Origin of the sequence: Streptomyces sp. NPDC094034 (genome assembly GCF_040303865.1) — a bacterium.
In the GTDB taxonomy this organism is placed as follows: domain Bacteria; phylum Actinomycetota; class Actinomycetes; order Streptomycetales; family Streptomycetaceae; genus Streptomyces.
In genome coordinates, this window is record NZ_JBEOUD010000001.1 from 287,507 (window position 1) to 345,177 (window position 57,671).

At 70.5% G+C, this 57,671-nt stretch carries 48 protein-coding genes, 2 tRNA genes and 2 pseudogenes (2 of these 52 running past the window's edge); 10 read left to right on the forward strand and 42 right to left on the reverse strand.

The window, feature by feature from the left end:
• Window positions 1–578, reverse strand: the beginning of a protein-coding gene (gene hemW, locus ABTZ59_RS01300; protein ID WP_351387818.1) for a radical SAM family heme chaperone HemW. It extends 655 nt beyond the left edge of the window; 578 of the gene's 1,233 nt are visible here — the first part of the coding sequence; it begins with the start codon at window positions 576–578; the stop codon falls past the left edge of the window.
• A 66-nt stretch (window positions 579–644) separates the two neighbouring features.
• The gene (locus tag ABTZ59_RS01305; protein WP_351387822.1) at window positions 645–2,783 is read right to left on the reverse strand and encodes a SpoIIE family protein phosphatase; all 2,139 of its coding nucleotides are present in this window, start codon (window positions 2,781–2,783) and stop codon (window positions 645–647) included.
• 323 nt (window positions 2,784–3,106) lie between these two features.
• Here ABTZ59_RS01305 and ABTZ59_RS01310 point away from each other — a divergent pair, with 323 nt between their 5' ends.
• Entirely contained in the window at window positions 3,107–3,691 is a 585-nt protein-coding gene (locus ABTZ59_RS01310) for a response regulator (protein WP_351387828.1), read from the forward strand.
• A gap of 119 nt (window positions 3,692–3,810) precedes the next feature.
• Here the strand turns inward: ABTZ59_RS01310 and ABTZ59_RS01315 are convergent, their stop codons facing one another.
• Together ABTZ59_RS01315 and lepA are read right to left on the reverse strand one after the other, a co-directional pair.
• Window positions 3,811–5,700, reverse strand: coding sequence for an AMP-dependent synthetase/ligase (locus ABTZ59_RS01315; RefSeq protein ID WP_351387832.1), 1,890 nt, complete (start codon window positions 5,698–5,700; stop codon window positions 3,811–3,813).
• Window positions 5,701–5,969: 269 nt separating this feature from the next.
• The gene (gene lepA, locus ABTZ59_RS01320; RefSeq protein WP_351387836.1) at window positions 5,970–7,838 is read right to left on the reverse strand and encodes a translation elongation factor 4; all 1,869 of its coding nucleotides are present in this window, start codon (window positions 7,836–7,838) and stop codon (window positions 5,970–5,972) included.
• A gap of 203 nt (window positions 7,839–8,041) precedes the next feature.
• Here lepA and rpsT point away from each other — a divergent pair, with 203 nt between their 5' ends.
• Complete coding sequence (gene rpsT, locus ABTZ59_RS01325) at window positions 8,042–8,308, forward strand: 30S ribosomal protein S20 (RefSeq protein ID WP_030352331.1); 267 nt, start codon at window positions 8,042–8,044, stop codon at window positions 8,306–8,308.
• 283 nt (window positions 8,309–8,591) lie between these two features.
• On the opposite strand, the gene holA is transcribed toward rpsT, so the two are convergent.
• The 7 genes and pseudogenes from holA to ABTZ59_RS01360 all read right to left on the reverse strand — a co-directional run bounded on the left by holA (window position 8,592) and on the right by ABTZ59_RS01360 (window position 14,572).
• Window positions 8,592–9,578, reverse strand: coding sequence for a DNA polymerase III subunit delta (holA, locus tag ABTZ59_RS01330; RefSeq protein ID WP_351387843.1), 987 nt, complete (start codon window positions 9,576–9,578; stop codon window positions 8,592–8,594).
• Between the two features lie 113 nt (window positions 9,579–9,691).
• Complete coding sequence (locus tag ABTZ59_RS01335; RefSeq protein WP_351387848.1) at window positions 9,692–9,946, reverse strand: hypothetical protein; 255 nt, start codon at window positions 9,944–9,946, stop codon at window positions 9,692–9,694.
• A 12-nt stretch (window positions 9,947–9,958) separates the two neighbouring features.
• Complete coding sequence (locus tag ABTZ59_RS01340; protein ID WP_351387851.1) at window positions 9,959–10,861, reverse strand: YceI family protein; 903 nt, start codon at window positions 10,859–10,861, stop codon at window positions 9,959–9,961.
• Between the two features lie 199 nt (window positions 10,862–11,060).
• Window positions 11,061–11,876, reverse strand: a pseudogene (locus ABTZ59_RS01345) (ComEC/Rec2 family competence protein); the annotation flags it as partial.
• Window positions 11,877–12,061: 185 nt separating this feature from the next.
• Window positions 12,062–13,249, reverse strand: coding sequence for a hypothetical protein (locus ABTZ59_RS01350; RefSeq protein WP_351387855.1), 1,188 nt, complete (start codon window positions 13,247–13,249; stop codon window positions 12,062–12,064).
• A gap of 127 nt (window positions 13,250–13,376) precedes the next feature.
• Window positions 13,377–14,219 carry a hypothetical protein gene (locus tag ABTZ59_RS01355; RefSeq protein WP_351387860.1) on the reverse strand — a complete coding sequence of 281 codons (843 nt, stop codon included), beginning with the start codon at window positions 14,217–14,219 and terminating at the stop codon, window positions 13,377–13,379.
• Window positions 14,216–14,572 (reverse strand): PadR family transcriptional regulator, encoded by a 357-nt coding sequence (locus ABTZ59_RS01360; RefSeq protein ID WP_351387863.1) that lies wholly within the window; start codon window positions 14,570–14,572, stop codon window positions 14,216–14,218. Before ABTZ59_RS01360 ends, ABTZ59_RS01355 begins: the two co-directional genes overlap by 4 nt.
• 159 nt (window positions 14,573–14,731) lie before the next feature.
• On the opposite strand from ABTZ59_RS01360, the gene ABTZ59_RS01365 reads away from it, so the two are divergent.
• Window positions 14,732–15,274, forward strand: a complete 543-nt coding sequence (locus ABTZ59_RS01365; protein ID WP_351388749.1) for an SLOG family protein — start codon at window positions 14,732–14,734, stop codon at window positions 15,272–15,274.
• Window positions 15,275–15,354: 80 nt separating this feature from the next.
• Here the strand turns inward: ABTZ59_RS01365 and ABTZ59_RS01370 are convergent, their stop codons facing one another.
• The 7 genes from ABTZ59_RS01370 to ABTZ59_RS01400 form a co-directional block, all read right to left on the reverse strand.
• Window positions 15,355–15,564 carry a hypothetical protein gene (locus tag ABTZ59_RS01370; protein WP_351387866.1) on the reverse strand — a complete coding sequence of 70 codons (210 nt, stop codon included), beginning with the start codon at window positions 15,562–15,564 and terminating at the stop codon, window positions 15,355–15,357.
• A gap of 66 nt (window positions 15,565–15,630) precedes the next feature.
• Window positions 15,631–18,288, reverse strand: a complete 2,658-nt coding sequence (alaS, locus tag ABTZ59_RS01375; RefSeq protein ID WP_351387872.1) for an alanine--tRNA ligase — start codon at window positions 18,286–18,288, stop codon at window positions 15,631–15,633.
• 240 nt (window positions 18,289–18,528) lie between these two features.
• Window positions 18,529–19,206: an HAD family hydrolase gene (locus ABTZ59_RS01380; RefSeq protein ID WP_351387875.1), complete on the reverse strand. Its 678-nt coding sequence runs from the start codon at window positions 19,204–19,206 to the stop codon at window positions 18,529–18,531.
• Window positions 19,203–19,745 (reverse strand): orotate phosphoribosyltransferase, encoded by a 543-nt coding sequence (locus ABTZ59_RS01385; protein ID WP_351387880.1) that lies wholly within the window; start codon window positions 19,743–19,745, stop codon window positions 19,203–19,205. The genes ABTZ59_RS01380 and ABTZ59_RS01385 overlap by 4 nt, the downstream gene beginning before the upstream one ends.
• Complete coding sequence (locus ABTZ59_RS01390) at window positions 19,742–20,353, reverse strand: SLOG cluster 4 domain-containing protein (protein WP_351387885.1); 612 nt, start codon at window positions 20,351–20,353, stop codon at window positions 19,742–19,744. Before ABTZ59_RS01390 ends, ABTZ59_RS01385 begins: the two co-directional genes overlap by 4 nt.
• Window positions 20,350–21,246, reverse strand: coding sequence for a hypothetical protein (locus tag ABTZ59_RS01395; protein WP_351387888.1), 897 nt, complete (start codon window positions 21,244–21,246; stop codon window positions 20,350–20,352). The genes ABTZ59_RS01390 and ABTZ59_RS01395 overlap by 4 nt, the downstream gene beginning before the upstream one ends.
• 47 nt (window positions 21,247–21,293) lie before the next feature.
• Window positions 21,294–22,199 carry an aspartyl/asparaginyl beta-hydroxylase domain-containing protein gene (locus tag ABTZ59_RS01400; protein ID WP_351387892.1) on the reverse strand — a complete coding sequence of 302 codons (906 nt, stop codon included), beginning with the start codon at window positions 22,197–22,199 and terminating at the stop codon, window positions 21,294–21,296.
• Window positions 22,200–22,526: 327 nt separating this feature from the next.
• Between ABTZ59_RS01400 and ABTZ59_RS01405 the strand changes: the two genes are divergently transcribed.
• Complete coding sequence (locus ABTZ59_RS01405; protein ID WP_351387894.1) at window positions 22,527–23,918, forward strand: NsdA family TPR-like regulatory protein; 1,392 nt, start codon at window positions 22,527–22,529, stop codon at window positions 23,916–23,918.
• A gap of 26 nt (window positions 23,919–23,944) precedes the next feature.
• Here the strand turns inward: ABTZ59_RS01405 and ABTZ59_RS01410 are convergent, their stop codons facing one another.
• The 9 genes and pseudogenes from ABTZ59_RS01410 to leuS form a co-directional block, all read right to left on the reverse strand.
• Window positions 23,945–24,379 carry a hypothetical protein gene (locus tag ABTZ59_RS01410; RefSeq protein ID WP_351387896.1) on the reverse strand — a complete coding sequence of 145 codons (435 nt, stop codon included), beginning with the start codon at window positions 24,377–24,379 and terminating at the stop codon, window positions 23,945–23,947.
• Window positions 24,376–26,475: an integrase gene (locus ABTZ59_RS01415; protein ID WP_351387899.1), complete on the reverse strand. Its 2,100-nt coding sequence runs from the start codon at window positions 26,473–26,475 to the stop codon at window positions 24,376–24,378. The genes ABTZ59_RS01410 and ABTZ59_RS01415 overlap by 4 nt, the downstream gene beginning before the upstream one ends.
• A complete protein-coding gene (locus tag ABTZ59_RS01420) occupies window positions 26,472–28,226 on the reverse strand; it encodes a hypothetical protein (RefSeq protein ID WP_351387906.1) in 1,755 nt (584 codons plus the stop codon). Before ABTZ59_RS01420 ends, ABTZ59_RS01415 begins: the two co-directional genes overlap by 4 nt.
• Window positions 28,223–29,794: a site-specific integrase gene (locus ABTZ59_RS01425; protein WP_351387912.1), complete on the reverse strand. Its 1,572-nt coding sequence runs from the start codon at window positions 29,792–29,794 to the stop codon at window positions 28,223–28,225. The genes ABTZ59_RS01420 and ABTZ59_RS01425 overlap by 4 nt, the downstream gene beginning before the upstream one ends.
• Before the next feature lie 20 nt (window positions 29,795–29,814).
• A pseudogene (locus ABTZ59_RS01430) lies at window positions 29,815–31,581 on the reverse strand (ComEC/Rec2 family competence protein); the annotation flags it as partial.
• The gene (locus ABTZ59_RS01435; RefSeq protein WP_351387927.1) at window positions 31,578–32,276 is read right to left on the reverse strand and encodes a ComEA family DNA-binding protein; all 699 of its coding nucleotides are present in this window, start codon (window positions 32,274–32,276) and stop codon (window positions 31,578–31,580) included. The pseudogene ABTZ59_RS01430 and the gene ABTZ59_RS01435, both read right to left, overlap by 4 nt.
• Before the next feature lie 655 nt (window positions 32,277–32,931).
• Window positions 32,932–33,777 (reverse strand): DegV family protein, encoded by an 846-nt coding sequence (locus ABTZ59_RS01440; RefSeq protein WP_351387931.1) that lies wholly within the window; start codon window positions 33,775–33,777, stop codon window positions 32,932–32,934.
• A gap of 236 nt (window positions 33,778–34,013) precedes the next feature.
• Window positions 34,014–34,784: a hypothetical protein gene (locus ABTZ59_RS01445; RefSeq protein ID WP_351387934.1), complete on the reverse strand. Its 771-nt coding sequence runs from the start codon at window positions 34,782–34,784 to the stop codon at window positions 34,014–34,016.
• A 287-nt stretch (window positions 34,785–35,071) separates the two neighbouring features.
• Window positions 35,072–37,972 carry a leucine--tRNA ligase gene (leuS, locus tag ABTZ59_RS01450; protein WP_351387937.1) on the reverse strand — a complete coding sequence of 967 codons (2,901 nt, stop codon included), beginning with the start codon at window positions 37,970–37,972 and terminating at the stop codon, window positions 35,072–35,074.
• 709 nt (window positions 37,973–38,681) lie between these two features.
• Here leuS and ABTZ59_RS01455 point away from each other — a divergent pair.
• Together ABTZ59_RS01455 and ABTZ59_RS01460 are read left to right on the forward strand one after the other, a co-directional pair.
• The gene (locus ABTZ59_RS01455) at window positions 38,682–40,301 is read left to right on the forward strand and encodes a ferric reductase-like transmembrane domain-containing protein (RefSeq protein WP_351387943.1); all 1,620 of its coding nucleotides are present in this window, start codon (window positions 38,682–38,684) and stop codon (window positions 40,299–40,301) included.
• Entirely contained in the window at window positions 40,298–41,893 is a 1,596-nt protein-coding gene (locus ABTZ59_RS01460) for a ferredoxin (protein WP_351387948.1), read from the forward strand. The genes ABTZ59_RS01455 and ABTZ59_RS01460 overlap by 4 nt, the downstream gene beginning before the upstream one ends.
• 192 nt (window positions 41,894–42,085) lie before the next feature.
• Here ABTZ59_RS01460 and ABTZ59_RS01465 read toward each other — a convergent pair.
• Window positions 42,086–42,158, reverse strand: a tRNA-Ala gene (locus tag ABTZ59_RS01465).
• A 129-nt stretch (window positions 42,159–42,287) separates the two neighbouring features.
• Between ABTZ59_RS01465 and ABTZ59_RS01470 the strand changes: the two genes are divergently transcribed.
• A complete protein-coding gene (locus tag ABTZ59_RS01470; protein ID WP_351387951.1) occupies window positions 42,288–43,517 on the forward strand; it encodes a glycosyltransferase 87 family protein in 1,230 nt (409 codons plus the stop codon).
• Here the strand turns inward: ABTZ59_RS01470 and ABTZ59_RS01475 are convergent.
• The 9 genes from ABTZ59_RS01475 to ABTZ59_RS01515 form a co-directional block, all read right to left on the reverse strand.
• Complete coding sequence (locus tag ABTZ59_RS01475) at window positions 43,486–43,719, reverse strand: hypothetical protein (protein ID WP_030352343.1); 234 nt, start codon at window positions 43,717–43,719, stop codon at window positions 43,486–43,488. The genes ABTZ59_RS01470 and ABTZ59_RS01475 overlap by 32 nt on opposite strands.
• Before the next feature lie 3 nt (window positions 43,720–43,722).
• A complete protein-coding gene (locus ABTZ59_RS01480) occupies window positions 43,723–43,887 on the reverse strand; it encodes a hypothetical protein (protein WP_351387956.1) in 165 nt (54 codons plus the stop codon).
• Window positions 43,888–44,120: 233 nt separating this feature from the next.
• A tRNA-Ala gene (locus ABTZ59_RS01485) sits at window positions 44,121–44,193 on the reverse strand.
• 94 nt (window positions 44,194–44,287) lie between these two features.
• Window positions 44,288–44,941 carry a histidine phosphatase family protein gene (locus ABTZ59_RS01490; RefSeq protein ID WP_351388754.1) on the reverse strand — a complete coding sequence of 218 codons (654 nt, stop codon included), beginning with the start codon at window positions 44,939–44,941 and terminating at the stop codon, window positions 44,288–44,290.
• Window positions 44,938–45,399, reverse strand: coding sequence for a ribosome silencing factor (gene rsfS / locus ABTZ59_RS01495; RefSeq protein WP_351388760.1), 462 nt, complete (start codon window positions 45,397–45,399; stop codon window positions 44,938–44,940). The genes ABTZ59_RS01490 and rsfS overlap by 4 nt, the downstream gene beginning before the upstream one ends.
• 199 nt (window positions 45,400–45,598) lie before the next feature.
• Entirely contained in the window at window positions 45,599–47,404 is a 1,806-nt protein-coding gene (locus ABTZ59_RS01500; protein WP_351387959.1) for an LCP family protein, read from the reverse strand.
• 19 nt (window positions 47,405–47,423) lie between these two features.
• A complete protein-coding gene (gene nadD / locus ABTZ59_RS01505; RefSeq protein WP_351387962.1) occupies window positions 47,424–48,059 on the reverse strand; it encodes a nicotinate-nucleotide adenylyltransferase in 636 nt (211 codons plus the stop codon).
• A 38-nt stretch (window positions 48,060–48,097) separates the two neighbouring features.
• The gene (locus tag ABTZ59_RS01510; protein WP_351387966.1) at window positions 48,098–48,259 is read right to left on the reverse strand and encodes a hypothetical protein; all 162 of its coding nucleotides are present in this window, start codon (window positions 48,257–48,259) and stop codon (window positions 48,098–48,100) included.
• An 84-nt stretch (window positions 48,260–48,343) separates the two neighbouring features.
• Window positions 48,344–48,496, reverse strand: coding sequence for a hypothetical protein (locus ABTZ59_RS01515; RefSeq protein WP_351387969.1), 153 nt, complete (start codon window positions 48,494–48,496; stop codon window positions 48,344–48,346).
• Window positions 48,497–48,649: 153 nt separating this feature from the next.
• On the opposite strand from ABTZ59_RS01515, the gene ABTZ59_RS01520 reads away from it, so the two are divergent.
• A complete protein-coding gene (locus ABTZ59_RS01520; RefSeq protein ID WP_351387973.1) occupies window positions 48,650–49,753 on the forward strand; it encodes a M48 family metallopeptidase in 1,104 nt (367 codons plus the stop codon).
• 93 nt (window positions 49,754–49,846) lie between these two features.
• Here the strand turns inward: ABTZ59_RS01520 and ABTZ59_RS01525 are convergent, their stop codons facing one another.
• From ABTZ59_RS01525 to proB, 5 genes are all read right to left on the reverse strand, one after another.
• On the reverse strand, window positions 49,847–50,965 hold the full coding sequence (locus tag ABTZ59_RS01525; RefSeq protein WP_351387977.1) for an SCO2583 family membrane protein: 1,119 nt from the start codon (window positions 50,963–50,965) through the stop codon (window positions 49,847–49,849).
• A gap of 143 nt (window positions 50,966–51,108) precedes the next feature.
• Window positions 51,109–51,699, reverse strand: coding sequence for an SCO2584 family spore wall biosynthesis protein (locus tag ABTZ59_RS01530; RefSeq protein WP_351387980.1), 591 nt, complete (start codon window positions 51,697–51,699; stop codon window positions 51,109–51,111).
• Window positions 51,700–51,844: 145 nt separating this feature from the next.
• Entirely contained in the window at window positions 51,845–53,128 is a 1,284-nt protein-coding gene (locus ABTZ59_RS01535) for a glutamate-5-semialdehyde dehydrogenase (RefSeq protein WP_351387984.1), read from the reverse strand.
• 72 nt (window positions 53,129–53,200) lie between these two features.
• A complete protein-coding gene (locus tag ABTZ59_RS01540) occupies window positions 53,201–53,716 on the reverse strand; it encodes a DUF8830 family protein (protein WP_351387988.1) in 516 nt (171 codons plus the stop codon).
• A gap of 143 nt (window positions 53,717–53,859) precedes the next feature.
• Entirely contained in the window at window positions 53,860–54,978 is a 1,119-nt protein-coding gene (gene proB, locus ABTZ59_RS01545; RefSeq protein ID WP_351388765.1) for a glutamate 5-kinase, read from the reverse strand.
• Window positions 54,979–55,368: 390 nt separating this feature from the next.
• On the opposite strand from proB, the gene ABTZ59_RS01550 reads away from it, so the two are divergent.
• Both ABTZ59_RS01550 and rfbC read left to right on the forward strand, forming a co-directional pair.
• Window positions 55,369–57,384, forward strand: coding sequence for a glycosyltransferase family 2 protein (locus ABTZ59_RS01550; RefSeq protein WP_351387995.1), 2,016 nt, complete (start codon window positions 55,369–55,371; stop codon window positions 57,382–57,384).
• Between the two features lie 58 nt (window positions 57,385–57,442).
• Window positions 57,443–57,671: the beginning of a dTDP-4-dehydrorhamnose 3,5-epimerase gene (gene rfbC, locus ABTZ59_RS01555; protein WP_351388003.1), read on the forward strand. It continues 371 nt past the right edge of the window; 229 of the gene's 600 nt are visible here — the first part of the coding sequence; the start codon lies at window positions 57,443–57,445; its stop codon lies off the right edge, out of view.

A 57,671-nucleotide genomic window follows, 5' to 3' on the forward strand; every position in this document is an offset into this window, starting at 1 on the left:
TTCACATGCTCGAAGCCCGCCGCACGGGCCTCCGCGACGCACGCCTCGGGCCGCCCGGGGGTGTGCGTACGGTCCAGGACCTTCAGCACGTGCTGCTTCGCGCTCTGCATCCCGAAGGAGATCCGGTTGAAACCGCCCTCCCGCAGGGCCGCCAGATAGGCCGGATCCACGGATTCCGGATTCGCCTCCGTGGTGATCTCGGCGTCGTCCGCGAGCCCGAACTCGTCGCGGATCACCCCGAGCATCCGGACCAGATCGGCCGCGGCGAGCAGTGTCGGCGTACCGCCGCCGACGAACACCGTACGGACCTGCCTCGGGTCGTCGCCCAGCACCTTCCTGGCCAGCCGGACCTCGTCGGCGAGGGTGTCCGCGTAGTTGTCGCGGGAGGCCAGGACACCGCCCGAGCCGCGCAGCTCGGTCGCCGTGTACGTGTTGAAGTCGCAGTAGCCGCAGCGGCTCGCGCAGTACGGAACGTGCAGGTAGAAGCCGAGGGGCCGGTCCGCCGCGCCCGCGAGGGCGTGCGGGGGCAGCGCGCCGGTCTCGGGCATGGGGTCACCGTCGGGCAGTGCGGAAGGCATGCCCCCAGTGTCCCGTACGTGACGGGTGGACCGGGCCCCGCGCCGGTCCACCCGTCCACGCGGGGCTCAGGTCGCCTGGAGCACCAGCAGCGCCACGTCGTCCTCCGGGGGCGTCTCGTCGAAGTCGTGGACGACCTGTCGTATCCGCTCCGCGACGCCCTGCGCCGTCAGCCCCACACACCCCGCCAGGGCCCGCGCGAGACCGTCGCCGTCGTCGAGCATCCGCCGGCCGGAGCGGCGCTCGGTGACGCCGTCGGTGACACAGAGCAGCGTGTCGCCGGGCTCCAGGTCGAAGGTGCTGCTCTCGTACGCGACCTTCTCGACGACCCCGAGCAGCAGCTGCGGCTCCGCCGCCGGGCGCACCGTCCCGTCCGGCCGCAGAAGCAGCGGCAGTGGATGGCCGGCGCTGGCGAGGGTGCACCGTACGGCGCCGCCCGCGCCCGGCAGCGGCATCAGCTCGCCGTACAGCAGGGACAGGAAGCGGGCCTGGCCGCCCTCGGAGGGTGACGGTGACGACGACGGGGGCATCGACGCGGCGGACGCCACAGACGTCGTCGCGGCCGCGACGGACGCGGCGGACGCGGCCGACGCGGCGACCATCAGGGACGCGGACTCGGCAGCCTCCGTCGCGTCGTCCAGGAGCAGCCGGTTCAACCGGTCGAGGACCGCGCCGACCCGGTAGCCCTCGCGGGCGAGCAGCCGCAGCCAGGGGCGGGCCAGGCCGGTGACGACAGCGGCCTCGGGACCGCTGCCCTGGACATCGCCGAGCATGAAGCACCAGCGGTCGCCCGGCGGGCACGGGAAGACGTCGTAGAAGTCGCCGCCCGCCAGACCGTCGTCGCTCGGCTCGTACACGAGTGAGCTCGCGATGCCCGGAATGCGCGCCACCTGGCTGGGCAGCAGTCCGCGTTGCAGGACCCGGCTGATGGTGACCTGACGGGTGTAGCGGCGGGCCGCGCCGATCGCGAGGCCGACGCGGCGCGCGAAGTCCTCGATGAGCGCGGTCACCTCGTCGGGGACCGGGCCCTGGCCCGGTCTGCCGAGCAGCAGCGTGCCGAGCGCGCGCCCGTTCGCGACCAGTCGGCAGGCGAGCGCCGCACCGGCCTCGGAGTCGAACCCAGGTCCGGCCTCGGAGTCGGAAGCCGAGCCGGAGTCGGCCCCCGCCCCCGCAGCCGCACCGGCACCGGCACCGGCACATGGTCCGGACCCCGCCCCGGATCCCTCGCCCGGCCAGGGCACCCGCACCGGGCCGCCCCTCGGTGAGACCGGGGGCCGCGGCGGTTCCTTCTCCAGGATCCGGCGCAGCGGCTCGATCCTCGCCTCGTCCGCGTGCCACACCCGCGCCAGCCGGGGCACCGCGCCCTGCTGCCCGCCCTCGCCGTCCAGCCAGACCGCGCACCACTCCGCGAGCCGTGGCACCAGCAGCTGTCCGGCGAGCGCCGCGACCAGATCCTCGTCCAGCTGCCCGGCGAGCAGTTCGGACGCCTCGGCGAGGAACGAGAGAGCGCCCCGCCCCGTCCACTCGGGGTCGTCGCGCGCCGTACGGCGCGTGGCCGGCGCGAGGATCTCGGCGGCGCGCAGCCCGCGCCGCAGGGCGGGCTCGGTCCCCGGATCCTGTCCCGGATCCCGGCCTTCGAGCGGGAGACGGGCCCAGACGGTCTTGAGCCCGGAGCGATAGGTGATACCCCAGCGTTCGGCGAGCGCGGCGACCAGTTGCAGCCCGCGCCCGTACTCCGGTGTACCTGCCGGTCCCTGCCCCGCCGCGTCGCTCTGGATGGCGCGGGCGGGGTGGTGGTCGGAGACTTCGAGGACCACGGCCGCGGGCTCCCCGTCCTCCCCCGACGGGGTCCCTGACGTGTCCTCGCCGGGGTCTTCGAGCCGGCACAGCAGCTCGACGGTGGTGCCCGCGTGCACGACCGCGTTGGTGACGAGTTCGTCGACGATCAGCACCGCGTCGTCCGCGAGCAGATCGGTGCTGTGTTCCCCCGGGGAACAGCCCTCGTCCCCCTGGCAGAAGGTACAGGTGGTGAGCAGCCCGAGACTGGTCCAGTCCGCCAGCGCGGCGCGGGTGAAGCGGCGCGCGGCGGACGGCGCGAGCGGGTTGCCCGGCAGGCTGGTACGTGATGTCGACCGCGTGTCCCTCCGTAACGGCACCTGGGGTGCCGGGAGATGAAGGGTCTCGCGCGGGATCGGAATGCGCCCCACTGCGGCTCCTGATCCGGTTCTGGCGTTGTGCCGCTTACGATCCCGACAGAGTGACAGACGGAGCCCGCTCATACGCGCCGAGTCATGGAAGTGGACAAGATTTGACCATGAACCGGAAGCACACCGGCCGGATGCGGGTGATAGGGCGGCGGGCGCGCGGCGCTACGGCGGCGGGGGCGCGACGGTACGGTGGCGGGGCCGCGGCGATACGGCGATACGGCGGCGACACGGGGCCCAAACCGCCGGAAGGACGTGCCAAAACGCGTCGCACAGAGCATCCTTGCCTCCCTGGCCTGAACACGGGGCCGGACAAGGGGAGCGGGATGAGCAGGACAACAGCCACCACGGACCGGGCGAGCATCCTTCTCGTCGATGACCTGGAGGACAATCTCGACGCATTGGAAGCGGTCCTCGCCTCGCTGAACGAGCCGCTCGTACGGGCCCGTTCGGGCGAGGAGGCGGTGCGGGCGCTGCTGCGGGAGCCGTTCGCGCTGATTCTGCTGGATGTCCGGATGCCGGGGATGGACGGCTTCGAGACCGCCTACCGGATCAAGCGGCTCGACGGCGCCAAGGACATCCCGATCATCTTCCTGAACGGTCCGGAGTCCGACAGCGGTTATGCCTTCCGTGGCTACGCCACGGGCGCGGCGGACTTCCTGACCAAGCCCTTCGACCCGTGGATGCTCCGGGCCAAGGTCAGCGTCTTCCTCGATCTGCACCGCAAGAACCGCCAGTTGGAACGGCTGCTGTCGCGGGAGCAGGAGCATCTGGGAGAGATCACGGAGCGGCTGGCCTCGATCGAGGACGAGTTGCGGGCGGGCGCCTCCGGGGGCCTCGACTCGGTGGGAAAGCAGCTGGCCCGAATAGAGGAGACGCTGGAGGAACTGCGGCGCGGCCGGGACCAGTAGCGCGAGCGGCGAAGCCACCAGCCGGGGCCTGGGCCCGCCGGCCGGGGCGCCCGGACCCACCGGCCGGGCCCGGGCCGGGGCCTGGCCTATGGACCCCGGCCCCGGCCCGACGGCTGCCCTCAGGACTCCCGGGCGCCCTCGTACATCTCCTCGATCAGATCCTTGTACGTCCGCTCCACCACCGGCCTCTTGAGCTTGAGGCTGGGCGTCAGCTCGCCGTGCTCGATGTCCAGATCGCGCGGCAGCAGCCGGAACTTCTTGATGGTCTGCCAGCGCTGGAGTCCCCCGTTGAGCCGCTGCACATAGCCCGCGATCAGCCGTTCGGTCGCCGGGGACGCGACCACCTCGGCGTATGTCCTGCCCGCCAGGCCGTTCTCGGCGGCCCAGCCGAGGATGGTCGGCTCGTCGAGCGCGATCAGCGCCGTACAGAAGTTACGGTCCGCGCCGTGCACCAGGATGTTGGAGACGAACGGGCACACCGCCTTGAACTGCCCCTCCACCTCGGCCGGGGCGATGTACTTGCCGCCCGACGTCTTGATGAGGTCCTTCTTGCGGTCGGTGATCCGCAGATAGCCGTCGGGGGACAGCTCGCCGATGTCGCCGGTGTGCAACCATCCGTCGGGCTCCAGTACCTCCGTCGTCATCTCCGGCAGCCCGTGATATCCGGCCATGATCCCCGGGCCGCGCAGCAGGATCTCCCCGTCGTCCGCGATCCGTACCTCGGTGCCGGGCAGCGGCTTGCCGACCGTGCCGGTGCGGTACGCCTCCCCCGGGTTGACGAAGCTGGCGGCGCTGGACTCGGTCAGTCCGTAGCCCTCCAGGATGTGGATCCCGGCCCCGGAGAAGAAGTAGCCGATGTCGGGCGCGAGCGCGGCGGAGCCGGAGACCGCGGCGCGCAGCCGGCCGCCGAACGCCTCGCGCAGCTTGGCGTAGACGAGCGCGTCGGCGGCCTTGTGCTTGGCGCCGAGGGCGAACGGTACGGAGGCCGTGCCCGTGCGCCGGAAGTTGTCCTGGGAGACCTTGGCGTATTCGCGGGCGACCCCCGCCGCCCACTGGAAGATCTTGTACTTGGCGGCGCCGCCGGCCCGCGCCCTGGCCGCGACCCCGTTGTAGACCTTCTCGAAGATCCGCGGCACGGCCGCCATATAGGTCGGCTGGACCACCGGCAGATTCTCGATGATCTTGTCGACGCGCCCGTCCACCGCGGTGACATGCCCGACCTCGATCTGTCCCGAGGTCAGCACCTTGCCGAAGACATGGGCGAGCGGCAGCCACAGGTACTGGACGTCGTCCTTGGTGATCAGTCCCGTGCCGGCGGTGGCCTTGGCCATGTACGACCAGTTGTCATGGGGCAGCCGTACGCCCTTGGGCCGGCCGGTGGTGCCCGAGGTGTAGATCAAGGTGGCGAGCTGAGTGGCGGTGATGGCCGCGACCCGTTCCTTGACCGCTTCCGGACGCGTGAGCAGATACTCCGTGCCGCGCGCCTCCAGATCCGCCAGCGAGAGCACCCAGCCCTCCGGGTCACCCTCGGCGGGGAGCGCGTCGGCGGCGTCGATCACGACGACATGGCGGAGATGCGGCAGCTCCGCCCGGCGTTCGCGCGCCTTGGCGAGCTGGGCGGCGTCCTCGGCGATCAGGACCCGGCTCTCGGAGTCGGCGAGGATGTACGCGGACTCCTCGGTGTTGGTCGAGGGGTAGACCGTGGTGGTCGCGGCGCCCGCGCACATCACCCCGAGGTCGGCGAGGATCCACTCGACGCGGGTGGACGAGGCGAGCGCGACGCGCTCCTCGGGCCGTACGCCCAGCGCGATCAGTCCGGCGGCGATCGCGTACACCCGCTCGGCCGCCTCGCGCCAGCTCAGGGAGCGCCATTCGTCGGGGCCCTGGCCGACGGGCGCGGGGACGGGGAAGCGGTAGGCCTCCGCGTCCGGCGTGGCGCTCACGCGCTCAATGAAGAGGGCCGCCACGGAAGGCGGCCGGTTCTCGATCAAGTTCTGTGTGTCGCTCACGACATCCTCCGAGCCCGCGGCAGCGCTGCGTGACTGACCTGATTATGTGACTGACAAGTAACTAACCGACGAGTAACTAGGATCATCGATCAGACTAGATGCCACCCGCCCCGGTACGTAAGGGGCAGCGACACGCCGCTTCATATCGAACCGCCCCAGGGGGCACGGAGTACGCGAACGGGCCCCTGCGCCACGGCGCGGGACCCGTCCAGTCCGCGAATCACGCTCTGCTACTTCTCCGCGCTACGTCGCCTCGCCGCCTCGCGGCATCACTTCTTCGCCTTGCCGCCGGACTCGTCGCTGGAGAGCACCGCGATGAAGGCCTCCTGCGGGACCTCCACGCTGCCGACCATCTTCATCCGCTTCTTGCCCTCCTTCTGCTTCTCCAGCAGCTTCCGCTTCCGGGAGATGTCACCGCCGTAGCACTTGGCGAGGACGTCCTTGCGGATGGCGCGGATCGTCTCGCGGGCGATGACCCGGGAGCCGATGGCCGCCTGGATGGGCACCTCGAAGGCCTGCCGCGGGATCAGCTCGCGCAGCTTGGCGACCAGCCGCACACCGTACGCGTACGCCTGGTCCCGGTGGGTGATCGCGGAGAAGGCGTCCACCTTGTCGCCGTGCAGCAGGATGTCGACCTTGACGAGCTGGGCGGTCTGCTCGCCGGTGGGCTCGTAGTCGAGCGAGGCGTAGCCCCGGGTCTTGGACTTCAGCTGGTCGAAGAAGTCGAAGACGATCTCGGCGAGCGGCAGCGTGTAGCGGATCTCGACCCGGTCCTCGGAGAGGTAGTCCATGCCGAGCAGGGTGCCGCGACGGGACTGGCACAGCTCCATGATCGAGCCGATGAACTCGCTCGGAGCGAGGATCGTGGCCCGTACGACCGGCTCGTGCACCGAGTCGATCTTGCCGTCGGGGAACTCGCTCGGGTTGGTGACCGTGTGTTCCTTGCCGTCCTCCATCAGCACGCGGTAGACCACGTTGGGGGCGGTGGCGATCAGATCGAGCCCGAACTCGCGCTCCAGACGCTCCCGGATCACATCGAGGTGCAGCAGCCCGAGGAAGCCGACGCGGAAGCCGAAGCCGAGGGCCGCGGAGGTCTCCGGCTCGTAGACCAGGGCCGCGTCATTGAGCTGGAGCTTGTCGAGGGCGTCGCGCAGCTCGGGGTAGTCCGAGCCGTCCAGCGGATAGAGGCCGGAGAACACCATCGGCTTGGGGTCCTTGTAGCCGCCGAGCGCCTCGGTCGCCCCCTTGTTGAGGGTGGTGATCGTGTCACCGACCTTGGACTGCCGTACGTCCTTCACACCGGTGATGAGGTAGCCCACCTCACCGACACCGAGACCGTCCGCCGGGGTCATCTCCGGCGAGGAGACACCGATCTCCAGCAGCTCGTGGGTGGCGCCGGTGGACATCATCCGGATCCGCTCGCGCTTGTTGAGCTGGCCGTCGATGACACGTACGTAGGTGACGACACCGCGGTAGGAGTCATAGACGGAGTCGAAGATCATCGCGCGGGCGGGCGCGTCCGCGACACCGACCGGCGGCGGTACGTCCCTGACCACCCGGTCGAGCAGCTCGTCCACGCCGACACCGGTCTTCGCCGAGACCTTGAGCACGTCCTCCGGCTGACAGCCGATGAGGTTCGCCAGCTCCTCGGAGAACTTCTCCGGCTGGGCGGCCGGCAGATCGATCTTGTTGAGCACCGGCACGATGGTGAGATCGTTCTCCATCGCCAGATAGAGGTTGGCGAGGGTCTGCGCCTCGATGCCCTGGGCGGCGTCCACCAGCAGGATCGTGCCCTCACAGGCCGCGAGCGAACGGGACACCTCGTAGGTGAAGTCCACGTGGCCCGGCGTGTCGATCATATTGAGGACATGCGTCGTGCCCTCGCCCTCGCCCGTACGCGGAGCCCAGGGCAGCCGGACCGCCTGGGACTTGATCGTGATGCCGCGCTCGCGCTCGATGTCCATCCGGTCGAGGTACTGAGCGCGCATCTGCCGCTGGTCGACCACTCCGGTCAGCTGGAGCATCCGGTCGGCGAGCGTCGACTTGCCGTGGTCGATGTGCGCGATGATGCAGAAGTTGCGGAGCAGCGCCGGGTCCGTACGGCTCGGCTCGGGCACGTGGAGAGGGGTCGCGGGCACGCAGGGTCCTGATTCTTGAGACGCGCGGCGTCTCGTCTCGGGTCGACTCGGATCGATACGTAGGCTCCATGGTCCCATGGGTACGGGACTGCGCCCGGTTTGGGCCGGTCGGAGGGTGACTGGTAGCCTGAACAGCTGTGTCTCGTGCCATCTCGGCGCGAGGCGGCTCAGTCAAGACTCACCGAACCTGAAAAGGCTCTTTCGTGGCGAACATCAAGTCCCAGATCAAGCGGAACAAGACCAACGAGAAGGCACGCCTGCGCAACAAGGCTGTCAAGTCGTCGCTCAAGACCGCGATCCGCAAGGCCCGTGAGGCCGCTGCCGCGGGCGACGTCGAGAAGGCCTCGCTGGCCGCTCGTGAGGCGTCCCGCAAGCTCGACAAGGCTGCCTCGAAGGGTGTCATCCACAAGAACGCCGCCGCCAACAAGAAGTCGGCGCTGGCTGCCAAGGTTGCTTCCCTCCAGGGCTGAGCGCTCTCTTGATTTGACCGCCGGACGGGACTCAGCGGGCCCTCTCTACCGCTCCTGACCGGCGCCCCGAACTCGCGCGCGACTGCGTTCGCCACGCGGGTGCGAGTTCACCAGATTTGACGTCGAGGCCCCGGCCCCGTCCTCCCCAGGACGGAGCACCGGGGCCTTCGGCGTACGCGCTCCCGGACGTCGGCGGTGTCAGGCGTTGCCGGCGGTCGTCAGCCGTTGCCGGCGGTCGTGAGCGGTTGTCTCAGCGGTTGTCAGCGGGTTGTGAGCGGTTGTCTCAGCGGTTCGAGCGGGCGGCGCGGGCGATCGCGACGACCGCCTTCTCCAACGCGTACTCCGGGTCGTCACCGCCCCCCTTGACGCCCGCGTCGGCATCGGCGACCGCCCGCAGCGCCGTCGCCACACCGTCCGGGGTCCAGCCGCGCATCTGCTGCCGCACGCGATCGATCTTCCACGGGGGCATCCCCAGCTCCCGCGCGAGATCGGCGGGCCGGCCGCCGCGCGCGGAGGAGAGCTTGCCGATGGCCCGCACCCCCTGGGCCAGGGCGCTGGTGATCAGTACGGGCGCCACCCCGGTCGACAAGGACCAGCGCAGCGCTTCGAGGGCATCGGCGGTCCTGCCCTCCACGGCGCGGTCGGCGACATTGAAGCTGGACGCCTCCGCGCGGCCCGTGTAATAGCGGCCCACGACCGCGTCGTCGATCGTGCCCTCGACATCCGCCGCGAGCTGGGAGACAGCGCTCGCCAGCTCCCGAAGATCGCTGCCGATGGAGTCGACCAGCGCCTGACAGGCTTCTGCCGTGGCCGAGCGGCCGAGCGCCCGGAACTCCGAACGTACGAAGGTGAGCCGCTCCGCGGGCTTGGTCGTCTTGGGACAGGCGACCTCACGCGCCCCCGCCTTGCGGGCGGCGTCCAGCAGCCCCTTGCCCTTGGCGCCACCCGCGTGCAGCAGGACGAGCGTGATCTCCTCGGCCGGGGCGTCGAGATACGCCTTGACGTCCTTGACCGTGTCGGCGGAGAGATCCTGTGCGTTCCGCACGATGACGACCTTGCGCTCGGCGAAGAGCGACGGACTGGTCAGCTCGGCGAGGGTGCCGGGCTGGAGCTGGTCGGAGGTGAGGTCGCGGACGTCCGTATCGGCGTCGGAGGCGCGGGCCGCCGCCACCACCTGCTGCACGGCACGGTCGAGCAGCAGATCCTCCTGGCCCACGGCGAGCGTGAGCGGGGCGAGCGGGTCGTCGGGGGAAGCTTTTTTGGTGGCCATCGTGATCCAGGGTCGCACGGCCCACTGACACCCGGACGCATGGCTGTCGCCCCACGGTCACCGAGCGACTCCGCGCGGCCGCCGTCATGAAGCACCGCCGCCACGGATCGCGGCTACGGCGCCTCCAGCCAGCCGCCCCACTCGGCAGCGAAGGCGTCGAGCGCGACCGTGTCCATCCGCGCCTCCGGGTCCTCCACGACCACCAGCCACTGGGCGTCCTCCGCGTCGTCCTCCCCGGCCAGGGCGTCCCGCAGCAACCGCGGCGCCTCGGTCACGTCGAACCGGTCCCCCAGCTGCTGCGCCACCTCCTCGGCCGCGTCACGGTCGGGCAGTACCAGCAGGTGTCTCACATCGCTCACGGACCCCATTATCGAGTGCCGTCACTTGTACTTCAGCTGGGTGTCCTTGGGCACGATCTGGATGTCGAGCTCGATCCTGATGTTGGAGCCGACGACGGCGATGCCACGGGCCAGCATCGTCTGCCAGTCGATGGTGTAGTCCTCACGGTGCAGTTCGGTGGTGGCGACGACGGCCGCGCGCGTCTCGCCCTCCATACCCACACGCATACCGCCGTAGTTGGCGTCGAGCGTCACCGTGCGAGTGACACCGTGCAGCGTGAACCCGCCGGTGATCGCCCAGGTGCTGCCACCGCGGTGCACGAAGCGGTCGCTGTAGAACTCCATCGTCGGGTACTTCTCCACGTCGAGGAAGTCCGCCGACCGCAGATGGTCGTCGCGCATCCGCACATTCGTGTTGATCGAGGCGGCGTCGATGACGACATGCATCGCCGTGCTCTCGATGGTGTCACCGATCCGGATCGCCCCGGCGAAGTTGTCGAACCGGCCGTGCACACGCGCGAGTCCGATGTGGCGGGCGGTGAAGCCGACCCGCGTGTGGGCCTGTTCGATCTCCCAGTCGCCGGGGGCGGGCAGCGGAAGCGACGGAGCGACCTGGAGCACGATGTCGCCGAGGCCGCTGGGCTCCGCGCCCTCGGTGATCGACACATTCCCCCGGTACGGGGCGAAGCTGTCGGCCGAGATGGCGAGCCGGTACTCCCCGAAGGGCACCATCGCCACGAGCATCCCGAAGGGGTCGGTCTCCCCACTCACGACCTTACGGCCGGCACTGTCACTCACCGTGAACTCGGCCCGCCCGACAGGTTCGTTGACGGGGTCGAGGACCCGGCAGGAGAGCAGCCCCGCGCCGGCGGGCACAGAGAGCCCGGCGAGCGGGTTGCTTCGCTGATGAGCGGCCGTCCGTCGGCCGAGAAGGCGGCTGATCATGGTGTACGTACCCCTGTGCGTTCGGGCTCTGCGGGGCCGCGCACGGGAGACGTCATCGTCGAGAGCGGCGACCCATGACAAGTACGCATTCGATCACCCTTGCTTTGTTCGAGGCAAACGTACCCACTGGTACAGGACCGCACGGAGTGGATTGTCACTCGGTGTTAAACAACCGATTTGTCGAACAGCCGCCGCCGGATCACCGCGCGCCTCGACGTCGAGAGGGCGGTGACCGCGGTCGCCGAAACCGACTCCCCGTCGCCTGGGACGAGGTCCTGCCCCGGAGCACGGCCCGTAGCCCGGCCCCGGCTCCCACCACCGCGATCGCCCCGTCCGTATCGGTACGGAGCACCGCCGCTCCCCCGGCGCGGAGCGCGTCGACGGTACGGGGCGAGGGGTGTCCGTACGGGTTGTCCCGGCCCGCCGAGATGAGGGCCAGCCGGGGGCGTACCTCGCGCAGGAGCCCCGGATGCTGGAAGGGCGAGCCATGATGGGCCACCTTGAGCACATCCACGGGTGGCAGTGTCGGCCGGCTGCGCAACAGGCCTCGTTGAGCGGGTGGTTCGAGATCACCGAGGAGCAGCAGCGTCGGCCCCTGGGCGATCCGTACGAACAGGGTGACGCTGGAGTCGTTCGGCTCCCCTGCCGTCGGGGCCGCCCCGGCCGCCGGCCACAGCACCCGCCAGGTCAGCGGTCCGATCCGGCGCTGCTCACCCGGCCGCGCGCGGACGACGGGCACACGCGCCCCGGCCGCCGTTCTCCGTACGAACGCGGCCTGTTCCGGGGGGTCTTCGAAGACCGTCGTCTGGATCGCGCCGACCGCCCGGCCCCGCAGAACGCCGGGCAGCCCCGCGACATGGTCGGCGTGGAAGTGGGTGAGCACCAGCAGCGGGACGCGCGTGACGCCGAGGTCCCGCAGACAGCGGTCGGCGGGCCCGGGGTCGGGTCCCGCGTCCACGACCACGGCCGTGGACTCGCCCGCCGCGAGCACGGTCGCGTCGCCCTGACCGACGTCTTCTCTGTCAAGTTCTGCGTGTTGAGATCTTGGTGGCTCAGCTGGTGGTGTCGAAGGCGGGGTGGCGTCGGGTGGACCTGTCGGATCGCTCGGAGGGTGGGGCCCGCTTTCCTTTAACGTCTGGGTCATCCCATTTAAGGAAAAGCAGGCGCATGCTGAGCGTTCGGGGGCAGCGGCGGGTCCTTCTACTCGATGACGTCGAGAACGCGTCCCCGGATCTTGCGTTGCTCGAGTCTGAGGTGGGACAGGCGGAGCTCACCGATGGCAGTGGTCCTGGCGAGTTTGCGGGTCTCCCAGAACGTGTTCATCCACTCCGGGTGGGTGACTTCCCAGAGGTAGATGGCGAGGTTCCCCCGGAGGAGTTTGGTGAGCTTCTTGCCGTTGAGGATGCGCTCACGGACGTCGATGTTCTGACGGGGCCCCAGGCACTGGATGGCGGTGAGGAGGTCCTCGGTGTCCAAGCGGTCCGGCGGGATCTCTCCGGCTTCCTGGAGAGCGTCTGCGAGTTCGCGGACCTGCTGGGGCGCGGGGAGGTCTCTGGCGGAGTGGAGGGCGAGCATGGCGGCCACGGAGTCGGTGTTGGTGGGGCGCATGACGCGGCCTTCGAAACGGACGCGCTGCGCCCATTCGGCAGCTTCGATCTGCCGTTGCTGGCCGGTGAGTTCGGCGATGTTCTCCTCTGCCAGAGCGGCGGCTCCGGCAGGCGTGCCGGGGCGGGTGTTGCCGTGATAGTGAGTCCAGGACGGACTGCCCGCGCCCCAGGACAGCGCCCGCGTCGTGATCATGGTCTGCCAGAGGCGGGCGACGAGCAAGGCGTCGTCACGGGGGTCGCTGTCGCCGCGTTCGGGGGACATGCCGTGCATGCCGCCGCCTGGCCGCAGGCCGGCGGCAGAGGACGGCTGGGCCGGCTTTGCGCGCGGATCGCGAAGGTTCGCCTTGGCCAGTGCGGCCAGGCCGCAGCCAGTGGGGTAGCGCTTGCCGCGGATGCGGTGGGCGAAGGCGAGCGTGTCGACGGTTCTCCGGAGCAGGGAGTCGGGGACGTCGGTGACCATGACGGCCGCCCGGAGGTCGGCGGTGAGGATGCCGTGGCCGACGACGAGCTGTTTGCCTGTCAGAGCGTTGATCATGCGGCTGGCGGGGCGAGGCCCCTCGATCAGTTCCTGCCCGGTGACATGGAGCTGGTCGCCGTCCCATTCGGCGTGGACGAGCCCGGCCCTGCCGATGACCCAGCCCTCCGGTGGTGCGGGAGCGACCCCGCGGCCGTGGGCGCGGGAGCCTCGTTCGAAGTCGACGTCGCAGAACGTCAGCGCCAGCGGGCGCGGCTGTCCCTGTCCTTGCCGGTGTTCGCGGCGGCGTCGTGATGCCTTTCCCAACGGATGCTCCTTGCGTCCGGCCGATGTGACGGAATGTGGCCGCATCGTGACAGGCGCTACTGACAATGCGGGGTGACCTGCGACAACACGAAGGGGCCCCGCGCGCGGGGCCCCTTGGTTTGACGGATCAGCGCCGCCGTCGGCGTCGGGGCCTGACCACGAAGGCGAGGCCGCCGAGGGTGATGTCGACGACACGCACCAGTTGGTCACCGCCCCGCTTGGTGTCGCTGATGTGTAGTTCCCCGCCCTGGGAGAGCGTTCGCCGGATCGTCCTGACGGATCCGGAGGGAACCCTGACGACTCCAAGAGACCAGTCCTCTCGCTGGAGCGAGGCGGCCGCCAGGCGGGAATCCAGTCTTGTCAGGGTCCTTGTGGAGAAGGGGTAGGCGAGCGAGATGAGCAGAGGGGGCGCAATGCCGACCACGACGAAATCCGTGATTCCCGTGGCCTGCGCGGCGCCGCTGAGCATCCATGCCAAGAGCCCGCAGAGTCCCAGGGCGCAGTTCCGCCGCCGTCGGCGTCGTGCGGCGAGGGATCCCCAGCGCCGCCGGTCGGGGTAGTAGCGGTTGCCGCGGTAGTAGCCGCCCGAACGCCGGATCCGGGACTCACGGAGGTAGGCACGGACCCAGTGACCTCGCCTGGGGCGCCGTTCCCCCTGGGCATCGGCTGGCCCGGTCGTGGTGCTCGAAGCGCTCGACTGTCCGGCGAGGGGCCGGTGGATGGCCCGCAGTGCCCATGTGGAGCGCAGGGCGATCCAGGACGCGAAGAACAGTTTCAGCAGTTTGCCGGGCCGCTCGTCCAGCAGGGCCACCCACTCGGCCTCGTAGCGTTCGGCGGCTTCGGGGTTGCCCAGCCGGCGGGCGGCGAGCCGCAGGATGCGGCGTGCGAGCCAGGGAGAGACCTCGGTGAACTCCCCGACGGCCAGGCCGAGAACCGTGGGGATGAGCGTCTGGGTTAAGAGCTCGTTCACCAGGCGCCTGCCCATCGCGTCACGAATCCGAACGCGGGTCTGGGGCGGGGCTGTATGACTTCGGGGGTCGGCAGCTGGCCGCGGCGTTCGAGGACGATGCTGCGGGCTTGCTCGGCGCCGGTCGGCGTCAGCATGTAGAAGCGGCGGCGGGGACGGCCCTCAGCGGGGTGTTCCGCCTCCCAGTGGCTGTCGAGCCAGCCGGCCTGCTCGAGGCGGGCCAGGATGGGATAGATCGAACCGGTGGGTTTGCCGGCGGCTTTGGCGACCGCGAAGCCGTGGAGCTCTTCGCCGGACACCAAGAACGCTTCAAGGACGTCGAGCGTGGCCGACGTGATGCGAAAAGGAGTCCTCACGAGACCTAACTCTATATATACAGCAGAGCCGTTCGGGCGGAATATGAGAGTCCTCAAGTGAAGGTTGCGGGAAGGGAGTTGATCTCATCCGCAGTTCTGTGCCGCACCGGTTGTCAGTGCCTTCTGGGAGGGTGGGAGGCGGAGACGGAGGTGAAGCAGATGACGCTGGTGCTGGATGAGCCGCGGGTGCTGGTGTGCGGGAGCCGCCGGTGGCCGTGGCCGGGGACGGTCGAGACCGTTCTGGAGCGTCTGCTGGCCCGTCACGGCGAGCATTTGGTGATCATCGAAGGCGCCGCGACCGGGGCTGACGCCGCAGCCCATGCCTGGTGTGAGCGGCAGGGCCTCGGCCCGGAGCGGCATTGCTGTCATCCGGTCGACTGGGCGGCCGAGCGCCGAGCGCGGCCCTCGCAGTGGCGGATGGCCGGACCGGAGCGGAACACCCGGATGCTCCTGGAAGGACGCCCGCGGCTGATCATCGCCTTCCACGATCACTTCTCGCCGGGCAGTGGTGGGACGTCCGACATGTGCCTGCGGGGGCTGATCGAGCGGGTGCCGGTGTGGCTGGTGCCGGGCGCGAACGTGCAGCAGGGAACCTGGCTGCGGCTGGGCGTGTTCCCCGGGGACCGGCAGCGGCGGGTCCGAAGCGAACTGGAGGCTGCCGCGCGAGCGGGGAAGGCCGACGGTGCAGATCGGCGGCCATGAGCCGGGCATGGCTTGGCCCCGGCGACATGACCTTGGAGGTCAGCGGTCCACCGGGGCTTTCGCATCCACTCTAGCGCCGGTCAGAGGGCCTCGTCGGTGAGGAAACCACGGTGCAGCAGTTGTTCGACGGTGCATCCGCGCTGCTGGGCGAGCTCGCTGAAGGTGTCGTGCTCGCGCTGCCAGGCAACCGCCCGGTCGGCCGCTGCCCGACGGATGTACTCCTCGGCGGAAACACCCAGGACGGCCGCATGGGCGTCGATCGCTGCCCGTTCTGCGGAGGTGAACGTCATCTCGGGTCCTCCTTGGGCCTGCGGGCCCGCCCAGCGGGGGTCTGGGCGGGCCCGCGGTGTCTGACGCTATCGGTCGCCGAGCAGGGCGGTGGCGTCCTCGGCAGCGGCGGTGAGGGCCTGATCGAGGTGTTCGGGGCGGCGTCCGCCGGCGCTGGCGAGGGCACCGGTGCCGCCGCCTCCACCGCCGACCGTCTTCGCGGCGCGGGCGATGACCTGCGCGGCCTGGACGCCGCGGCCGAGCAGGTCGGGCGAGACGGCCGCGACGAGCAGGGCCTTGCCGGAGTGTTCCAGGGCCAGGACCACGACCGCGGGTCCTGCGGGCAGGTGGGCCAGGGTCTCGGAGGCCAGTTGCCGCAGTTCGTCCGGCGTGATGCCGGTGACCTTCTGAGCGAGGAGTCGGCCGCCGTCGGCGGGGCGGGCCGTGTCGGCGAGTCGCGCGGCCCGGGAACGCAGTTCAGCGGCCCGAAGCTGCCCCAGCTCCGCCTGGGCAGAGGCGAGGGCGTCCAGACGCTTGCGCAGGGCGTCGGGGGCCTGGTTGGGGCGGGTGCCGAGCAGGCCGGCGAGTTCGTTCAGCAGCCGCCTCTCGGAGTCCAGGTGAGTCAGGGTGCCGTGGCCGGTAAGTGCCTCGACGCGGCGGAGGTTGGAGCCGATCGAGGACTCGCTGAGCAGGCGGAAGGCGCCGACCTGGGAGCCGTGGGCAACGTGGGTGCCGCCGCAGAGCTCACGGGAGAAATCACCGATGTCGACGATGCGGACGGTGTCGCCGTACTTCTCTCCGAACAACGCGATGGCGCCCGCGGCCTCGGCTTCGGCGCGGTCGGCGTGCCAGGCCCGGACGTCCGGATCGTCGAGGACGTGGCCGTTGACGGCGCTCTCGATCTGGTGGAGCTGGTCGGGGGTGAGTGCGGCGAAGTGCGCGAAGTCGAAGCGGAGCCGGTCGGGTTCGACGAGGGAGCCCTGCTGGCGGGCGTGATCGCCGAGGGTGGCCATGACGACGGCGTGCAGGATGTGGGTGGCCGAGTGCGACCGCATCAGACCGGCCCGGCGCCCGGCGTCCACGACGGCTTCGCCGCCGGTGCCGGTGCGGAGCTCGCCCTGAAGGACGCGGGCGGTGTGGACCCGGAAGCCTTCCAGGCCGTAGCGGGTGTCGGTGATCTTCAGCTGGGTGCCGTCGCTCATGGTGAGGGTGCCGGTGTCCCCGATCTGTCCGCCGGCCTCGGCATAGAACGGCGAGCGGTCGAGTACCAGCTCGACCTCGCTGCCTTCGCCGGCGCTGTCGACAACGGTGCCGGCCAAGATGAGGCCGGTGACGGTGGCCTCCGCGGTCAGGTGCTCGTAGCCGAGGAACTCGGTCCTCGGGAGGCGGGCGGCCAGCTCGCGGTAGGTGTCCATCTTGCGCAGGGCCTCGGCGGTCTTGGCTTTGCCGCCGGCCTTCGCGCGCTTCTTCTGCTCGTCCAGCAGTGTGGCGAAGCGGTCCTCGTCGACGGTCAGCCCGGCGTCGTGGGCAGCCTCGACGGTCAGCTCGAGGGGGAAGCCGTAGGTGTCGGCGAGCTCGAACGCGGTCTCGCCGGGCAGGGCGGCCGAACCGCTGTGCTGGGTGCGGCTGATCGCGGCGTCCAGCAGCCTCGTGCCCTGGGCCAGGGTGCGGGTGAAGGACTCCTCCTCGGCGGTGACGACCTGCTCGATCAGCGCGGCCTGGGCCGCAAGTTCCGGCCAGACGTCGCCGAGGTTGCCGATCACCGAGGCGGTCGCGGCGGGCAGGACGGGCCCTTCGATGCCGAGTAGACGCGCGTGGCGGATCGCGCGGCGCATCAGGCGCCGCAGGATGTAGCCGCGGCCGTCCTTCGCGGGCAGGACACCGTCGGCGATGAGGAAGGCGACGGAGCGGGCGTGCTCGGTGACGACCTGGAAGGACACCTTCTCCTCGCCCTCGGCCGGGCAGGCCCGCCCCGCGAGGTCCTGGACGGTGTGGAAGGTGGGCAGCAGCAGGTCGGTGGTGCAGACGTTCTGGGCGTCCTGGAGGATCGCGGCGAGCCGGTCCAGGCCGAGACCGGTGTCGACGCCCTTGCGGTCGAGCTCGCCGAGGATGGGGAAGTTGCCCTTCTTGTCGCCCTCACCGCGCTGGAACTGCATGAAGACCAGGTTCCAGATCTCGACGTAGCGTTCGCCGTCGATGGCAGGGCCGCCCTCCTTGCCGAAGGCGGGGCCGCGGTCGTAGTTGACCTCCGAGCAGGGCCCGCAGGGACCGGGGACGCCCATGGACCAGTAGTTGTCCTCCATCCCGAGCCGCTGGATGCGGGAGGCGGGGACGCCGATGCGGCGCCAGATGTGCTCGGCCTCGTCGTCGTCCTCGAAGACGGTGATCCAGAGCTTGTCCTTCTCCAGCCCGTAGCCCTGGGTGAGGAGTTCCCAGGCGAAGGCGCAGGCGTCTTCCTTGAAGTAGTCGCCGAAGGAGAAGTTGCCCATCATCTCGAAGAACGTCGCGTGCCGGTTGGTGCGGCCGACGTTTTCGATGTCCGAGGTCCGCGCGCACTTCTGGATGCTGGTCGCCCGGGGGAACGGCGGCATGGTCTCGCCCAGGAAGTACGGCTTGAACTGGTTCATCCCGGCGTTCGCCAGCAGCAGGGTCGGGTCGTCCGGAACCAGCGGGCTGGACGGGACCAGGTGGTGGCCGCGGGAGGTGAAGAAGTCGGTGAACGTCTGACGGATCTGCGTCGAGCGCATGGCGGCATGGCCTCACGGAGGAGTCGCGGAAGGTTGGGGGAAGATCACACGCCGAGCCGGGCCGAGAACTAGGACTGAGAGGGTTCTCAGTTCTCCAGCTCGACGCAGATAGCTCGCGCCCCCATGGGCCGCACCTTGACTCCAGATCCGTTGATCACATCGGTGGTGCAGCAGACCGCGCAGGACCGCTGTCCTGGTCTGCCGCACCACCGACTGTAGCGGGTCCGGTGTCAAGATCGCTTAGCGTGCGTGCGTCGTCGCCGTGAGCATGGCCTGCGGACAGGAGGCGTAGTCCAGCAGGCCCGGCCCGATGCGGGACGCGTCGTCCAGGACGGCCGTGGCCCCGGCCGTGGCGAGGGCGGTGGGCCCGGCATAGCCCCATCCGGCCCCCAGCGGGGTGACCCCGGCCGCGCGGGCGGCGGTGATGTCCCCGCGTGTGTCGCCGAGGAACACCGACTCGAACGGGGCGGCGCCGAGCTTGCCCAGGGCGAGCAGGAGTCCGTCCGGGGCCGGTTTGGGTTCGGCGTCCTCGCGGCAGACCGTGACGTCCAGCAGGTCCAGGACGGCCGGCGGCAGCAGCCAGGACAGCCGGTCACGCTTTTGCAGGGTGACCAGGCCGGTCGCGATCCCGGCGTCCTTGATCGCCATCAGTCCCTCCAGCACCCCCGGGAACAGGGCGGTCCCGGCGGCGGTGGCCAGGGCCGGATCCCACCAGATCTCGCAGAGCTCGTCCGGCTCGGTGACCCCGAGATCGGTCAGCACCTCGACCCTGGGGGTCGTCGCGGCGGCCGGGGGGAGGTCGGCGACGGTGATGCGGCGTCCCAGGGCGGCGGTCGCGACCCCGGCGAGGGTGGCCAGCACCGCTTCCCGGCTGTCCAGCAGGACCCCGTCCATGTCGAACAGCACGGCCCCGGTCACGATGCCTCCCCGCCGGCGGGGAGGTCGGCCTCCGTCAGCAGCGGATGCAGGGTGACGCCGTGTTCGCGAAGCAGCAGCCTTCCGCCGAGCGGGCGTTCCAGCACGCAGAGCGCGTCGGTGACCGGGGCGCCGGCGATCCGCAGTATCCGGGTCATGGCCAGCAACTGCCCGCCGGAGCGGACCACGTCGTCGACCAGGACGACCCGCCGTCCCTCGACACCGGCGCCCTCGATCTGCCGCTTGGAGCCGTAGCGTTTGGGGAGCCGCCGCAGGAACGCGGCCGGCAGGCCGGTGGCCGCCGACAGGGCGATGACCAGCGGGACGCCGCCCAGCTCGATCCCCGCCAGCACCTCGGCGTCCTCGGGGACGAGAGCGGCCATCGCGTCGGCGACGTCGTGCAGCAGCTGCGGGTCACAGGCCAGCTTGTACTCGTCGAAGTACGAGTCCAGCATCTGCCCGTCGGCCAGGGTGAACGCATCGCGGACGCAGGCCGTCTCGGCGACCCGGGCCGCCAGGGCGCTCGGGGTGGTCACGGTCATGCGCCGGCCTCCTTCTGGCTGGTCAGGTCATGGAGCTGGACGGCGAACGCCGCCGCCGATCCGATCGGGCTGATGAAGCCGAGAGGGCGGGTAGGCGTCTCGAACAGCCACTTCTCCCGCCGCAGGAAGGACAACAGCCCGAGCGCGGTGGGACCGGTGATCCAGACGGGGACGGGGCGGATGTTGCCCGCGTAGTAGAGGGCGGCGGTCAGCTCGTGCAGGGTGCCGACGCCGCCGCCCATCGCGACCACGAGGTCCGCCGCGTCCAGGTAGTGGTTGAGGCGGGCGCCGAGGTCGGGCAGGTGAACCTCGTCGGTGACGTGCGGGTTGAAGGCGCCCCACTCGGCGTGCTTGTCCGCCAACGTCACCGCGGTGACCGTGCCGCCCTTGGCCGCCGCCCCGCGGGCAGCGGCTTCCATCAGCCCGTTGTAGCCGCCGTGCAGCAGCGCGAACCCTGCCGCGGCCAGGGCCATTCCGACCTCTTCCGCGAGGCGTTCCTCGTCCGGTGAGGCCGGGACGACCCCGCCGAAGAACACCGCCGTCCTCTGCCGCCCCATCCCCTCCCGGCCGCCGGCCGGGACGGTCAGGCGGCTGTCCTGGGGCTTCACGCCAGCTCCAGGTAGGTGCGGTAGGCGGTAAGGGCGTCCGCGAGACCGTCCAGGGCGTTCGGGCAGGCCCGCTCGGTCAGCGCGATCACCCGGTCCAGGGCGGCGTCGACGTCGGCGGCGTCGGGGACGGCCGGGGAGGTGACCGCCGCGTCCAGGTCGGCCAGGCAGGCCCGGCCGATCGGGGTGAGCGCGAGCTCCTCCCGCAGCTGATACCAGCCCCAGAACCGCGAGGCCGGCGCGAGCGCGGTCTTGATCAGGTCCTTCGTCGCGGTGTGCAGCATGTGCCACTCGGCGTAGGCGACGAACCGCTGACCGCGCTGGATCCTCTTGTGCAGCAGCACCGCCAGCACCAGGTGCTCGATCAGCAGCTCGGTGCACGACCGCGGCCGGGCCGTGAGCTTGTCGATGTGGGCCTGGGCCTGCTCGATCTGCGAGGTGGTGATCTCGGCCGGCGGGCGTTCCAGCAGCACCGTGCCGCCGACCTTGTGCCGCAGGGCGGTGACCTCGGAGGCGGGTGCGAGGTAGAGGTCGACCTGCTGGAGCTTGCCCTCGTCCTGGACGAGGAAGACGAACCCGATGCCGCCCAGGTCCGCGACGATGGTGTCGCGCCAGCCGGGCAGCACGGCCCCGCCCGCGACCGTCATCAGGTCGTCCAACGCGGAGGTGAACGCGGGCAGGTCGCGGTCGTGGACGCCGACGACGAAGTCCACGTCCGAGAGGCGGTCGGCGGTGCCGGAAGCGAGCGAGCCGCGGACCAGCAGGTGCGTGACCGCCGAGGAAGCGGACAGCAGCCCGGCGATCCGGGTCAGCAGAGGGAGCTGGGTGGGCCGGTTGGCCTCGGTGAGTTCGGCCAGACGCAGTTGGGCCGGGGCCAGGGACAGGGCGGTAGGCATGAACGGTCCTTCCGGGCTGAGGGTGGCGCGGACAGGTGCGGGCGGTGTCACGAGGCGAGGGCGAGGAGCTTGGCCTTGGCAGCCGTCCAGCGCTGGTTGGCCTCGCTGTCGCCGAGCGCGGTGTGCAGCCCGGCGATCAGGTCGTAGGCGGTGCCCTCCGGGAGGGTGAAGGAGTAGAACAGCCGCAGCAGCAGCTGTTCGGCGGCGGCGGTGTAGCCGAGGTCGGCCAGGCGGCGGGCGGCGGCGAGCCGGTCGGCCAGGTCCGTCTCCGACGCGGCCGGCAGCCGCTCGGCGGCCGACGGCTCCTCCGCCCGCCCGGCCAGCCGCTGGTAGGCGTCGTCGGCGTAGACGTCCGCGATCAGGTGGATCCGGTCCGGGCCGAGCAGGTTGCAGACCCCGTGCGCGTAGGTCGGGGTCAGCCGCCAGATCCGCCCGCCGGCCATGTGGACCTTGGTGCCGCCGGTGACCAGGAACGCGGAGGAGTTGGTGTGCAGCGGGATGTGCAGCCGGTGGCGTTCGACCTGGTCGAGCTCGTCGTAGTCGCGGTGTTCCCAGAGGAACGAGTTCGCCTCCAGCCGGGCGAGCCGAACCCACATGTAGTTCAGGCCGAGCTCGGCCAGCAGGCCGGCGGTGGCGGGCATGTGCCCGAGCAGGGCGGTGGGGCGGGCGGTGCCGTCGGTGATCCTGACGTCGGCGGCGTCACCGGAGGCGTTCATCAGCGACGTGGTCCACCAGCCACCGGACTGGAACTCGCCGTACTCGGCCTTCCAGGGAGCCGGGGCCGTCAGGGCCTCGTGCCGCATCCGCTCGATCAGATGCCCGTCCAGCCTCTCCAACTGGACGATCTGTCCGGATGAGGCCGGGCCGCGGCGGTCCTGGGAAGACCCCATCGATCCGGCCGTGTACTCGTGCCGGGCAGCGTCGCCTCCGGCCAGTTCTGCGATTCCGCACATGTCTGGTTCACCCCTGAGTATGAGTGGCAGTGCCGTGGCGGCGGCTGACGCCGGGGGCCCTGCTTCCTCGCCCGGCGTCGGCCTGGGCTCTCATCACAGCCACCCGACAAGATCGCCGGGAGGGCTCGCAGGGGGGCTCACAACTCGCAAACGCGGTTCACGGCCCGCCGGTGAGGCATATCGTCAGGGACCCAACACGCGGGACATGTACGGCTCTTCGCCCCCAGTCGAGTACGGATCTCGTACTCCGCCAAGTACAGAGATACGTGCTCAACTACTTGTTCGAGTCGTGCGTGGTCCGGCCCGTCACCGGCAAGGGAGAAGGTCGTGGCGTCGACCACCCGCCGGACCCGTCCGCCCAACGCGGACCTGGCCCGGCTCATCGAAGCCAGCGGCGCGAGCCACAAGTCCCTGGCTCTGCGTGTCAACCAACTCGCCCATGGCACCGGGATAGAAACCGACTATTCGCATACGTCCGTGGCGAACTGGTGCAGACGGGGGATGACGCCGAAATGGCCCGTCCCGAAGCTGTTGGCGCAGGCCATCGGCGAACGGCTCGGCCGGCCCGTCAACCTCATTGAGATCGGGATGGGCGAGGCGGAGACAATCGACGCCTCGGTGGGGTTGGATTTCCCCAGGGACCCCGCCGACGCCGTCCGCGTCGCCACTTCGTTCTGGAGCTCAGTGAACCGCCGCGACTTCCTGGCCGGATCCGGCTTCGCCGCTTCCGCCTTCAGCACACCCGTCACCAGATGGCTCGTCACCCCCGCCGACGAGACCGCCGACCACAAGGGCGGCGGTCAGGTCGGCCGGGCCGACCTCGACGAACTGCGCGAGGCCGCCGACGACGCCCGACGCTGGGACTCGAAATACGGCGGCGGGAACTGGAAGGCGAACTCCGTCACCGGCTGCCTCGACCAGCGGGCCGCCCCACTTCTGCAGGGCAGCTTCTCCGACGAGATCGGCCGCGAACTCTTCTCGGTCACCGCAGAGTTGTCCAGGCTCGCCGGGTGGACGGCCTTCGACGTCGGGCAGCACGATGCCGCCCAGCGGCACTTCATCCAGGCCCTCCGCCTCGCTCGCGCCGGCGGCGATGTGCAGCTGGGCTGCTATGTCCTGACGACCATGGCGATGCAGACCCTCATGCGGGGCTTCGCGTCCGAGGCCGTGGACATGGCCCAGGGCGCCTTCGAGCGGGCCAAGGGCCAGGCCGTCCCCAGGGTGCTGGCGTTCACCAAGCTGATCGAGGCCCGAGCTCATGCCCGGGAAAAGGACGCCCGGGCTGCTTCCCGGGCCCTGAAAGCGTCCGAGGACCTCCTCGGTCAGGCGAAGGACAACAGCGGCGACGAGCCTGCGTGGATCGACTTCTATCACCACGCCCGCCTGTCGGCCGACGCCGCCGAGATCTTCCGCGACCTGAAGAACCCCAAGATGGCCCTGGCCTGGAACCAGCAGGCCGCCGCCATGCCGACGGGAGTGTTCACCCGTTCCGTCGGCATGCGGCTCGCCATCGTCGGGACCGCCCACCTCCAGGCCCGCGACCTCGACCACGGCCTCGAACTCGGCAACCGGTCCGTCGACATCCTCGCCCGCGTCCAGTCGAGCCGGGCCAAGGACTACGTCCGCGAGTTCAACGCGGCCCTCGCCCCCTGGCGGCGCGAACCGGACGTCCGCGAGTTCATCCACCGCACGAGGAAGGAACTCGGCGTCGCGGCCTGACCCGCGGCCGCCTCAGTTCGCTCGCCTCAGAACGAGCGGCCTGGGGGGACACGCGGTCGGAGCTGTGTGGGCAGTGAGCGTACTTTGGAGTCGGGGGCGGCGAGTTGCTGACGCAAGTGCCGGTTCTCCATCTGCGCTTGGTGCAAGGCACCGACCAGGGCTTCGACATCGGCTCGCAGTGCCGCGAGTTCTTCGGCATCCGCCGCCCGCAGTTCCTTGAGCTTGGTGACCTGGCGGCGCAGTCGCTTCTCGCTGTCCGGCATGGCGCCGCGGGCGCGGACCTTGCCGTAGAAGTCGTTCTTCAGGTCCAGGTGGCGCTGGGTGAGCGCGTTGCGTGGCACCTGGGCCTCCTGGGCCAGGGCCACGATGGTCAAGGCACCGTTGGAATGCTCCGGGGCGCCGGCCAGGATCCGGTCCATGGCGGCGCGGATGCGGTCGCGTTCATCGGGAGCGGGGCTCATGACAGGTCCTCCTGGACGGTGACGCGGTTGCGGTAGTGCTCATCGGCGAGGGTGCGCAGACGGCCGGCGCGACGGCGGAACCGGTCGGCCAGCGGAACGGGAACGAATTCGGATCCGGCCTGCTTCTCCAACCTCTCGGCCAGAGCGAGAAGCTGGTCGGCATGGTGGTCGGTGCGCGAGATGTTCGCGCAGGACGGCTGGCAGCGGTCCAGGCTGGGGGCCTCCTGCTGGCCCTCCAGCCGGTGACACAGGGCCTTGTCACGGTTGTAGACACACATCAGGTAGCTGCCGGGGTTGTCGTAGACGGACAGTTGCGAGTTGTCCAAAATGTCTTGGGCGGTCCGCACGCTGATCACGGTGCCGATGAACTCCGGTGCGTGGGCGGCTGCGTTGATCGCGCGGCGGGCTGCTGGTCCGGAGATGCCGACTCCTTCGCTCAGGTCGGCGTTGAGTGTGGCCAGGGTGTCGACGGTCGCCCGGGCGGTTTCGATGTCGAGGAGGTCGTGAATGCCGTCGCGGCTGCGCGAGGCGTAGCCGGCGCTGACCACCGTGCGCATGTGGCCGTACTGGATCGCCAGCGCCACGAGGCCGCCGGGGCGTCGGGCGATGTGCCAGGCCAGGGTCCGTCTGAACCGTTCGGTGCCGATCGCACCGTGCGGATCGGCGGGGACGGTCTCATGCGGACGCTCCAGGCGCGTGGCCTGGTCAGACGCCCAGGTGGCAAAGTGCTCCATGCGCTCGCTCATCGTCGCGTAGGTGATGGACCCGGTGAACTTGCGCCGCAAGCGGAAGTCGTGGGCGTGTGCGTCGAACAGCAAGTCGCCCTCGGGGACGATCTGCTCCAGGACCCGGATGGCGCTGACCGCGGGGGCGATGGCGACCCACGGCATCTCGCGCAGCATCCCTTCGGACAGGTGGTTGCCGTCCTCATCGCGGGCGGTCTTGTAGACGTTTCCGTAGATCAGGTGCGGTCCCGAGTCCGGCTCGGGGCAGCATCCGCTCCGCAGGCTCAGTACCTCGCCCGGCCGCATGCCGGTCAGGTAGGCCAGCACGATGAAGCAGGCCGTGCCCAGGTGCCGCATCAACGAATCGACGTCGCCGAAGTCGATCGCCTTGGTCCACGGGGTGCCGTCGATACGGCCTTTGATCTTGAGTTTCAGCGGGCTGGGGCCGAGATTCGCGCGGGCGTACTCGCTGCGGTAGTCCCTCCTGAGCACCCTGTCGACCTGGCCCATGGAGGCGCCGGTCAGAGCGGAGATGTAGGGGATGCACTCCGTCCGCCCATGCGATTGGACCCAGCTGGGTATGGGCTCGCCTCGGTCGCGGCGGGCGTCGACGTAGTCCTTGATGCGGGCCAGGCCCAGCTTGTTGGTGACCGTGGCCTCGGCACGGGCGGTCATCTCCATGGCCTTCTCCCAGGCACTCATGATGTCCTCGGCGAAGTCGTCGACGACCCGCAGGGCCCAGATCAGCAGCGGTCCCATCGTGGCCGCCGTGATCGGCTCGGTCGCGTTCTCCCCGCGCGCGGTCGCCGCCGGCAGGAAGTCGTCGATCCCCTCCCAGTGCCACGGCGGTTCACCGATCCCCAGCGGCTGTGCGTCGTAGAAGTCGAAGGCCCATAGCCGCGAGATCGACGTCAGGAACGATCCCGCGTACTCGCGTGACTTCGGCGTGCGCAGGTTGTCGAGCGCGAACGCCCGCACGTCCTCCGTCGTGCACTGCGCGAGGGTGGTGATGTCCCGTTTGACCAGCCACTCGGCCAGGGCTCGCCAGCGCTGCACGGTGGCGTAGAGCTTGCCGGCGCTCTGACGGGTCCGCCAGGTAGGGGCACGGCCGACCAGGAAGTCGTCCGGCAGGGCCCGGTTGATCATCGACCAGGCCAGGTAGGTGAACTCCTCCCGCAGCGGCGCAGGGAAGGCGTCCAGGTGCAGTGCGTTCCGAGAAGCGCTCGGGTTCGCGTTGAGGGCGGACAGCGGCCAGACCATGTCGCTGTAGCGGGCGTTGGGGGCATTCGGGTTGACGATCAGGTCAGCAGCGATGACGGGCGTATCGGGGCCCGGGCGGTCAGGAACGTTTTCCAGGAGTGCGACGGTCACAGGTCGTAGAGTCCGTTCAGCAGGTCGCCGACGACCTCGCGGTCCTCGGCGGTGACATTGGCAAGGGCCCGGCGCCAAAGAGCGGGTCCCAGGCGCCTTTTGAGGTCGGACAGCCGAGCATGGGGCTCCGACCACTCCGCGTCCCAGACCGCCCGGGGCAGCACGTCCTCCAGTTCCCCAATGGCCCGGTGCAGGTGGGCCAGGCGGGCGTGATGGGCGGGGTGAACGCGGGCGTTGGGGCATGCGGTGCAGAGCAGAAACGATGCCCCGCAGCTGGCGCCGGGCCCGGTGATGGGGCTGTTCTCGTAGTCCGCACAGCCGTTGGTGGCGGCCTCCACCTCGCCGTCCTCGGGAGCGTCGGTGAGCTTGGCCGTGAACACGGTGCGGCGGGCGGACTCCAAGGCGTCCTCGGCGCCTGCTGCGATGACCGGGATGGCGGCCTGCTGGGCCTGCGGTTCGGGGATGACGTAGACGCTGTCGTGGGTGTCCTGGCTGTTCTGCCCCGGCTCGCGCCGGTGCACCACGTTCGCCGTCTTGCGGGTCCGGCGCATGACGCCGCCCCCGTCAGGGCCGAAATGGGTTCCGTAGTCGTCGAAGTCCGGCTTGGTCAGGCCCAGGCCGAAGGGGCCCTCCCTGATCAGTGCCTCGTTGGTGTCCTGCCACTGGCGTGGGCGGGTTTCGTGCCAGATCAGAAACCTGTCGGCGGTGCAGCCCACGGACGCCAGGTAGGCGCGGGCCGGGGCGGTGGCCTCCAGGGCCTCGGTGATCAGACGACCGGGCGAATCGGCGCCGAAGTCGGCGAGGTTGCGGGTCTCGAAGTGGTCGGCCTCGCCCTTGCGCCGCTTCTCCAACTCCATCCGGTAGACCGGAAAGCGGCCTTCGCCCGAGTCCGGCGTCGCCCTGGGCGTGCGCATCTCGCCGACCGTGGTGGCGTTCAGGCCGTGCTCCGCGGCGAGCAAGACCCCCAGCGCGGTGGCCTCCCGGCGGGAGAGGTAAAGGCGCCTCCAGGTGTAAATGGCGCCGTCACCGCCCATGGCCTTCGAGTAGCGGAAGACCGGACGCATCCGGTTGTCACTTCGTTTGTAGCGGGGTATGTGGCCGGTGCGGGCGAGGCAGTCCAGCCCCTCACCGATCAGCCATTTCTGCAGGTCCTGGTGTTCGATGGCGCCTGAGCGCCAGGACTCCAGCAACTGGACGTTCTCCCGGATCCTCAGCAGCGCAGAGCGGAACATCTGCCGGGCCGAGCGGCGGACCTCCTCGAACTCGTCGGGGGCGAAGGCATGTTCCTCGACCTTCACCCGAGGCACCCGCTTGGCCATAGCCGCCCGGACCGGCTGTGCAAGGCGCGGGTCCAGCTGAAGAAAGCCCGCCACCGAGGTGATCTGGACGTACCCCATCTGCGTCTGCGGTCGGCTCAGCCGCCAGGCCATCCAGGTCGCGGCCGTCAAGCCCGCCATGTCGTCCGGCTGTTGATCGGTCTCGGTCAGGTACTCGCCGAAGCCTCTCAGCAGCCGCCAGATGTGGACGGAGGTGTCGTGACTGTCCCAGCCACCGCCGGGAGCGCACTTGGCCGCGAACAGCGCGGCCAAGGACCGCCTCATCGCGGGGGCGAACGACAACTCGGCGAAGTCGAACTCCTTGACGGTGCCCAACTTGCTGCGGTGACGCACCACCAGCCCGGAGGTGTCCAGGACCGTCGGCCGCTGGTGCCCGGCCTCGGGAAGAGCCGCCTTGCGGCCCCGCCGGCTCACGCCGTCTCCAGCAGCGTGTCGATGTCCTGGATGCCGTCGCTCTCCTCCGCGATGCGGGCCAGCAGCGAAGTGACCCGCGCATCTGACACGCTCAGGCCGCCTGCCTCCGCCTCCCGTGGTGCCGGGTCGGCCATCAGCGCCCGGATCTGCAGGTCCGAGACGGGAGCCAGGTAAATCTTGCGGGTCAGCTCGATGTCCCGGTGCCCCAGCAGGTCCTGCACCATGCGCCACGGATCGCCGTACAGAAGCCGGAAGTCCCGCCGCTCCTCGGGCGTGAGACCCATCCGCACATCCATGACGTGATGCAGCACCACCAGCATGTAGAGGGCAAACGAATGCCGGCACATGTGCGGCGTGCAAAACGGCGGCTCCGCCATCACCGGTCCCAGCACGTCCTCGCACCGGTCCGAAGCCGTACGGAAGACGTTCTCCCACGATTCCGGCTGGAACGGCAGGCCCTGCTCGTTCAGCCACAACCACAGCGGTTCCGGGCCTGCCGGGCCCTCGGTGAAGTACGTCATCCGCTCCTCCACCGGCGCGTCCGTCAGCGGCGTCTGCCCCACCACCCCGTCTCGGTCGACCCAGTGCAGGATCTTCTTGCGGCGCCCGGTGACCTTCGTGACCAGGCGCATCTCCTCCAGCGCCTCATAGCGGCCCATCGCCTGCGCACGCCGGATCACCCGGGCCCGAAGCGACTCCATGTAGCTCTCCACCTCGCCGACCACGGGCGATGCCACGTAGTAGGTGCGGGCTCGCCTGGACTTCGTCACCCGCTTCGCAAGCCGCCCCGTGTAGTAGCGCGCGCCTCCAAGTCGCAGCCGCGGCACCTCGATCGTCAGCAGCGACGCCCCCTCGGTCAGCCGCATCCCCGAGGAGAAGAGCAGATCGGCGAAGGCGACATTGCGGGCTTCCAGACGTCCCCGCCAGCCCGGCGACGGCAGGCCCTCCGCTGTATAGCCGCGCAGGCCGACGTCCACCCAGAGCCGGAACATCCGCGGCGTCAGCCAGTGCACATCACTGGACTTGGCCTCCTTCGCCCGGGCCTTCGGCGTCTGCACCACCTCCCCCTGGTAGCCGGCCACGGCATGCATCAAGATCGGGTTGCTCGCCATGTTCTCCGTGGCAACCGCCCACTTGTACAGGCGAGTCAGAGCAGCAAGGCTGCGGTTCCAACGTGCGGCGCCGACCTTCTGCGGGTTCCGTGGCGAGCGCGTACGCCAGTCCTCGAAGTCCCACAGATCATCGGCCGTGGCCTCGTCCCACACCTTGCCCCTGGCCCAAAGGAAGTCGAAGAAGATCACGTAGTCATCGCTGTAATTCCGCTTGGTCTCAGCCGCCAGCCGGGCAAACGATGACCGGCACAGAAACAGACTCAGCAATTCATCAATTTGAAAGTCGGGCGACAAAAGGATCGGATCCCCCGCGTGGATTCCCGAGCGGTCCTCCCGATCGGCCAGATTCTCCAAACCCGCCAAAACGGGCACCCGCTGCGGATCGACAGTACGGGCCCTCGGGACCCAGAAGACGCGCCAGCCAGTCACAATGCTCCCCTCCTGCTTCAGCTTCAACACGTCGATTCAACAGGGAAGACGGCGCACATCGCGAACGTCCATCCCGGCGGCGGCCATCCGGTGACGATCCGGGTGAGCGGCGGCGGCCGCAGGACCGTGAGCAGCAGGAGTACGGCGCAGACGGCGGCCGTCCAGGGATGGCGCGGGACACGCCGTAGGGCGAGCAGGACGAGGACCGTCGCCGCGGCGAGCAGCAGGCCACCGCGCCAGCCGCCGGGCCAGGCGACCTCCGCGCCCGGCAGGGCCGCGCCACCGCGCGCGACGGACGCGATCCACCCCGCCGGCCAGCCCGCGCCGTGGGCGAGCACCTCGGCCACTGGCATCGCCACGGGCGCCACGGCGAGCGCGGCGAAGCCCAGGACCGTGGCCGGGGCCACCGCCAGTTCGGCGAAGAGGTTGCAGGGGATCGCCACCAGCCCGACCCTGGCCGCGAACACCGCCACCACGGGCGCGCACACCGCCTGCGCCGCCCCGGCCGCGGCCAGCATCTCCGCGAGCCGTGGTGGCACCCCGCGCCGCGCCAGCGCCGCGCTCCACCGAGGCCCGATGGTGAGCAGGGCGCCGGTGGCCAGTACGGAGAGGAGGAAGCCGTAACTCCGGGCCAGCCAGGGATCGTAGAGCACCAGCAGCAGTACGGCGGCGGCCAGCGCGGGAAGCAGGGTCCTGCGGCGGCCGGTGCCGATGGCGAGGAGAGTGATCGCCCCGCAGGCGGCGGCCCGCAGCACACTGGGCTCCGGCCGGCAGACGACGACGAAGGCAAGCGTGAGCGCCCCTCCCAGCAGCGCCGTCGACCGCAGCGAGATCCCCAGACGCGGGGCGAGCCCACGCCGTTCGGCTCTGATGGCCAGCCCGGCAGGCCCGATCAGCAGCGCGAGCACAATCGTCAGATTGCTTCCGGAGACCGCCATCAGATGCAGCAGATCCGTTGCCGCGAACGCGTCGTGCAACTCCGGCGGGACGCGTGAGGTGTCGCCGACGACCAGCCCAGGCAGCAGGGCTCGGGCATCGGGCGGCAGCCCCTCCGTGGCCTCACGCAGCCCGGCACGCAGCTCTCCCGCCCCGCGCTGTACCGAGGTTGGCTCGCCGGTGACCAATGGCGGGACCGTGCCCTCCACACGTAACGCGGCGGCGTAGTGGTCGTCCTCACGGAGGGGAGGCGCGAGCTTCCCGGTCAGCCGCAGCCGCGTGGAGGGCAGCATCCGCTGCCAGGGGCCGGAGTGTTCACCGGGTGCGACGATCACCAGGACGGGCGTCCTGCCGGTGGTGGTCGCGCCCCGGGATGTCATCACCCGCGTGAGGTCCGCGTCCAGGACGAACCCACCACGCTCGGTCCGGTCGCCACGAACCCTGGGACGCGTGGGCCGGGGGTCGGAGGTCACCGTCAACTCCGCGGTGACGCGGGCGTACCGCTCCGCGAGGGCCGGTACGGGCCCCCGGTGCAGATCGGCGGCGTGCAGCCCGGCGGACGTCGCTCCGGCGGCGGCGCAGAGCAGCATCCCCGCGACGGCCACACCATTGAGCCTTCGCTTGAGACGGCGCTTGAGCCGTAACGTGAGTCGTCGCTCCGGCCCGGCACCGGGCCACACCAGCAGCAGACTCGCGGCGAGCAGACAGCCGAGGACACCAACGGCGGTCCAATGCCCCGGAGTTCCCAGCGCCAGGGCCGCCGCGCCCCACGCCGCCAGGGCGAGCGGGACAAGTCGGAGGTCGGCCGGTGCCTCCTGGCTGGGGTTGGCGGACCCCAGGCGGTGCCCGGCCGCCGTGTGAACCATCGCGCGCGTCATGGCCGTACCAGGGACTGGAGGTCCGCGAACCTGCGCTCCCCGATGCCGTTGACCTCACGCAGTTCATCGACGGACCGGAAACCGCCGTGCCTGCCGCGGTAGTCGATGATGTGCTGGGCGAGCACCGGACCGACCCCGGGGAGTGTGTCGAGCTGTTCCGGCGTGGCCGCGTTGAGGCTCACCGGCCTCGCGGCGGCCTGGGCACCGTCGGCCGTGCCCGCGCCGACACCCGCACCCTGTGCTCCGGGTGCTCCCGGTGGGGCGGGGCCGCCCACCAGGACCTGTTCGCCGTCCATCAGCACCCGCGCCCGGTTGAGCCCGGTCAGATCCGTGCCGGGCTTCGCTCCCCCGGCGGCACGCAGCGCGTCGGCGACCCGTGCCCCGGCGGGCAGCCGCAGGACTCCGGGCCGCCGCACCTTCCCGCTCACATCGACAACGACCCGAGCCGACAGCGACGGCGACGCCGAGAGTGAGGGTGGGGGCAGGGGCGGGGCCTGTGCCGGCGCCTCGGGGAGCACGGCCTCCGCGCCGACGTTCTCCGGAGCCTTGACGGTCCCCGGCCGGCCGCTCCAGAAGTGATGACCGGCCAGAATCACGCCCACCACCAGGACCACCACGAGCGCCGCGAGTGTCCGGGGCTCCAGACCGCATCTGAGCCGCACCCACAGGGGCAGCCGGTCGCACAGCGCGGTCACCGCCCAAGCGCGCCCACGCCCCGCTCGCGCGGCGCGCGGCGCCGAGGCCACCTCCGGCGCCACTGCCGCGTCCGTTCCACGCGTCGCGGTGGTGTCCCCGCTCCTCCCGGACACAGCATCGGCGAAGAGCGCTTCCGCGCGACGGCGCGCCTCCGTCCGAGCAGGGGGCGGGACGGGGATCGGGTCCGGAGCCACACCGTCCGCACCGCCCGGACGTGACAGCACCGTGCGCGGGCGCGGGCGCACTCGCGGGCGCACTCGCGGGCCGCCGGGGCGGCCATGACGCCCACGACGAGCGCGGCCGTCGGAGCCCGGGGCACGGCCGGGGCCGCTGGTGGCAGAGGCCACCGAGGCCGCAGAGGTCGCTGGGGCTACGGAGGCCACGGAGATCATGGATGCCGCATGGGTCGCTGAGGCTGCGGAGGCCGCTGAGGCTGTGGGGGCCCCGGAGGCCGCGGAGATCCCGGCGTTGACGGAGGTCACGGAGGTTACGGAACGTGTTCGGAGAGCCATGCCACAAGACGGTAGGCACATCCGCCCGACCTCGCTGAGCAGGCCGAATTCTCGTGGACAACAAGCGAGTTGTGGATAACTTGGTCACCCTTAGGAGTGGTCGCGCCCGCTCCGGAGAGTCACACAAACCTCGCCGTCCCGGTCAGCGCGGGGAGATCACAGCCCCCAGCAGCCCCGGCCCCGTATGCGCCCCGATCACCGCGCCCACCTCGCTGACATGCAGATCCATCAGCCCGGGCACCCGCTCACGCAGCCGCTCGGCCAGCGTCAATGCCCTTTCGGGTGCGGCCAAATGGTGCACGGCGATGTCCACCTCGCTCGCGCCCGCCCGTTCGGCGACGATCTCCTCCAGCCGCGCGATCGCCTTCGACGCCGTACGCACCTTCTCCAGCAGCTCGATACGCCCGCCGTCCAGCTGGAGCAGCGGCTTCACCGCGAGCGCGGAGCCCAGCAGCGCCTGGGCGGCGCCGATACGGCCGCCCCGCCGCAGATAGTCCAGCGTGTCCACATAGAAGTACGCGGAGGTCCCGGCGGCCCGTTTCTCGGCGGCGGCCACCGCCTCGTCGAGCGTGCCGCCCGCCTCGGCCGCCTCGGCCGCCGCCAGCGCGCAGAACCCGAGCGCCATCGCCACCATGCCGGTGTCCACCACCCGTACCGGCACGGGCGCGTCCTTCGCCGCGAGCACGGCGGCGTCGTAGGTCCCGGAGAACTCGGCCGACAGATGCAGGGAGACGATCCCGCTCGCACCGGCCTCCGCCGCCTCGCGGTACGCGGCGGCGAAGACATCGGGGCTCGGCCGTGACGTGGTCACGGAGCGTCGCTTCTGGAGCGCCACGGCGAGCGAACGGGCCGAGATCTCCGTGCCCTCTTCCAGCGCGCGGTCACCGAGCACGACGGTCAGCGGCACCGCCGTGATGCCGTGCCGCTCCATCGCCTGCGGCGGCAGGTAGGCCGTGGAATCGGTGATGATCGCGACATGGCGGGACATGAGCGGGAGGTTACCCGTCGTCGCCCCTGGTCGGCAGCCCGCCCCCATGTCAGTGATCGTTTCCGCCCCCGCACACGTCGTGATCCCGCCTCGGACCGTCGGCCCGTGGCCCCCGGACCGTCAAATCATCGTCTCCGACCGTCAAGTCATGGTCCCCGACCGTCATGGTTCCCGACCGTCGGGTCATAGTCCCCGACAGTCGCGCCATGGTCCCCGACCGTCATGGTCTTCGACCGTCACGTCGTGGTCTCGGGCCTGGTCTGCCCGGGCGACTTCTGCCAGGGGTACGTCTGCTGCCGCCGGGGATCGGGCGGCTCGATCGCTTCGGGCCCGCCCTGTCCGCCGGACGCGGGGCCTGCCCGCTCCGCACCCGCGGCCCCGGCTCCGGAGCCCTCCGGCTCCGGCCACACCATCGGCTCGCGCACCGGCTCCCGCGTCGGCTCACGCTCCGGCCGTTCCTCCGCCGTCGACCAGTGCCGCAGCGCCCCGGATTCCACATCGATCTGCGCGCTCAGCGACGACAGATCGTCCTCCGCGAACTTCCGCGCCCGGTCCCGCGCGGCCCAGCGCAGTGAGTCCGCCGCGTGCGTGATCCGTTCCGTACGCTCCCGCAGATCCGGGAGCCGCTCCGCGACCCTCACCCGGTCCGGGTCCCGCTCCAGCTGCCGCAGCTCGTCGTCCAGCTCATGGCCGTGCACGCTCAGCCGCTGGAAGAGCTCGATCGACTCCGCCAGCGAGGCGTCCTCGGCCACACCTGCCTGGAGCGCGTCCTGCGTGGCCCGCATCGAGGTCCGCAGCTTCAGCCGCAGCTGCGCCAGCTCCGCCGCCGCGCCCGTCTGACCGATGCTTCTGGCGCGCAGCGTGGTGTCCTCGACGGTCCGGCGGGCCTGCGAGATCGTACGGTCCACGCCCCGCTTGGCCGCGCGCACCGCCTTCACGCTCACAAACACTCCCAGCGCGACGAAGGCGACGAAGAGCAGCGCCACGATCAGGATCACGACGTCCATGGGCGCCCCTTCGCGTTCGGTCGTTCTCGGGAGCGGCTTTCCGCGTGCCGCTTCTTCCACCGTAAACGCAACAGGCAGGCCGGGGGTTCCGTAGGAAACCCCCAACCTGCCCGTAGGGGAAAGCCCTGTGCCCGCGAACGGCACCCCCGAAACGGCACCGGCCAAGAGGCACCGCCAAACGGCACCGGCCAAACGGCACCGGAGAAGCACCACCGGAGAAGCAGCACCGGAGAAGCAGCACCAAAGGGCGCCACCGACCGAGGTAACCGCCCGGGACCACCGAGGTGCTACGCGGGAACGATGTTCACCAGCTTCGGCGCCCGCACGATCACCTTCCGGATGCCCCCGCCGCCCAGCGCCGCGACCACCGCCGCGTCACCCAGCGCCAGCGCCTCCAGCTCCTCGTCCGAGATCGACGGGGAGACCTCCAGCCGCGCCTTGACCTTGCCCTTGATCTGCACCACGCAGGTCACGGACTCGTCGACCACATACGCCGGGTCCGCGACCGGGAAGTCCTGGTGGACGACCGAGTCGGAGTGGCCCAGCCTGCGCCACAGCTCCTCGGCGATATGCGGGGCCAGTGGCGCGATCAGCAGCACCAGCCGCTCGGCGACCGAGCGCGGGACGGGGCCGTCCGCCTTGGTCAGGTGGTTGTTCAGCTCGGTCACCTTCGCGATGGCCGTGTTGAACCGCAGCCCCGCCATGTCCTGCGAGACTCCGTCGATCGCCTTGTGCAGCGCGCGCAGCGTGTCCTCGTCGATGTCGGCTTCCGCGGTGTCCACGACGGTGGCCTCGCCGGTCGTCTCGTCCACCACATTGCGCCACAGCCGTTGCAACAGCCGGTACTGGCCGACGACCGCGCGGGTGTCCCACGGCCGCGAGACATCCAGCGGGCCCATGGCCATCTCGTACAGCCGCAGCGTGTCCGCGCCGTACTCGTCGCAGATCTCGTCCGGAGTGACCGCGTTCTTCAGGGACTTGCCCATCTTGCCCAGCACACGGCTGACCTTCGCGCCCTGGTACCAGTACGCGCCGTCCCGCTCCTCGACCTCGGCCGCCGGCACCGCGATGCCACGGCTGTCCCGGTAGACGAACGCCTGGATCATGCCCTGGTTGTACAGCCTGTGGAACGGCTCGACCGAGGAGATGTGCCCCAGGTCGAACAGCACCTTGGACCAGAAGCGCGCGTACAGCAGATGCAGTACGGCGTGCTCGGCACCGCCCACATACAGATCGACGCCGCCGTGCGGCTTCCCCTCCCGGGGGCCCATCCAGTACTGCTCGATGGCCGGGTCGACCAGCTTCTCGCTGTTGTGCGGGTCCAGGTAGCGCAGCTCGTACCAGCACGAACCGGCCCAGTTCGGCATGGTGTTGGTCTCCCGGCGGTAGCGCTTGACGCCCTCGCCCTGCCCCAGGTCCAGCTCGACATCGACCCAGTCCGCGTTCCGTGACAGCGGCGTCTCCGGCTGCGTGTCCGCGTCGTCCGGGTCAAACGTGCGTGGCGAGTAGTCGTCGACCTCCGGCAGTTCCAGCGGCAGCATCGACTCGGGCAGCGCGTGCGCCGTACCGTCCTCGTCGTAGACGATCGGGAACGGCTCGCCCCAGTACCGCTGACGGCTGAACAGCCAGTCGCGCAGCCGGAAGTTGACGGTCCCCTCACCGATACCGCGCGCGGCCAGCCACTCCGTGATCCGCGCCTTGGCCTCGGCGACGCCCAGACCGTCCAGCGAGATGTCCTCGCCCGTCGAGTTGATGAGACGCGCGTCGTACGAGGCGAACGCGTCGTCCCACTCCGCGGGGTCGGTGGAGCGGCCGTCCGAGGGTTCGACCACACAGCGCATCGGCAGCTCGAAGGCGCGCGCGAACGCGAAGTCACGGCTGTCGTGCGCCGGTACGGCCATGATCGCGCCCGTGCCGTATCCCATCAGCACATAGTCGGCGATGAAGACGGGTACGCGGTCGCCGCTGACCGGGTTGGTGGCGTACGCGCCGGTGAAGACACCGGTCTTGTCCTTCGCCTCGGCCTGCCGCTCGACGTCGGACTTCGACGCGGCCTGCTTGCGGTACGCGTCGACGGCCTCGGCGGGGGTGGCGTGGCCGCCCGTCCACACATCGTGCGTGCCCTCGGGCCAGGCGGCCGGCACGATCTTCTCGACCAGGTCGTGCTCCGGCGCCAGCACCATGTACGTGGCGCCGAACAGCGTGTCCTGACGCGTGGTGAAGACGGTGATCGCGTCCATGTGACCGTCGTCACCGACATGGACGGGGAAGTCGACGCGCGCGCCCTCGCTGCGCCCGATCCAGTTGCGCTGTTGCAGCTTGATGGCCTCGGGCCAGTCCAGCGCGTCCAGATCGTTCAGCAGCCGGTCCGCGTAGGCGGTGATCCGCATGTTCCACTGGCGCAGCTTCGCCTTGAACACAGGGAAGTTGCCGCGCTCGGAGCGGCCGTCCGCGGTGACTTCCTCATTGGCCAGGACGGTGCCCAGGCCGGGAGCCCAGTTGACGGGCGCGTCGGACGCGTACGCCAGCCGGTACTCGCCCAGGACGTCGGCGCGCTCGGCGGCGTTCAGCGCGCTCCAGGCGCGCCCGTCGGGCGTCGGGCGCTCCCCGCTCTCGAACAGCGCCACCAGCGTCTCGATCGGGCGCGCCTTGTCCGCGTCCTTGTCGTACCAGGAGTTGAAGATCTGTACGAAGATCCACTGGGTCCACTTGTAGTAGTCCGGGTCGATCGTCGCCACGGACCGGCGCTTGTCGTGGCCCAGACCCAGCCTGCGCAGCTGGACCCTCATGTTGTCCATGGCCGCCTCGGTCGACACACGGGGGTGCGTGCCGGTGGCGACCGCGTGCTGCTCGGCCGGCAGGCCGAAGGCGTCGAAACCCAGCGTGTGCAGCACGTTGTGACCGGTCATGCGCCGGTGGCGGGCGAACACGTCGGTGGCGATATAGCCCAGGGGATGACCGACGTGCAGACCCGTGCCCGACGGGTACGGGAACATGTCCATGATGAACTTCTCGGGCTTCGCGACCAGCTCGGGGTCGCCGGCCAGCTCACCCGTGGGGTTCGGCGCCTCGTACGTGCCCTCGGCGTCCCAGAAGTCCTGCCAGCGTGCCTCGATGTCGGCGGCCATGGCCGCCGTGTAGCGGTGCGGCGCCACCGGCTCAGCGGCAGCGGAATTCGTCTCGCTCATGTTCTCCGAAGCTCCATCGATCGTCTCTGCCAGCGGATTCGGCCGTGCCATTCGACGAATGGCGGCGCCGGTCGGTGAACGAAAAAGCCCCTCACGCAGGAGGGGACGCCACGCTGATTCCGACCGGATCTCTGTCATCCGTGTCCGTCGGGACTGATCAGCGCGGCCCGCTAAGCAGAAGGCGTACGGCACGCATGGCGTCAGGGTACCGCAGCGTCCGGACGGCCCGCACCGGCGTATCACGCGGGGCCGCCTCCCAGCGACGCCATGACCGGGGTCACCACTGCGGCCATGACCGGGGTCACAACCGGGGTCATGACTGGGGTCACGACCCCGGTCATGACTGAGGTCACGACCCGCGCGGTCACGGCCGAGGGCGCCCCGGAGGAGGAGAGTCCGGGGAGACGGCGGGGAGAGGAGGCGGACAGTCCGGGGAGGGCCTGCGCAGAACACGAGTGAGAGTGAGCGAAAGGGTTGACAGAAGGGCTTGACCGGGAAGCGGCGTTGGGCATGTCGCGGGCTCCCACGAGACCCCCGAGGCGAGCGCCGCACCCGGCTTACTCCGCGAATCAGCCCCTATCCGGGCAACCGCGCAGTCGGATAACTCACCTTGCCCCGGCTAAACCCGCAAACCCGGTACTGCCCGGTATGGCGCCACCTAGCATGCCGCCCACGGGACCGCTTTCCCGAGCCATTCGGAGTTGCCCCCATGAACCCTCAACGCAAGCCCAGTTCGTCGCTCAATCTGGATCCCGACAAGAGCAGGCAGATACAGGGCGGAGTATCCGTCGCCGCACTGGTACTGGTACCGCTACTCGCCGTCGCGGGAGGCGACGATTTCCGTGCCTTCCTCGATTTCGGCGCCGGTGTGCTGTCGCTGCTGTCCCTGTCCGGGGCCGTCGTCTGGGGCCTGATAGCCACCGACCGGTTGCTGCTCTCCCCACGGCACCGGCTGCTGGCTCAGGGCGTCCACCGGGCGACGGCGGTGGCCTCGCTCGGCTTTCTGCTGCTGCATGTCACCGTCAAGGTCTCCCTCGGACATGTGGCACTGATCGGCGCCCTCGTGCCGTTCGGCCTCGGTATCAACGGCGCCAACGGCCTCATCGGCTTCGGCTCGCTCGCCGGACTGCTGATGATCATCGCGGCCACGACCGGCGCGATGCGCAGCGCCTTCGCCCTCCCCGGCCGATTCGCGGGGCGCTGGCGGGCGGTGCACATGCTGGCCTATCCGGCCTGGTGCTTCGCTCTGGTGCACGGCCTCTTCGCGGGTCGCCCGGCGGCCACCTATGTCACCACGTTGTACTGCCTCACCCTGGTCGGGGTGGCCGCCGCCGTGTCCGTACGGCTCTTTCCACGCCCGCTCAAGCGCCGGATCGCCGACAAGATCGTGTCGCTGACCGGAGCGACCGTAACGACCGGACCGCACGGAACGAACAGCGTGAACGGCGCGAGCGGGGCCGCCCGTGAGACTGCCGCCACCGAGCCGCCCCGGCGCGATCTCGCCTCGGACCCGCTTCCGGGCGCGACGGGCCTTCCCCCGCGGCCCCGGTACGCGGGCCCCCTCCAGCGGGAGCCCGCCATGCCCGGCCCGTCGCCGGGATCGCCGCTCGCCCCGCCCCGTACGCCCCCGCGGCTCGCCGCCCCGTCCCCACCGCTGTACGAGGCTCCCCGGCCGCCGACCGATCCCTTCCCGGCCGTCGATCCCCTGGCCGACACCTTCGTCGCCCCCCGCGCCGATCCGGTGTCGGACACCGGTACGGGTATCTCCGCCGGCTACCGCGCGGTCTCGCTGGGGGCCGAGGCCACCACGCGTATGCCGGTACCGCCGCCCCCCGGAACGACAGGGGCCCCCGACGGAATACCGCTCGCCGAGCGCGTACCGATGACCGAGGAAATCCCGGTCGTCGCCGAGGAGCCCATGGGCGGGCCGGGCGGCTGGCCGGCCCCGTCCCCGCCACGGCCGGCGCAGGCCGTGACTCCGCCCCCGTCGACCCCCTACGACTCCGGCGCGATCCCCACCTACGACGCGAGAGCCGCCTCGGCCTACGGCCCGACGGGAGCGTCCCCGTACGGCGGCACCGACGCCTACGACACCGGCCCCGTCCCCCAGTACGACATCGGCTCGGTCCCCCGGTACGGCACCGGCTCCACCCCCGCCTACGACAGCGCGTCCTACAACAGCGAGCCCTATGCCGGGCGGACGTCGGCCTTCCCCGGACAGGACTCCCCCGCGCGGGACACGCCCGATCCCGCCGATCCACCGCCCGGTCCCCTCTATCCGCCCCCGGCCGGGGAACCCTGGCACGCACCCGCAGGAGACCGACCGTGAACACCCCGCTCCCCGATGTCCCCGAAGTCCGTGTCGTCGGCCTCCCCCAGCTGACCCAGGGATTCGATCTGGTCGAACGCCTCGATCTGCCGATGCATCTCAAGGTGCACGGCCCGCTGGAGCCGATGACCGGCGAGCGGCTGGCACAGCTCGCCGAGAACATCTCCCTGACCGGCCGAGGCGGCGCGGGCTTCCCCTTCGGGAAGAAACTGCGGGCGGTCGCCAAGGCCGCGATCCGCCGCGGTGTCCGGCCGGTCGTCGTGATCAACGGCAGCGAGGGCGAGCCCCCCTGCCGCAAGGACACCGTCCTGATCAACCGCGCCCCGCATCTCATACTCGACGGCGCACTGCTCGCCGCCGAGGCGCTCGGCGCCCGCACCCTCGTCGTCGCCGTCACCCGCAATTCCACCGAGGTCTCGATCCGCGCGGCCCTCGCCGAACGCGGACTGTCCGACCGGCGCGGCCAGCCGCTGCGCGCGCGGGTGATCCGTACCCCCGAGCGCATGGTCTCGGGCGAGGCCTCGTCCGTGATCCGGGCCATCGGCGGCGGGCCCGCCCTGCCGCCCGGCCGCCGCGAGCGCGCCGCCGAGTCCGGGGTGGCCGGTCTCCCGACGCTGCTGTCCAACGCCGAGACCTTCGCCCAGCTGGCCGTCGCCGCCCGTATCGGCGCCCGCCGTTACGGCCACACCGGTCTCGACAGCGAGCCGGGCACGGTCCTGCTCACCATCTCCGGCGCGGTCGCCCGTCCCATGGTGGTCGAGGCGCCGTCGGGGGTGCCGCTGCGGTACGTCCTCCAGATGGCCGGCGCCCCGCCAATGCCCCAGGGCGTGCTGACCGGTGGCTACCACGGCAACTGGATCGACGCGATGGCCGCCCATGAGGCCGTCATCTCCAAGGAGTCCTTCGCGTCCTTCGGCGGCGCGCTGGGCGCGGGCGCGATCCTGCCGATCGGTCCCGAGACCTGCCCGCTGGGTGAGGCGCTACGGGTCGCCAACTGGCTGGCGGCCGAGACGGCGGGGCAGTGCGGCCCCTGCAAGCTCGGGCTGCCCGCGGCCGCGGGCGGACTCTCCGATGTCATCAACGGCGGCGGCCAGGCCGCGCTGGAGGCGCTGCGCGCGGTGACCCAGGCGGTCAAGGGCCGGGGCGCCTGCAAGCACCCCGACGGCTCCGCGCGATTCTTCGCCTCCACCCTGTCGGCGTTCACCGACGACCTCGCCGCGCATGTGCTCGACGGTGGTTGCGGACGCGAGACGACGGGGGTGCTGCCGCTGCCGGGACCGGGCTACCAGGAGGCGGAGGAGTCCATTCCGAGCGGGGAGAAACTGGCGGTGGACTGGACGCTGTGCCAGGGCCACGGTCTCTGCGCGGACATCGTCCCCGAGCTGATCCGGATGGGACCCGACGGCTACCCGGCGCTCGCGGACGCGTCGGTTCCCATGCATCTGCGCGGGCGTGCGCAGCGCGCGGTGCGCCGCTGCCCCGCGCTCGCGCTCCGTATCGAGCAGCCCGCGCCGGTACGCACCGAGCGGTCCGCACGCGTGGCGCTGCCGCCCAGCGGTGGCCGCAAGGCCCTGGGACCCGGGCGCGGTTGAGGCATTCGGCCGACGGGTACCCATGACGGGCGCCCGTCGGCCCACGCCCCACAAGCACCCCACGCCCCACAGACACCCCATGAGGACACAGCACACAGACGAGAAGCGGGCCACCCGATCCGGGCGACCCGCTTCTCGTACTGCTGAACACCGCTGAATACTGCTGAATCCGCTGTGACAGCCGAATCGATGTGGAGCTAAGGAGAATTGAACTCCTGACCTCCTGCATGCCATGCAGGCGCTCTACCAACTGAGCTATAGCCCCTCGCGATGTGCCGCTCCGCAGGCTTTCCCCTCGGCGGCATCGCCAACATTACACGGTCCCTCCGGCTCACCACCAAATCGTTTCCGGTCTGAAGGGATAAGACCGATACGCCCGGTACTGTCGCCCTTCGTGACCGTCGCCATGCTCCTGCGGAGCACGCTCCGCAACCTCTCCGTCCGGCGCCCCCTCCTGCTCGCCGCCTCGGTCTGCCTGCTGTCCTTCGCCACGTTCTGGGCGGCGCAGCGCGCGGCCGGGGTCTCCATGATCGATCTGATGGTCTATCGGGCCGAGGGCCGTACCGTGCTGGACGGCCGGGACCTGTACGCGATGCGTGCGACATCCGTTCAACTTCCGGCGACCTACCCGCCGTTCGCCGCCCTGCTGTTCACCCCGCTCACGCTGCCGGGCGTTCCCGGACTGCGGGCGCTCGCCACCGCCGGGAACCTGCTGCTCCTGGTCGCTTTCGCCCAGCTCTCCCTGCGGCTCACGCTCCCCCCGGACCGGCTCCCGCGACCGTGGGTCACCGCGCTCTGGGTGGCCTCGGCCGCCGTCTGGTGCGAGCCGGTGTGGACGACCCTGCGCTACGGGCAGATCAATCTGCTGCTCGCGGTGGCGGTGATGTGGGACCTCACCCGCCCCGACGGCCACCGCTGGGCGGGCGCGGGCACCGGCCTCGCCGCCGCGATCAAGCTCACCCCGGCGCTCTTCGCGGTCCTGTTCCTGATCGTCGGGCTCGTACGGGCCGGGAGGGAAGGCTGGAATCCCTGGCTGCGGCGGTTCGCGACGGCCTCGGTGGTCTTCTGCGCGGCGACGCTGGCGGCCACCGCCGCCCTCCCCCGCGACTCGCTCCGCTTCTGGTCCACGGCCCTCTTCGAGACACACCGGGTGGGCAGCGCGGAGAACACCGCCAACCAGTCGCTGCGCGGGGTCCTCGCCCGGCTGCTGCACACCGGCGAGCCGGCGCTCTGGTGGACCGCCGCGGCCGGCGCGGTGGCGGTGCTCGGCCTCGCGTCGGCGGTCGCGGCCGCGCTGCGCGGGGAACGTGCCGCCGCGATGGCCGCCTGCGCGGCGACGGCTCTGCTGATCAGCCCGGTCTCCTGGTCGCACCACTGGGTGTGGTGCGTACCGATCGTGCTGTTCCTCGGCGCACGCGCCGGAGCGTGGTGGGCGCTCGCCGCGGCGCTGGCCTTCTGCTCGTACGCCCTGTGGTGGGTCCCGCACGGCGTCGGCCGCCCCGAACTGGCCCAGGGCGCCGCCGAGATGACGCTCTCCGCCCTCTACCCGCTGACGGCCGCCGCCCTGATCGGGTACGTGGCCGTGTCGGTGGTCAGGCCGTGGCGAACGAGTAGAACCGCTTGAGCGTGCAGTGCTCGTCGAGGAGCCGGCCGTAGATCGGCTCGCCCTCCAGCTCCCGGTAGGTCTCGATGGGGTCGCCCTTTATGATCAGCGCCCGCGCGCACTCCTCGCACCAGTACTGGTACTCGGGGTTGAGCGGATCCATGTCCCGGACGATCGGCGTACCACTGCCGCACCAGTCGCATTTACGCCTGTGTGCACCCATCACTCAGCTCCAGCTGTGGCCGCAGGCCGTGCACACGTAGGAAATTCCGCCATTGTCACCGAGCACTTGAGCCACCTGGGACGAGCCGCACGAAGGGCAGCTGAGGCCGGTGCGCGCCTCCGCCTCGGCGAGCGGTTCACCGGGTTCCTCGACGCTGCTGGCGGACATGTACGCGCTCCCTCCCCATGCGGTCCGTCGCCCCCCTCCGGCGGTCCGATTCTGCCACGCCGAGGACCGGGGAGCAGCCTGAAAAATCCTGCCTGTTAGGGCTTATACCGGACGCGGTGACCGCGAGCCGGGAACTCACGGGGCGAGGCGGACGGCGAGCGCGAGAACGAACGTCCCGAAACCAGAAATCCCGCCCCTTGCCAGGGACGGGATCCAGAGGATGTAACGGATTGTGGAGCTAAGGAGAATTGAACTCCTGACCTCCTGCATGCCATGCAGGCGCTCTACCAACTGAGCTATAGCCCCGCGTGTTCCCCGCGCTCAGCGCCGCGAACAAGAAGAACTTTAGCCTGCGACCAGCCGGAAAGTGAAATCCGGCCCCATCGCCGCCGGGGGTGGCTCAGTCGTCGTCACCGAGGACCGGTTCCGGGAGGGTTCCCGCGTTGTGCTCCAGCAGCCGCCAGCCGCGCGCGCCCTCGCCGAGGACGGACCAGCAGCAGTTCGAGAGCCCGCCGAGGCCTTCCCAGTGGTGAGCCTCCAGGCCCAGCAGATGGCCGATCGTGGTACGGATCGTGCCGCCATGGCTGACCACGACGAGCGTGCCGCCGTCGGGCAGCTTGTCGGCGTGCCGGAGGACGACGGGCGCGGCGCGCTCCGCCACCTCGGTCTCCAGCTCACCGCCGCCGCGCCGGACGGGCTCGCCGCGCTTCCACGCCGCGTACTGCCCGCCGAACCGTCCGATGATCTCTTCATGGGTCAGGCCCTGCCAGTCGCCCGCGAAGGTCTCGCGGAGCGCGGCGTCGTACGCGATGTCGTGTCCGGTGATCGCGGCCAGCTCACGGGCCGTGGCCGCGGCCCGCCGGAGGTCGGAGGCGACGATCGCGTCCGGCTTCAGGGAGGCCAGCAGCCGGGCGGCCCGGTGCGCCTGGGCGATACCGGTGTCGGTCAGCTCGATGTCCGTGGTGCCCTGGAAGCGGCGCTCCAGATTCCACGCCGTCTGGCCGTGCCGCCACAGGATGATGCGGCGGCCTCTGCCGCCCTTTCCGCCGTTCAGCTCAGCTCACCGTCACTGTCACCGAAGGCCCCCGCGCGCTCCCCGCCGTCGCCCGTCGACTCGGCGTGCTCCGCGGCCTTGCCCCGGGTCTTGACGGCGTCCTCGGGAAGCGGCAGTTCGGGGCAGTCCTTCCACAGGCGCTCCAGGGCGTAGAAGACCCGCTCCTCGCTGTGCTGCACATGCACGACGATGTCGACGTAGTCGAGGAGGATCCAGCGCGCGTCGCGGTCGCCCTCGCGGCGCACCGGCTTGGCGCCCAGCTCCTTCTGGAGCCGCTCCTCGATCTCGTCGACGATCGACTTGACCTGACGGTCGTTGGGCGCCGAGGCGAGCAGGAAGGCATCGGTGATCGACAGCACATCGCTGACGTCGTACGCGATGATGTCGTGCGCGAGCCGGTCGGCGGCCGCCTGGGCGGCGGCGTTGACGAGCTCGATGGAACGATCAGTAGCGGTCACAAGCAGGCTTCCGTCGGTGGTCATGGAGATACCAAGGATCTCACGGACCACCGACAGCCGGTGCGGCGCGGGAGCGGGCCTGACCACCCTCGTGGGAGCGGACCTGACCACCCTCGTGGGAGCGGGCCTCCGGCCGCCCTCGCGTGGGCGATGCCGGGCGCACGCCCGGCCCTGCCCCTGCCCCGCTCCCCCGCCGGCCTCAGTCGACCTTGAAGTCCTTGCCGAGGACGACGGAGACATCCGCGTTCGTGGCGGCCTTGCCCTTCTTCACCGCGTCGGCCGGCAGTCCGAGGGTCTTGGCGACCTCTTCCGCCTCCGGCTTCTTCGCCTCGTCACCATAGGTGACCTGCGAGGATGCCACGATCTCGGCCGTGCCCGCGTCCACGAAGCGATAGCCGCCGTTGACCAGCGAGATCCGGGAGGACTCCGCCGCGCTCTGGTTCCCGCTCGCGTTCTTCACCCCGACACGCACGGCCGAGCCCTGCTCCGGCGCGGTGACAGAACCGCCCAGGATGTCCTTGACCACACTCTCGGAGGCCTGCTCGCTGAGCAGGCCGTTCTGCTGGACGGGCAGGAGCGTTGTCTTGTAGTCGCCGACCTTGGCGTGCTCGGCCAGCTTGGCGAGGGAGGCCCCCAAGTCCTTCTCAGGCAGCGAGGGATCGAGGATCTGTGCCAGGGTCTCGACGGTGACCGTCGCGGCCTGCGGGTCGTCCGACATCTTCCGCAGCACCCCCTGGAGGACCTGGCCGAACCGCTGGAGCTGCTTGGCCTCCGGCTCGTCGGGCGCGCTGTAGGTGGCGTAGGCGACGGCCATGCTCCCGCTGAGCGTCTGGTTCTCGCCCTTCTTGACCACCGGGTCGTCGCCCTTCTTCGCCCCGGGCACCTCGACGTCGGTGGTCAGGTCGATCGTGCCGACGAGCTCGACGAGGTTCTCCAGATACGGGGTGTCGAGCCGCCAGGTGCCGGTGATCTTGGTGCCGAGCAGTGCGCCGATGGCCTCCCGGGTGCCGTCCGAGCCGTCGTCGTCGACGGACTTGCCGAGCGTGGCGGAGACACCGTCGTCGTCGGCGACGGAGAGGGAGTTGGGCAGCAGGACGGTGGTGCCCTGGCCGGTCGTGGCGTTGTTGACCAGCAGCGCCGTGGAGGTGCCCTTCTGCTTGGTGTCGTGCAGATGCACCACGATCACATCGCGCTTCTGCGGCCCCGTGGCGGTGGTCTCCTTCTCGTCCGCGGCGCCGAGCCCCGGCAGCTTGCCCGCGTACCAGAGATAGCCGACGCCGCCGGTGACCGCGAGGACGAGAACGACGACCAGGGCCACGACACGGCTGCGACCGCGCCGCTTGGCCTCCTCGCGCCGCTCGGAGCGGCTCTCGGTGAACTTCAGCCAGTCGATGACGTCTTCGGAGTTCTCGTCCGGCTCCTCTATGAACGAGAACTGCTCGGTGCGGTAGTCACGGTCCTGGCCGTCGGGGCGCCGCTGCTCCGGTACGGGTACGGGTACGGACGCGGGCGCCGGGGCGGGCGCGGCGGGCGGCTCGGCGACGGGAGCGGCGGACGCGGCGGCCGGCTGCTGCTGCTGCTGCTGCTGCTGCGGGATGTTCCACTGCTGGGTGGTGTCGACACTCACGGGCTGCTGCTGCCCGGTGTCATAGCCGTAGCCGTCGTATCCGTACCCCTGCCCCTGTTGCCCCTGCCCCTGAGCCTGTCCCTGCTGCGACGGCTGTTGCGGCTGCGGCGGCTGCGGCGATGACGGCTGGGCGTACGGGTCGTACTGCTGCTGGGGCTGCTGGGGCGCCGTCGTCTGCTGGGGCTGGGCGTACGGGTCGTATCCGTACCCCTGTTGCCGCTGCGAGGGCTGGTGCTGCTGCGGCTGCCCGTAGGCGTCGTACTGCTGCTGCGGCTGGGGCTGCTGGTACACCGGCTGCCCGTACTCGTCGTAACCGACGATCCGGGGCTGCGTGTAATACGGGTCGTACGGATCGTACGGCTGCTGCTGGTCGTTCACCGGTGCCCCTCTCCCTGGCTCATGCGCCGCGGTACAACTGCCGCTTGTCGATGTAGCGCACCACACCGTCCGGCACCAGGTACCAGACCGGATCGCCCTTCGCGACCCGCCCCCGGCAGTCGGTCGACGAGATCGCCAGCGCGGGCACTTCCACGAGGGAGACCCCGCCCTTGGGCAGTCCGTCGTCCGTCAGATCATGGCCCGGCCGGGTCACTCCGATGAAGTGGGCGAGCGAGAACAGCTCTTCGTGGTCCCGCCAGCTCAGGATCTGGGAGAGCGCGTCGGCTCCGGTGATGAAGAAGAGGTCCGCGTCGCCGTGGACGGCCCGCAGGTCCCGCAGCGTGTCGATCGTATAGGTCGGGCCGCCGCGGTCGATGTCGCTGCGGCTGACCGAGAACTGCGGATTGGACGCGGTGGCGATGACCGTCATCAGATAGCGGTCCTCGGCAGGGGAGACCGCGCGCTGGCTCTTCTGCCACGGCTGTCCGGTCGGCACGAACACCACCTCGTCGAGGTGGAACAGGGCGGCCACTTCGCTGGCCGCCACCAGGTGCCCATGATGGATCGGGTCGAAGGTCCCGCCCATCACGCCGAGTCGGCGCCTGCCGCGACCGGATCCGGGTTCACGACCGCCGGCCGCCTGCTGCTCTCCCATGCGTGCAGAGCCTACTGGCACAAGATGACGCGCCGGTGTCAGCGGTCGCGGTTGAAGCGGGTGGTGATCCACAGCAGCAGAAGCAACCCGAACAGGGCGCCGCCACCGATGAGGTACGGGTTGAGGCTTTCGTGGTTGCCGCCGTGCTCGGTGGCCTCGGCGAGCGTGACCAAGTGGGCGGCGGTACCGGTGAGGCTCATCTTCTACGGGCCCTTTTCTTCACGGGTGGGAGCGGGGACTTCGCGCACATCGTATGCGGGGGCTTCGGGCACGCTCACGCCGACTCAGTCGTTGTGATCGTTGTCGCGGTATCCGCGCAACAGGAACCAGGCGAGCAGGACGACTCCGACCAACGAGACGAGGAGCACGATCCGCAACGTATCGCCCGGCCCCTGCTGATCCGATGCGGCGGCGAGCAGGGTGACGATTTCCGGCATGTCGGGTGCGCTCCTCGGTCTCTTCCGGCCACGCCCGGGGTGGCGACTCCCGGGAAACACGGCGATGGCCCCCGTCACACGGTAGACCCACCCCCTAGGGTGGGGGCCGTCAGGGGGACGAGCTGTGGACTCGTATGAACAGGGGATATCCATATGACCGAAGACAGTCACGAGGCAGCCACTCACGAAAGCGTGCCGAGCAGGCAGCGCAAGCGCTTCCCGGGCATTTCCTCACGGGCGTACGAACACCCCGCGGACCGCTCGGCGCTGGTCGCCCTGCGCAAGCTCACCGGCTTCGACACGGTCTTCAAGGCGATGAGCGCGCTGCTGCCCGAGCGCAGCCTGCGGCTGCTCTTCCTCTCCGACTCCGTGCGGGTCAGCGACGCGCAGTTCGCCCATCTCCACGCCATGCTGCGGGACGCCTGCTACATCCTGGACCTGGAGAAGGTTCCCGCGATGTATGTGGCACAGGACCCGAAGCCGAACGCCATGTGCATCGGTCTGGACGAGCCGATCATCGTGGTCACGACGGGGCTGGTGGAGCTGCTCGACGAGGAGGAGATGCGGGCGGTCGTGGGCCATGAGGTGGGCCACGCGCTCTCCGGTCACTCCGTCTACCGGACGATACTTCTCTTCCTCACCAATCTGGCGCTCAAGGTCGCCTGGATCCCGCTGGGCAATGTCGCGATCATGGCGATCGTGACGGCGCTGCGGGAGTGGTTCCGGAAGTCGGAGCTGTCGGCGGACCGGGCGGGACTGCTGGTCGGCCAGGACCTCCAGGCCTCGATGCGCGGCCTGATGAAGATCGCCGGTGGCAATCACCTGCACGAGATGAACGTGGACGCGTTCCTGGAGCAGGCCGCCGAGTACGAGGCGGGCGGCGATCTGCGGGACTCCGTGCTCAAGATCCTCAATGTGCTGCCGCGGACGCACCCCTTCACGACGGTGCGTGCGGCCGAGCTGAAGAAGTGGGCCGAGAGCCGCGACTACCAGCGGATCATGGACGGCCACTACCCGCGCCGCGAGGAGGACAAGGACACCTCGGTGACGGACTCGCTCCGTGACTCCGCCACGCATTACGCGGACACGGTCCGCAACAGCAAGGACCCGCTGATGAAGCTGGTCGGCGACATCGCGGGCGGCGCGGGCGATCTGGGCGGCAAGCTGCGCGACAAGTTCACGGGCGGCGGCGGCAGCAACGGCGGCAACGGCGGCAAGAGCGACCGCCCCTCGGACGAGGGCCCCGGCAAGAGCTGAACCATACGGAAGACAGCCGTACGGAAAACAACCGTACGGGAGACGGGAAGCGGAACCGCGCGCGAGCGTGTAGCGGGAGCCCGGCCGGCCATGTCAGGCGGCCGGGCTCGGTTCCGCCGCGCGGGACAGCGTCCCGCACAGCGCCGTGACGGGCGGACCCGTCGCGTACGGGTCCGTGCCGACCGGTTCATGGGGTTTCGCGCGCTGGCCCGCCAGAAGGGGCCGCAGCGTGGTCGGCGGCTCTGTCGAGCAAGACTGCGGCCCGGCCTGCACCTCACTGGTCAGCAGTCGCGCCGTATGCCGCGGCAGCGCGTCCAGATCGAAGCGGAAGCGCAGCTCACGCCGGACGGTGAAGAGCGAGGCGTCCCGTACGGGCAGCGCGTCGGAGCTCGCCGGGCGCAGCGCGTAGACGAAGACATGGTCCGAGACCACCTCCAGTGTCCCCGGTGAGGTCTCCTGGTAGCGCAGCGTGCCGTGCACCCGCACCTCGTCGTCGGCCTGGGCCACCTTCGACGGGTCGAAGCGCACCAGCCAGCCGGTCGGGGCGTGCAGGCCGTCGTCGGCGGGGGCGGCGAATCCGGCGTCGAACTGGTCGAGCTGGTCCGGGTCGAGCAGCACCCGTACCGGCCGTTCCGAGTGGCCCTCGATGACGTCCGGGTCGAGTGAGGACGCCACCAGATAGTCCTTGACGGTGGTCAGCGCGGCCATCACCTGGCTCTCCGAGAAGCCACCGGTCTCCCGGACGGCGGGCATCGTGATCCCGGCCGCCCCCACCCGGAACTGCGCGGCCGGACTGTGCTCGAAGAGATCCGCGGGGGTGCCGCCAGGTACGGGTCCCCGCGGGGCCAGTGGGATCACCGACATCCGCACCTGGTCCACCGAGCGGCCGGTGGCCGGGCGGTAGGGATTGCGCAGGCCCAGATAGATGGCGGTACCGAACGCGAGGACCACCACCAGGACGAGCAGCAGCAGCTGTCTCGATCCGCGCCAGAAGATTCCGTGGGTCCGGCGCCTGGCCGGGGGCGGAGGCCGCGTCGGAGGCACCCTCCGTACGGCGTCGGCGTGATCGGTCATCCGTTCCCGCGCCGAGAACTCCTGAAGGCGGGCCTCCCGGATGAAGGATTCGTCGAAGACGGTGGAGCGGTACTCGTCGTCATCGCCGCCGGGCAGCCCCTCAGGTTCCCCTTCGGGTGGGTCTCCACGCCCTGCCATACCTTCAGAGTAGGTCGGAGGGGCCGAACATAAACGCTGGGCAAGCCGGGAAGTTCCGGGAGCCACGCGATCGGCCGTTCAGGTCGTCCCGGGCCGTCCGGGGGTGGTCAGCCGCGCTCAGGGCGAGCGGTCGGGGCGAGCGGTCAGGGCGTGCGCGGCACCACGGAGACCGTCGGCGCCGACTCGTTCGCGGAGGCCGAGGGGATAGCCGGGGCCGGCTTGTCGATCTCGGTCGTGGTGGGCCCCGGTACCTTGCCGTCGCGGCTGTTGGAGGCTCCGCGGTAGACGGCCGAGAAGGCCAGCGCGACCATCCCGATCCCCATCAGCAGGGCGAGCAGCCAGGCGACGGGCCGGTGCCAGCGGGCGGCGCCGCGATACGGACGCAGCGAGCCGCCATGGCGTCCGTACGGCCCGTCGAGCGCATCCGGGTCATCGGGGTCGTACCCGTCGTCGTAGTCGGGGTCGGGTCCGTACGCGCCGTCGCGGCCGTACAGCTCCTCGTACAGCTCGTCCTCGGGCCGTCCCCCGCCGGACCGCGCGTGGGCCGCCTCGGCCTCGGCGCGCGCCTGGGCGGCGGCCAGCAGCCGTTCCACGGCGGAGGGTTCATGGATGGTGGCGGACCTGACGAAGTCCTCGTCGAACACCACGGGGGCGAAGTCCTTGTCCGCGCCTCCGCGGTCGTCGTCGGGCTCCCAGCCGTCCGGGAACGGCCTGCCCCCCACGTCGTCCGGCACCCCTTCAGGGTAGACCTGGCGGGTCGTTTTGGGCAGGCGGAGTCCGAACTCTCCCGACTCGGTCTTCGTCACATCGGGGCCGGGGCGCGCCCGTCCGCCGCCACGGGCGTCCCTGCCGTATCGGTCCGTATCGGTGGCCCCACCGCTATCGCGTGTGGCCGTCGCCGATCACGATGTACTTCGTCGAGGTCAGCTCCGGCAGGCCCATCGGTCCCCGCGCGTGCAGCTTCTGCGTGGAGATTCCGATCTCGGCGCCGAAGCCGAACTGGCCGCCGTCGGTGAACCGGGTGGACGCGTTCACGGCGACGGTCGTGGAATCGACCAACTGGGTGAATCGACGGGCGGCGGCCTGCGAGGTGGTGACGATCGCCTCCGTATGGCCGGACGACCAGAGCCGGATATGGGCGACGGCGGCGTCCAGCGAGTCGACGACCGCGGCGGCGATGTCGTACGAGAGGTACTCGGTCTCCCAGTCCTCCGCGGTGGCCGGCACGATCTCCGCCTTCGAGCCCGCGCCGTACGCGAGCACCCGCTCGTCGGCGTGGACCGTGACCCCGGCGTCGGCGAGCGCGTCCAGCGCGCGCGGCAGGAACGCGCCCGCGATGTCCTGGTGGACGAGGAGCGTCTCGGCGGCGTTGCAGACGCTGGGCCGCTGCGCCTTGGAGTTGATCAGGATCTCGACGGCCATGTCGAGATCGGTCTCGGCGTCCACATACACATGGCAGTTGCCGGTGCCGGTCTCGATGACGGGCACGGTGGAGCCCTCGACGACGGCGCGGATCAGGGAGGCGCCGCCGCGCGGGATCAGCACGTCGACCAGGCCCCGGGCCCGCATCAGTTCCTGTACGGCGTCCCTGCCCTCGCCGGGCACGAGCTGTACGGCGTCGGCGGGCAGCCCGGCCCCGCCGACCGCGTCACGCAGCACCCGTACGAGGGCGGTGTTCGAGGAGATCGCCGAGGAGGAGCCGCGCAGCAGCACCGTGTTGCCCGACTTCAGACAGAGCGCGGCGGCGTCCACGGTGACGTTGGGGCGGGCCTCGTAGATGATGCCGACCACGCCGAGGGGCACCCGCACCTGCCGCAGGTCGATGCCGTTGGGCAGCGTCGAGCCGCGTACGACCTCACCGACCGGGTCGGGCAGCGCCGCCACGTCCCGTACGTCCGCGGCGATGGCCCGCACCCGCTCCGGTGTCAGCGTCAGCCGGTCGATGATCGCCTCGCCGGTCCCGGCCTCCCGGGCCCGCGCGATGTCCTCGGCGTTGGCCGTGACGATCTCGTGGGTACGCACTTCCAGCGCGTCCGCGATCGCCAGCAGCGCGTCGTCCTTGGCCGCCCGCGGCAGTGGCGCGATATCGGCGGCCGCGGCGCGGGACCGGTAGGCGGCCCTGGCGACCGGGGAGAGGTTGTCGTACGGCGAGAGCGAGGTCATGCCCGCAGGGTAGTGCGCGCCCTGCGGGCATTCCGCACCTATTCCGGACTCCGAGACACTTCCGGTGGGGGATCAGAACGGATGAACGCCCACCGGGGCCGCCGGTGGCGGGCCGTACCCCTCCGCGATCCGCTGGTGATAGGTCTCACGGTCGATGACCTCAAGGCCGACGATCTTCCACGGCGGCAGCTTGGCGCTCGACCGGTGCTCGCCCCAGAGCCGCAGTGCGACGGCGGCGGCGTCGTGCAGATCCCGGGCCTCCTCCCAGTACCGGATCTCCGCGTGGTCGTTGGCGTACCGGCTGGTCAGCAGGAAGGGATGGTCATGGGCCAGCTGCTCAAGGCCGCGCCGGACCTCCGGCAGCGGGGCCTCGGCGCCCGAGACGCTGAGCGTGATGTGCCAGAGCTTCGACAGCGCACGGCCCTCCCCGCGCGCTTCCGTTCCCGATACGACCTCCCGCTGTTGCTCGTCGTCGAAGTCGTCCCCCGCTTCGACGCTGGTCAGGGCTCGTTCCTCGCCCGCGGCCCTCCGGGCGTGGGCGCTTCCCCCGGTCCCTCGGGGCACCGCCCCCGGGCGCGCTCGTCTCACCAGCGGCCTCCTGTTGATGCGTTGTCGTGCTGTACCCCGTCTGTACCCCTGGGACAAAGTTGACCAGTCCCGGGCAGGGCATGGGGCGGTTTTGGTAAAGGTCCCTGTTCAAAGACCGGAGTTTCAGCCGTTTCAGGGGTGGGTCAGGGATGGAGGATGACCAGATCGTCTCTGTGTACGACCTCACGCTCGTAGGCGGGACCCAGTTCGCGGGCCAGCTCGCGGGTGGAGCGGCCCAGAAGCTGGGGGATCTCCTTCGCGTCGAAGTTGACGAGTCCACGGGCGACCGGACGGCCCGCCGTGTCCCGCAGCTCCACCGGGTCACCGGCGCTGAACTCGCCCTCGACGGCGGCGATCCCGGCCGGCAGCAGTGAGGTACGCCGCTCGACGACGGCCCGTACCGCGCCGTCGTCCAGGGTGAGCGCGCCCTGCGGGGTGGAGGCGTGGGCGAGCCACAACAGACGGCCCGCGGAGCGCCGTCCGGTGCGGTGGAAGTACGTACCCGTGTCCCGGCCCGCGAGCCCGTCGGCGGCGTGGCTCGCGGAGGTCAGCACCACCGGGACCCCGGCGGCGGCGGCGATCCTGGCGGCCTCGACCTTGGTGACCATGCCGCCGGTGCCCACGCCCGCCCGGCCCGCGCTGCCGAGGGAGACGCCGGTCAGATCGGCGGGGCCGCGCACCTCAGCGATCCGGGAGGCGCCGGGGGTACGGGGGTCGCCGTCGTACAGCCCGTCGACGTCGGAGAGCAGGACGAGCAGATCGGCCCGTACGAGATGGGCGACGAGGGCGGCCAGCCGGTCGTTGTCGCCGAAGCGGATCTCGTCCGTGGCGACGGTGTCGTTTTCGTTGACGACGGGGACGGCGCCCATGCCGAGCAGCTGGTCCAGGGTGCGGTACGCGTTGCGGTAGTGGGCGCGGCGACTGGTGTCGTCGGTGGTGAGGAGCACCTGCCCGACGCGGACGCCGTAGCGGGCGAAGGAGGCGGTGTAGCGGGCGACGAGCAGCCCCTGCCCGACGCTGGCGGCGGCCTGCTGGCGGGCCAGGTCCCGGGGGCGGCGCTCCAGTCCGAGGGGGGCGAGCCCGGCGGCGATGGCACCGCTGGAGACGAGCAGCACCTCTTTCTCGTCACCGCCGCCGGCACCGCGTCTGACCTGGGCGAGAACATCGACGAGCGCGTCGACCCGGTCGGCGTCGAGCCCTCCGGAGGCGGTGGTGAGCGAGGAGGAACCGACCTTGACGACGATCCTGTGGGCCCCTGCCACCGCGTCCTGCCGTACCGTCGCGCTCTGCCGTGCCGCTGCCACGTGCTGTGCCTCTGCTCTCACTGTCGGCCACACCTCACCGGCCGACCGCTCGCCGGCTGGTCGTCCGCCGGTCGCTCAGCGTACGCGGGCGACTCCCGGGCCGACGAGGCATTTCAGTGGGTGGGACACGGCCCGGAGACCCGTCCCCGGCCTCGACCTGTGCCCGCGGTGCAACCACATGTCGGTGAAGACAGTCTGTCAGGTATGACAACAGCCGGGAAACGTTCCCGTCCGCGCAGCGATAAGCTGGCCTCCACGGCGCCCGCACGCTCGCCGATGGCGGCGACTCCCCCCACTTGATCCTCCGCGCAACCACACAGAGATGGGCCATCAGTAATGCCAGTAAAAGTGAGCGTCGTCATTCCGGTGTACAACCCGGGTAAGTACATCGACCCGTGCATCGATTCACTGCTGGCCCAGACGTTGCCGGCGGCGGATTTCGAAGTGCTCTTCGTGGACGACGGGTCGACCGACGACAGCCCTGCCCGCCTGGACAAGCTGGCGGCCGAGCACCCTCATTTCCGGGTGATCCACATCCCCAACTCGGGCTGGCCCGGCAAGCCGAGGAACATCGGTGTCGCCGAGGCCAAGGGTGAGTACGTCCAGTTCGTGGACCAGGACGACCACATGGCGTCCGACGCGCTGCGACGGCTCTATGAGATGGGTCACCGCAACGGCTCCGACATCGTGATCGGGAAGGTCGCGTCCAATTTCCGGGGCGTTCCGCACGGCGTGTTCAAGAAGAACCGCGAGAAGTGCGATCTGAGCAATGCGCCGCTGTACGACAGCCTGACCCCGCACAAGATGTTCCGTACGGAGTTCCTGCGCGAGAACGGCATCGCGTACCCCGAGGGCAAGCGGCGCCTGGAGGACCAGCTGTACATGATGCAGGCGTATTTCCCCGCCAAGGTCGTGTCGATCCTGGGGACTTACACCTGCTACTACTACTCGAAGCGGGACGACGGCCAGAACGCCGGCTCCGCCAAGATCGTGCCGGCCGGCTACTACGGCAACCTGCGCGAGGTCCTCAAGGTCGTCGTGGACAACACCGAACCGGGTGAATTCCGCGACCGGCTGCTGCGGCGCTTCTACCGGGTCGAGATGCTCGGCCGGCTGAGCGAGCCGTCCGTGGTCAACTACACGCCCGAGTTCCTCGACGAGATGTGCGACGCGATCCGTCCGCTCGCCGAGGAGTTCATGCACGACGGCGTGCACGACGGCCTCGGCTCGCTGGTCAGACTCCGCTCCACTCTGCTGCGCGCCGACGACCGCCAGGGTCTGGTGAAGATCGCCCGCTTCGCCAAGTCGGTGAAGGGCGCGGCCCGGCTGGAGGACTTCGACTGGCAGCCGGACGGCAGTGCCGCGCTCACCGTGACCGGCCGACTCGTCCACGGCGAGGACAAGGAGCCGCTGCGGCTGGTCCGCCGCGGCAAGCGCTACTTCCTGCACCCCGAGATCACCGAAGGGCTGCTGCCGGACGGTGAACTCCTCGATGTCACCGACGACATGGACAGCTTCAAGGGCGAGTTCTCGCTGCGCAACCGCGAGACCGCCGTCGAGTGGCCGTGTGTCGCCGAGTTCACCACCAAGATCGAGGCGCTGGGCGACGACGCCTACGAGGTGGTCCTGCACGGCGTCGGCCAGGTCACCAGCGAGGCGGTCAAGGGCCGCGGCCGGGTCTCCCGCGGCTTCTGGGACGTCTGGGTGCCGCTGCGCGGACTCGGGCTGGTACGCAAGGCCAGGCTCGGCGCGGACCGCGCCGCGTCGGTCGACACCAAGTGCCTTCCCGCGCTGCTCGGTTCGCCCGCGCGGCCGGTGATCCCGTACTTCACCGACCCGCACGGCAACCTCACCCTCGATGTCGCGGGCCGCGCCAAGAAGATGGCCACCTATCTCGCGGACCGGCCCGCGCGGCGGATGCCCGGCAGCCGTCCCGAGCTGCGTCTCGACATCTTCACCGGCACCAAGTCCGGTTCACAGGCGGTCGAGTTGGTGCTGACCCCGGCGGACGGCAACGCGCGGACCGCGCCGTCCACGCTCCGCCCCGACCAGGGCCGGGCCCATCTCGGTGTCCCCGCCAGGGTCCCGGACCTGCCGGCCGGACCGGCGCAGCTGTCGGTGCGGCTGGACGGGCCGAAGGGCCCGGTGCTGCCGCTCTGCGAGGTGCCCGTGGCCCAGGGCGGCCGGATCCGGCTGGACGAGAGCGGTCTGGACATGGTCGATCCCCTGCTCGTCCGGATGGTGACGGTGAAGCGCCGCCGGGCGACGTTGCGCCGGGTGCTCCGCTCGGCGGGCGGCCCGATCGTGCGCCGGCTGCCCTCCTCGGCGCGCAAGAAGGTGCGCCGGCTCGCCGCGCGTCTGTGACCGGCCGCGCTTCTCCCGAGCAATGAGTGACAAGCACACAGAACAAGGACGTGATCACATGCGGCAGCTCTCGGTCGAAGGCGCCTGGGTACATGAACCGAAGATCTTCCCGGACAGCCGTGGCAGCTTCCACGAGTGGTTCAAGGCGTCGGACTTCACCGAGGCGGCCGGCCACCCGCTGCACCTCGCCCAGGCGAACTGCTCGGTGTCCAGCCGCGGCACGCTGCGCGGGATCCACTTCGCCGACGTACCGCCCGGCCAGGCCAAGTACGTGAAGTGCGTACGCG

Bases quoted from the DNA above. Each gene is read 5' to 3' on its own strand.
- holA (WP_351387843.1), bottom strand. From the start codon at position 9,578: ATGGCCACCAAAAAAGCTTCCCCCGACGACCCGCTCGCCCCGCTCACG.
- ABTZ59_RS01535 (WP_351387984.1), bottom strand. From the start codon at position 53,128: ATGACCTCGCTCTCGCCGTACGACAACCTCTCCCCGGTCGCCAGGGCC.
- ABTZ59_RS01395 (WP_351387888.1), bottom strand. From the start codon at position 21,246: ATGCCTACCGCCCTGTCCCTGGCCCCGGCCCAACTGCGTCTGGCCGAA.
- nadD (WP_351387962.1), bottom strand. From the start codon at position 48,059: ATGGGAGAGCAGCAGGCGGCCGGCGGTCGTGAACCCGGATCCGGTCGC.
- ABTZ59_RS01525 (WP_351387977.1), bottom strand. From the start codon at position 50,965: ATGGCAGGGCGTGGAGACCCACCCGAAGGGGAACCTGAGGGGCTGCCC.
- ABTZ59_RS01385 (WP_351387880.1), bottom strand. From the start codon at position 19,745: ATGACCGTGACCACCCCGAGCGCCCTGGCGGCCCGGGTCGCCGAGACG.
- ABTZ59_RS01370 (WP_351387866.1), bottom strand. From the start codon at position 15,564: ATGACGTTCACCTCCGCAGAACGGGCAGCGATCGACGCCCATGCGGCC.
- ABTZ59_RS01445 (WP_351387934.1), bottom strand. From the start codon at position 34,784: ATGGACGTCGTGATCCTGATCGTGGCGCTGCTCTTCGTCGCCTTCGTC.
- ABTZ59_RS01340 (WP_351387851.1), bottom strand. From the start codon at position 10,861: ATGATCAGCCGCCTTCTCGGCCGACGGACGGCCGCTCATCAGCGAAGC.
- ABTZ59_RS01480 (WP_351387956.1), bottom strand. From the start codon at position 43,887: ATGTCCGCCAGCAGCGTCGAGGAACCCGGTGAACCGCTCGCCGAGGCG.
- ABTZ59_RS01410 (WP_351387896.1), bottom strand. From the start codon at position 24,379: ATGAGCCCCGCTCCCGATGAACGCGACCGCATCCGCGCCGCCATGGAC.
- ABTZ59_RS01515 (WP_351387969.1), bottom strand. From the start codon at position 48,496: ATGCCGGAAATCGTCACCCTGCTCGCCGCCGCATCGGATCAGCAGGGG.
- ABTZ59_RS01440 (WP_351387931.1), bottom strand. From the start codon at position 33,777: ATGTCCCGCCATGTCGCGATCATCACCGATTCCACGGCCTACCTGCCG.
- ABTZ59_RS01520 (WP_351387973.1), top strand. From the start codon at position 48,650: ATGACCGAAGACAGTCACGAGGCAGCCACTCACGAAAGCGTGCCGAGC.
- ABTZ59_RS01365 (WP_351388749.1), top strand. From the start codon at position 14,732: ATGACGCTGGTGCTGGATGAGCCGCGGGTGCTGGTGTGCGGGAGCCGC.
- ABTZ59_RS01475 (WP_030352343.1), bottom strand. From the start codon at position 43,719: ATGGGTGCACACAGGCGTAAATGCGACTGGTGCGGCAGTGGTACGCCG.
- alaS (WP_351387872.1), bottom strand. From the start codon at position 18,288: ATGCGCTCGACGCAGATCCGTCAGACGTTCACCGACTTCTTCACCTCC.
- ABTZ59_RS01335 (WP_351387848.1), bottom strand. From the start codon at position 9,946: ATGGGGTCCGTGAGCGATGTGAGACACCTGCTGGTACTGCCCGACCGT.
- leuS (WP_351387937.1), bottom strand. From the start codon at position 37,972: ATGAGCGAGACGAATTCCGCTGCCGCTGAGCCGGTGGCGCCGCACCGC.
- ABTZ59_RS01310 (WP_351387828.1), top strand. From the start codon at position 3,107: ATGAGCAGGACAACAGCCACCACGGACCGGGCGAGCATCCTTCTCGTC.
- ABTZ59_RS01400 (WP_351387892.1), bottom strand. From the start codon at position 22,199: ATGTGCGGAATCGCAGAACTGGCCGGAGGCGACGCTGCCCGGCACGAG.
- ABTZ59_RS01455 (WP_351387943.1), top strand. From the start codon at position 38,682: ATGAACCCTCAACGCAAGCCCAGTTCGTCGCTCAATCTGGATCCCGAC.
- ABTZ59_RS01510 (WP_351387966.1), bottom strand. From the start codon at position 48,259: ATGAGCCTCACCGGTACCGCCGCCCACTTGGTCACGCTCGCCGAGGCC.